This window comes from Brachybacterium subflavum (assembly GCF_009299795.1).
Taxonomy (GTDB): Bacteria; Actinomycetota; Actinomycetes; order Actinomycetales; family Dermabacteraceae; genus Brachybacterium; species Brachybacterium subflavum.
The window spans coordinates 571,026-628,090 of sequence record NZ_VIGP01000001.1; the positions used below are offsets into that span (position 1 = coordinate 571,026).

52 protein-coding genes, 1 tRNA gene and 1 riboswitch (2 of these 54 cut by a window edge) are annotated in these 57,065 nt (G+C 71.9%); of the genes, 39 read left to right on the top strand and 14 right to left on the bottom strand.

Going from position 1 to position 57,065, the window contains the following annotated elements; translation table 11 throughout:
• Positions 1-785, top strand: the 3' end of a protein-coding gene (locus FHG10_RS02440) for a GTPase (protein WP_152351726.1). It extends 1,000 nt beyond the left edge of the window; only the last 785 of its 1,785 coding nucleotides appear in the window; the start codon falls outside the window, past its left edge; its stop codon occupies positions 783-785.
• Positions 786-946: 161 nt separating this feature from the next.
• The gene (locus tag FHG10_RS02445) at positions 947-1,045 is read left to right on the top strand and encodes a 30S ribosomal protein bS22 (RefSeq protein ID WP_109274628.1); all 99 of its coding nucleotides are present in this window, start codon (positions 947-949) and stop codon (positions 1,043-1,045) included.
• Positions 1,046-1,188: 143 nt separating this feature from the next.
• Here FHG10_RS02445 and FHG10_RS02450 read toward each other — a convergent pair whose 3' ends face one another.
• Complete coding sequence (locus FHG10_RS02450; protein ID WP_152351727.1) at positions 1,189-1,503, bottom strand: glutaredoxin family protein; 315 nt, start codon at positions 1,501-1,503, stop codon at positions 1,189-1,191.
• Between the two features lie 514 nt (positions 1,504-2,017).
• Positions 2,018-2,560 (bottom strand): YceI family protein, encoded by a 543-nt coding sequence (locus FHG10_RS02455; protein WP_152351728.1) that lies wholly within the window; start codon positions 2,558-2,560, stop codon positions 2,018-2,020.
• Between the two features lie 106 nt (positions 2,561-2,666).
• On the opposite strand from FHG10_RS02455, the gene FHG10_RS02460 reads away from it, so the two are divergent.
• The 10 genes from FHG10_RS02460 to FHG10_RS02505 all read left to right on the top strand — a co-directional run bounded on the left by FHG10_RS02460 (position 2,667) and on the right by FHG10_RS02505 (position 11,182).
• On the top strand, positions 2,667-3,287 hold the full coding sequence (locus tag FHG10_RS02460) for a MarR family winged helix-turn-helix transcriptional regulator (protein WP_152351729.1): 621 nt from the start codon (positions 2,667-2,669) through the stop codon (positions 3,285-3,287).
• A 118-nt stretch (positions 3,288-3,405) separates the two neighbouring features.
• Positions 3,406-4,053, top strand: a complete 648-nt coding sequence (locus FHG10_RS02465) for a histidine phosphatase family protein (RefSeq protein ID WP_152351730.1) — start codon at positions 3,406-3,408, stop codon at positions 4,051-4,053.
• Positions 4,050-4,667 carry a TlpA family protein disulfide reductase gene (locus tag FHG10_RS02470; protein WP_152351731.1) on the top strand — a complete coding sequence of 206 codons (618 nt, stop codon included), beginning with the start codon at positions 4,050-4,052 and terminating at the stop codon, positions 4,665-4,667. The genes FHG10_RS02465 and FHG10_RS02470 overlap by 4 nt, the downstream gene beginning before the upstream one ends.
• On the top strand, positions 4,664-5,470 hold the full coding sequence (locus FHG10_RS02475; protein WP_193636170.1) for a cytochrome c biogenesis CcdA family protein: 807 nt from the start codon (positions 4,664-4,666) through the stop codon (positions 5,468-5,470). The genes FHG10_RS02470 and FHG10_RS02475 overlap by 4 nt, the downstream gene beginning before the upstream one ends.
• Positions 5,470-7,344: a cytochrome c biogenesis protein ResB gene (resB, locus tag FHG10_RS02480; RefSeq protein ID WP_227487985.1), complete on the top strand. Its 1,875-nt coding sequence runs from the start codon at positions 5,470-5,472 to the stop codon at positions 7,342-7,344. Before FHG10_RS02475 ends, resB begins: the two co-directional genes overlap by 1 nt.
• The gene (gene ccsB, locus FHG10_RS02485) at positions 7,341-8,462 is read left to right on the top strand and encodes a c-type cytochrome biogenesis protein CcsB (RefSeq protein ID WP_152351732.1); all 1,122 of its coding nucleotides are present in this window, start codon (positions 7,341-7,343) and stop codon (positions 8,460-8,462) included. Before resB ends, ccsB begins: the two co-directional genes overlap by 4 nt.
• Before the next feature lie 216 nt (positions 8,463-8,678).
• Positions 8,679-9,278 (top strand): SipW-dependent-type signal peptide-containing protein, encoded by a 600-nt coding sequence (locus tag FHG10_RS02490; RefSeq protein WP_152351733.1) that lies wholly within the window; start codon positions 8,679-8,681, stop codon positions 9,276-9,278.
• A gap of 169 nt (positions 9,279-9,447) precedes the next feature.
• Positions 9,448-9,933, top strand: a complete 486-nt coding sequence (locus FHG10_RS02495; RefSeq protein ID WP_152351734.1) for a hypothetical protein — start codon at positions 9,448-9,450, stop codon at positions 9,931-9,933.
• Positions 9,930-10,628 carry a signal peptidase I gene (locus tag FHG10_RS02500; protein ID WP_152351735.1) on the top strand — a complete coding sequence of 233 codons (699 nt, stop codon included), beginning with the start codon at positions 9,930-9,932 and terminating at the stop codon, positions 10,626-10,628. The genes FHG10_RS02495 and FHG10_RS02500 overlap by 4 nt, the downstream gene beginning before the upstream one ends.
• On the top strand, positions 10,625-11,182 hold the full coding sequence (locus FHG10_RS02505; RefSeq protein WP_152351736.1) for a hypothetical protein: 558 nt from the start codon (positions 10,625-10,627) through the stop codon (positions 11,180-11,182). The genes FHG10_RS02500 and FHG10_RS02505 overlap by 4 nt, the downstream gene beginning before the upstream one ends.
• Before the next feature lie 126 nt (positions 11,183-11,308).
• On the opposite strand, the gene FHG10_RS02510 is transcribed toward FHG10_RS02505, so the two are convergent.
• Both FHG10_RS02510 and FHG10_RS02515 read right to left on the bottom strand, forming a co-directional pair.
• Complete coding sequence (locus tag FHG10_RS02510) at positions 11,309-11,671, bottom strand: PLD nuclease N-terminal domain-containing protein (RefSeq protein ID WP_152351737.1); 363 nt, start codon at positions 11,669-11,671, stop codon at positions 11,309-11,311.
• A 53-nt stretch (positions 11,672-11,724) separates the two neighbouring features.
• Positions 11,725-12,456, bottom strand: coding sequence for a GTP pyrophosphokinase (locus tag FHG10_RS02515; RefSeq protein ID WP_227487986.1), 732 nt, complete (start codon positions 12,454-12,456; stop codon positions 11,725-11,727).
• Between the two features lie 126 nt (positions 12,457-12,582).
• On the opposite strand from FHG10_RS02515, the gene FHG10_RS02520 reads away from it, so the two are divergent.
• Positions 12,583-12,861: a DUF4229 domain-containing protein gene (locus FHG10_RS02520; protein WP_152351738.1), complete on the top strand. Its 279-nt coding sequence runs from the start codon at positions 12,583-12,585 to the stop codon at positions 12,859-12,861.
• A 32-nt stretch (positions 12,862-12,893) separates the two neighbouring features.
• Here the strand turns inward: FHG10_RS02520 and FHG10_RS02525 are convergent, their stop codons facing one another.
• The 4 genes from FHG10_RS02525 to FHG10_RS02540 all read right to left on the bottom strand — a co-directional run bounded on the left by FHG10_RS02525 (position 12,894) and on the right by FHG10_RS02540 (position 16,843).
• Positions 12,894-13,775 carry a 1,4-dihydroxy-2-naphthoate polyprenyltransferase gene (locus FHG10_RS02525; RefSeq protein WP_152351739.1) on the bottom strand — a complete coding sequence of 294 codons (882 nt, stop codon included), beginning with the start codon at positions 13,773-13,775 and terminating at the stop codon, positions 12,894-12,896.
• A gap of 131 nt (positions 13,776-13,906) precedes the next feature.
• Positions 13,907-15,235 carry an AMP-binding protein gene (locus FHG10_RS02530; protein ID WP_227487987.1) on the bottom strand — a complete coding sequence of 443 codons (1,329 nt, stop codon included), beginning with the start codon at positions 15,233-15,235 and terminating at the stop codon, positions 13,907-13,909.
• A 5-nt stretch (positions 15,236-15,240) separates the two neighbouring features.
• Positions 15,241-16,209: a 1,4-dihydroxy-2-naphthoyl-CoA synthase gene (locus FHG10_RS02535; protein WP_152351740.1), complete on the bottom strand. Its 969-nt coding sequence runs from the start codon at positions 16,207-16,209 to the stop codon at positions 15,241-15,243.
• A gap of 79 nt (positions 16,210-16,288) precedes the next feature.
• Complete coding sequence (locus FHG10_RS02540; RefSeq protein WP_264674019.1) at positions 16,289-16,843, bottom strand: GNAT family N-acetyltransferase; 555 nt, start codon at positions 16,841-16,843, stop codon at positions 16,289-16,291.
• Positions 16,844-17,020: 177 nt separating this feature from the next.
• Between FHG10_RS02540 and FHG10_RS02545 the strand changes: the two genes are divergently transcribed.
• The 5 genes from FHG10_RS02545 to FHG10_RS02565 all read left to right on the top strand — a co-directional run bounded on the left by FHG10_RS02545 (position 17,021) and on the right by FHG10_RS02565 (position 23,524).
• Entirely contained in the window at positions 17,021-18,544 is a 1,524-nt protein-coding gene (locus FHG10_RS02545) for an amino acid permease (protein ID WP_227487988.1), read from the top strand.
• A 50-nt stretch (positions 18,545-18,594) separates the two neighbouring features.
• Positions 18,595-19,080 carry a glutathione peroxidase gene (locus tag FHG10_RS02550; RefSeq protein WP_152351743.1) on the top strand — a complete coding sequence of 162 codons (486 nt, stop codon included), beginning with the start codon at positions 18,595-18,597 and terminating at the stop codon, positions 19,078-19,080.
• Between the two features lie 5 nt (positions 19,081-19,085).
• On the top strand, positions 19,086-20,063 hold the full coding sequence (locus tag FHG10_RS02555; protein ID WP_152351744.1) for an o-succinylbenzoate synthase: 978 nt from the start codon (positions 19,086-19,088) through the stop codon (positions 20,061-20,063).
• Positions 20,064-20,143: 80 nt separating this feature from the next.
• Entirely contained in the window at positions 20,144-21,889 is a 1,746-nt protein-coding gene (menD, locus tag FHG10_RS02560) for a 2-succinyl-5-enolpyruvyl-6-hydroxy-3-cyclohexene-1-carboxylic-acid synthase (RefSeq protein WP_152351745.1), read from the top strand.
• Between the two features lie 87 nt (positions 21,890-21,976).
• On the top strand, positions 21,977-23,524 hold the full coding sequence (locus FHG10_RS02565; protein WP_227487989.1) for a S1C family serine protease: 1,548 nt from the start codon (positions 21,977-21,979) through the stop codon (positions 23,522-23,524).
• Between the two features lie 111 nt (positions 23,525-23,635).
• Here FHG10_RS02565 and FHG10_RS02570 read toward each other — a convergent pair whose 3' ends face one another.
• Complete coding sequence (locus tag FHG10_RS02570; protein ID WP_152351747.1) at positions 23,636-24,997, bottom strand: isochorismate synthase; 1,362 nt, start codon at positions 24,995-24,997, stop codon at positions 23,636-23,638.
• Between the two features lie 121 nt (positions 24,998-25,118).
• On the opposite strand from FHG10_RS02570, the gene FHG10_RS02575 reads away from it, so the two are divergent.
• On the top strand, positions 25,119-26,606 hold the full coding sequence (locus tag FHG10_RS02575) for a cell division protein PerM (protein WP_152351748.1): 1,488 nt from the start codon (positions 25,119-25,121) through the stop codon (positions 26,604-26,606).
• Here FHG10_RS02575 and FHG10_RS02580 read toward each other — a convergent pair.
• On the bottom strand, positions 26,575-26,991 hold the full coding sequence (locus tag FHG10_RS02580) for a hypothetical protein (protein ID WP_152351749.1): 417 nt from the start codon (positions 26,989-26,991) through the stop codon (positions 26,575-26,577). The two genes, FHG10_RS02575 and FHG10_RS02580, sit on opposite strands and share 32 nt — an antisense overlap.
• A gap of 140 nt (positions 26,992-27,131) precedes the next feature.
• Here FHG10_RS02580 and purN point away from each other — a divergent pair, with 140 nt between their 5' ends.
• From purN to ppk2, 3 genes are all read left to right on the top strand, one after another.
• Positions 27,132-27,710 (top strand): phosphoribosylglycinamide formyltransferase, encoded by a 579-nt coding sequence (purN, locus tag FHG10_RS02585; protein WP_152351750.1) that lies wholly within the window; start codon positions 27,132-27,134, stop codon positions 27,708-27,710.
• Between the two features lie 95 nt (positions 27,711-27,805).
• Positions 27,806-27,884, top strand: a riboswitch (ZMP/ZTP riboswitch).
• A 73-nt stretch (positions 27,885-27,957) separates the two neighbouring features.
• The gene (gene purH, locus FHG10_RS02590; RefSeq protein WP_227487990.1) at positions 27,958-29,673 is read left to right on the top strand and encodes a bifunctional phosphoribosylaminoimidazolecarboxamide formyltransferase/IMP cyclohydrolase; all 1,716 of its coding nucleotides are present in this window, start codon (positions 27,958-27,960) and stop codon (positions 29,671-29,673) included.
• A 150-nt stretch (positions 29,674-29,823) separates the two neighbouring features.
• Positions 29,824-30,729, top strand: coding sequence for a polyphosphate kinase 2 (ppk2, locus tag FHG10_RS02595; RefSeq protein ID WP_152351752.1), 906 nt, complete (start codon positions 29,824-29,826; stop codon positions 30,727-30,729).
• A gap of 88 nt (positions 30,730-30,817) precedes the next feature.
• Here the strand turns inward: ppk2 and aspA are convergent, their stop codons facing one another.
• Positions 30,818-32,344: an aspartate ammonia-lyase gene (gene aspA, locus FHG10_RS02600; protein ID WP_152351753.1), complete on the bottom strand. Its 1,527-nt coding sequence runs from the start codon at positions 32,342-32,344 to the stop codon at positions 30,818-30,820.
• Positions 32,345-32,561: 217 nt separating this feature from the next.
• Here aspA and FHG10_RS02605 point away from each other — a divergent pair, with 217 nt between their 5' ends.
• Entirely contained in the window at positions 32,562-32,966 is a 405-nt protein-coding gene (locus FHG10_RS02605) for a DUF3017 domain-containing protein (RefSeq protein WP_152351754.1), read from the top strand.
• Positions 32,967-33,044: 78 nt separating this feature from the next.
• Here the strand turns inward: FHG10_RS02605 and FHG10_RS02610 are convergent, their stop codons facing one another.
• On the bottom strand, positions 33,045-33,686 hold the full coding sequence (locus FHG10_RS02610) for a carbonic anhydrase (RefSeq protein ID WP_227487991.1): 642 nt from the start codon (positions 33,684-33,686) through the stop codon (positions 33,045-33,047).
• 90 nt (positions 33,687-33,776) lie between these two features.
• Between FHG10_RS02610 and FHG10_RS02615 the strand changes: the two genes are divergently transcribed.
• The 3 genes from FHG10_RS02615 to galK all read left to right on the top strand — a co-directional run bounded on the left by FHG10_RS02615 (position 33,777) and on the right by galK (position 37,712).
• Complete coding sequence (locus FHG10_RS02615) at positions 33,777-35,303, top strand: threonine/serine exporter family protein (RefSeq protein ID WP_152351756.1); 1,527 nt, start codon at positions 33,777-33,779, stop codon at positions 35,301-35,303.
• A complete protein-coding gene (locus FHG10_RS02620; protein WP_152351757.1) occupies positions 35,300-36,427 on the top strand; it encodes a lactonase family protein in 1,128 nt (375 codons plus the stop codon). The genes FHG10_RS02615 and FHG10_RS02620 overlap by 4 nt, the downstream gene beginning before the upstream one ends.
• 76 nt (positions 36,428-36,503) lie before the next feature.
• A complete protein-coding gene (gene galK / locus FHG10_RS02625) occupies positions 36,504-37,712 on the top strand; it encodes a galactokinase (RefSeq protein WP_152351758.1) in 1,209 nt (402 codons plus the stop codon).
• Positions 37,713-37,715: 3 nt separating this feature from the next.
• Here the strand turns inward: galK and FHG10_RS02630 are convergent, their stop codons facing one another.
• Positions 37,716-38,756, bottom strand: a complete 1,041-nt coding sequence (locus FHG10_RS02630) for an adenosine deaminase (RefSeq protein ID WP_152351759.1) — start codon at positions 38,754-38,756, stop codon at positions 37,716-37,718.
• On the bottom strand, positions 38,753-40,042 hold the full coding sequence (locus FHG10_RS02635) for a pyridoxal phosphate-dependent aminotransferase (protein WP_152351760.1): 1,290 nt from the start codon (positions 40,040-40,042) through the stop codon (positions 38,753-38,755). Before FHG10_RS02635 ends, FHG10_RS02630 begins: the two co-directional genes overlap by 4 nt.
• Before the next feature lie 231 nt (positions 40,043-40,273).
• Between FHG10_RS02635 and FHG10_RS02640 the strand changes: the two genes are divergently transcribed.
• The 13 genes from FHG10_RS02640 to rpsG all read left to right on the top strand — a co-directional run.
• A tRNA-Trp gene (locus FHG10_RS02640) sits at positions 40,274-40,346 on the top strand.
• Positions 40,347-40,411: 65 nt separating this feature from the next.
• Positions 40,412-40,684, top strand: a complete 273-nt coding sequence (gene secE, locus FHG10_RS02645) for a preprotein translocase subunit SecE (protein WP_193636171.1) — start codon at positions 40,412-40,414, stop codon at positions 40,682-40,684.
• A gap of 70 nt (positions 40,685-40,754) precedes the next feature.
• On the top strand, positions 40,755-41,720 hold the full coding sequence (nusG, locus tag FHG10_RS02650; protein ID WP_152351762.1) for a transcription termination/antitermination protein NusG: 966 nt from the start codon (positions 40,755-40,757) through the stop codon (positions 41,718-41,720).
• A gap of 217 nt (positions 41,721-41,937) precedes the next feature.
• Positions 41,938-42,369 (top strand): 50S ribosomal protein L11, encoded by a 432-nt coding sequence (gene rplK / locus FHG10_RS02655; RefSeq protein ID WP_152351763.1) that lies wholly within the window; start codon positions 41,938-41,940, stop codon positions 42,367-42,369.
• 5 nt (positions 42,370-42,374) lie between these two features.
• Entirely contained in the window at positions 42,375-43,097 is a 723-nt protein-coding gene (rplA, locus tag FHG10_RS02660) for a 50S ribosomal protein L1 (RefSeq protein WP_152351764.1), read from the top strand.
• A gap of 752 nt (positions 43,098-43,849) precedes the next feature.
• Entirely contained in the window at positions 43,850-44,365 is a 516-nt protein-coding gene (gene rplJ, locus FHG10_RS02665) for a 50S ribosomal protein L10 (protein WP_152351765.1), read from the top strand.
• 158 nt (positions 44,366-44,523) lie between these two features.
• On the top strand, positions 44,524-44,910 hold the full coding sequence (rplL, locus tag FHG10_RS02670) for a 50S ribosomal protein L7/L12 (protein WP_152351766.1): 387 nt from the start codon (positions 44,524-44,526) through the stop codon (positions 44,908-44,910).
• Between the two features lie 144 nt (positions 44,911-45,054).
• Positions 45,055-46,275, top strand: a complete 1,221-nt coding sequence (locus tag FHG10_RS02675) for a CorA family divalent cation transporter (protein WP_152351767.1) — start codon at positions 45,055-45,057, stop codon at positions 46,273-46,275.
• 527 nt (positions 46,276-46,802) lie between these two features.
• Complete coding sequence (rpoB, locus tag FHG10_RS02680) at positions 46,803-50,291, top strand: DNA-directed RNA polymerase subunit beta (RefSeq protein WP_152351768.1); 3,489 nt, start codon at positions 46,803-46,805, stop codon at positions 50,289-50,291.
• A 104-nt stretch (positions 50,292-50,395) separates the two neighbouring features.
• The gene (locus tag FHG10_RS02685; protein ID WP_152351769.1) at positions 50,396-54,283 is read left to right on the top strand and encodes a DNA-directed RNA polymerase subunit beta'; all 3,888 of its coding nucleotides are present in this window, start codon (positions 50,396-50,398) and stop codon (positions 54,281-54,283) included.
• 460 nt (positions 54,284-54,743) lie between these two features.
• Positions 54,744-56,057 carry a transglycosylase family protein gene (locus tag FHG10_RS18430; protein ID WP_152351770.1) on the top strand — a complete coding sequence of 438 codons (1,314 nt, stop codon included), beginning with the start codon at positions 54,744-54,746 and terminating at the stop codon, positions 56,055-56,057.
• A 514-nt stretch (positions 56,058-56,571) separates the two neighbouring features.
• Complete coding sequence (rpsL, locus tag FHG10_RS02695) at positions 56,572-56,946, top strand: 30S ribosomal protein S12 (RefSeq protein WP_152351771.1); 375 nt, start codon at positions 56,572-56,574, stop codon at positions 56,944-56,946.
• A protein-coding gene (gene rpsG, locus FHG10_RS02700) for a 30S ribosomal protein S7 (RefSeq protein WP_109274669.1) crosses the window boundary here: on the top strand, positions 56,946-57,065 show its 5' end (the start). 351 nt of this gene lie beyond the right edge of the window; 120 of the gene's 471 nt are visible here — the first part of the coding sequence; its start codon is at positions 56,946-56,948; its stop codon lies beyond the right edge, outside the window. Before rpsL ends, rpsG begins: the two co-directional genes overlap by 1 nt.

The window sequence follows — 57,065 nt, forward strand, 5'->3', positions numbered from 1 at the left end:
GGAAGGCCTACCGGCATCGCGCCGACGCGCGCAGCGGCTGGCCCGTCGTGCGCTGGCTCCGGCGCGTGCGCCCGGACCCCCTGGCACGGCTGCACCTCGGGGCCGGGGGAGGGGGAGCCGGGCGGGCCGCACCTGGCGCGCGCGGATCTCGCGGGCCGCGCGGCGGCGAGCCCGCAGAGGCACGGTCCTCGCTGCCCGCGCCCGACGCGGCGACGTCGGCCCGTGCCTCCGAGGGGCTGCGCGGGTTCGCCGACGCCGTCAGCCGCGACGGCTCCGATCCCTGGCGCGCGGCCGTGCGCCGCTCCGCGCGCTCACGCGAGGACGAGCTCCCGGACGCCCTCGACCAGGCAGTGGTCGGCGCGGACCTCTCGCGCCGCACCCGCGGCTGGTGGTGGCCCGTCCTCGACGTGCTGCAGTGGCTCGCGATGGCCGCCTGGGTGGTGGGCCTGGGCTGGCTCGTGCTGAACGCGATCCTCGCGTTCTTCCAGGTCCCGGCTCCGCCGATGCCGATGGTCCGCGAGCTGTGGGTGCCGATCCCCCTGCCGACGGCGCTCATCGTGCTGGGCGTGGGGGCAGGGATCCTGCTGGCCGTGCTCGGCGGGGTGCTCGCCGGCCTCGTCTCGCGCCTCCACGCCGCCCGTGCGCGCCGTCTGCTGCGGGCCCGTGTACGCCGGGTCGCCGCCGAACTCGTCGTCGGCCCCGTGCAGAGCACGCTGGGAGCGGCCCGCAGATCTGCGACGGATCTCGCAGCAGCGAGCGGGGACGCACCCCCTCGGCGCGTGTAGAGTGGGGCGTCGACTGTGGCACGGGCCCTGGACTCGTGGTGCTCACGCGTGGGCGCCGCATCCCGCCCCCGGGAGCGGGGAGCACCGCCTGTGGGCCGGGCCTCGTGCAGTCCGCTCTCCGTCCGAGACCGCAGGCATCCGCCTGCAGAACAGGGGTCCCCATGGGTTCCGTGATCAAGAAGCGTCGCAAGCGCATGTCGAAGAAGAAGCACCGCAAGCTGCTTCGTCGCACGCGCCACCAGCGCCGCAACAAGAAGTGATCTGCGCGCCCCCAGGGCGCGACCGCATGCGGGCCCAGCGGCTCGTGCGGTGATCACTGCACGAGGGCCCCGCCGGATCTCCGGCGGGGCCCTCGTGCGTTCCGGGGCGTGGGGCGTGCCGGGGTCAGCGGCTCGCGTCGGGCTCAGCGACCCAGGATCCTCTTCCACCAGGGCCGACGGGCGAGGGCCGAACGCAGGGACGGTGCATCGACCTGGTACCGGGCCTGCACGGCGCCGTCCACGACGATCACCGGCACGTGCTCGTTCCAGTCGCGCCGCAGCTCCGGGTCCTCGTCGATGTCGCGGATCTCCACCACCGTCCCCGCGCGGTCCGCCTCGGCACGGACGACGGGCAGTGCCACATCGCACAGATGGCAGCCGGGGCGGGTGAGGTACAGGACCCGCGCATCCGGGTCGTCGGTGCGCGGCGGGCGGGGGAGATCGGCGGGGAGGGTCACCCGCCCAGGGTAGAGCGTTCGTGGCGGTGTCGGATCCGCGCGACCGGGGAGTCCGTCGGCCGGAGCGGGGTCGGCTGGCGAGGGGGACCCGAGGTGGGAGCTCGAACGTGCCCGCCGACGGACGGCTGGGGATCGGCGGACAGCTCGCCCTGTCGCGGAAGGGCCTATAGCGGCAGCTCGTGCCACATATCGCAGCGATGTCGCACCCGCGCCGCTCCGTGACGTCGACTGGGGCTCATCCGGCCCGGTGTGGAGCCCGTGGCGAGCTGGCCATCCCTCGTGGACCGGCCGTCCCTGGCGAGCCCGCCCGTATCCCCGCGCCGGCGTCGACCATCCCGATGGTCCGCGCCCCGGCCGATGCGCGTGGCGGGGACTCTTCGCAGGTATCGGGTGCAGCGAAGGGCCGTCCACCGGGTGGTGGGCGGCCCTTCGGGAACGGTGATCAGGAGCTCGGTCGATCAGGCGTCGGGCCGATCGACCGCACGGCCTCGCGGCTGCGGGGCCGTCGAGCTGGTCACGCGGAGGCGGGAGCGGTGAACTCGACCTCGAGGGTGATCTTGACCTCGTCGGCCACCAGCACGCCGCCGGCCTCGAGCGCGGCGTTCCAGGTGAGCCCGAAGTCCTTGCGGGAGATCTTGGTGGAGGCGGTGAAGCCCGCGCGGTACTGGCCGAAGGGGTCGGTCGCAGCGCCCTCGTAGTCGTAGTCGAGCGTGATGGACTTGGTGACGCCGCTGATGGTCAGGTCGCCCACGATCTCGTCGTCGCTCACGGAGGTCGAGGCGAAGGTGATCTCCGGGTTGGTCTCGGCATCGAAGAAGTCGCCCGAGCGCAGGTGGTTGTCGCGGTCCTCGTTGCCGGTCGAGATCGAGGCGGTCTTCAGGGTCGCCTCGAAGCGGCTGGACTCGAGGTCGGCACCCGCGACGAAGGAGCCCGAGACGTCCGCGAAGTGGCCGCGCACCTTCGAGATGCCCGCGTGGCGGATCGTGAAGCCGGCGTTGGTGTGGGAGGCGTCGAGGGTCCAGGTGCCCTGGGAGATGCCATCGGGGAGAGCAGTCATCGTGTGCCGTCCTTCTTTCCTTGAATGTTGCACGAACTCTGTGCTTGAAAGGTAAACTATGATGGAGCCCGGGCGCAAGGCCCCAGGTGCAGAGAAGGAGCATGTGATGTCGACCACCGAGGATACGCGGGATCCGCAGCGTGGGGCGGGGGAGCCGGGAACCTCGTCCGCAGGCGGCGGGATCCCGAGCGGGAAGGCCGCGGAGCCGGACACGGGGAGCGCGGAGCCGCGGACCGGGGTGCACTGGCTCAGCCACGACGAGCAGCAGGCCTGGCGCACGTTCCTCTACGGCGTGAACCTGCTGATGGAGAACATCTCGACGGCGCTCGAGCAGGATCCGCGCTTCGACCTCTCCCTCGACGAGTACGAGATCCTCGTGCGGCTCTCGGAGGCGCCCGGGGGGCGGATCCGGATGTCGGGCCTGGCCGACCAGGTCGTGCATTCGCGATCGCGTCTGACGCACACGGTGGCCCGCCTCGAGAAGCGCGGCATCCTCGAGCGGGTCCGCTGCTCGGGCGACGGCCGCGGCCGCGAGGCGGTGCTCACCGAGGCAGGCGCCGAGCTGCTGCGCCAGGCGGCGCCTGTGCACGTGGCCTCCGTGCGAGAGCGTCTGCTCGACGCCGTGGGGACCGAGGACCTGCTGGAACTGGGCCGGATCATGGCCGCCACCATCCCCGAGGGCGCCCCCGTGACCCTGGGCACCGTCCCATCCGACGTCAAGGATTGATTGGTACCTTGAGGCGGTTCGCCACTCGTCGCGGGCCCGGCTCCGATCTGCGCATCGTCGGCCGCCCCGAGTGTCGATCCGGCCCACACCCTCGGTTCCCGCGGAGGTCCCCGCGCCCATGAGCACGACCGTCATCCACCTGGTCCGTCACGGAGAGGTGCACAACCCCGAGAAGATCCTCTACGGGAGGCTGCCGGGGTACCGCCTGTCCGAGCGCGGCCAGAAGATGGCGCAGCTCGCCGCGGATCACCTCGCCCCGCGCGATGTGCGCGCCGTCTGGGCCTCCCCGCTGCTGCGGGCCCAGCAGACCGCCGCGCCGATCGCCGCCGTCCACGGGCTCCCCGTCGCCCAGGACGTGCGGCTCATCGAATCCGGCAACCACTTCGAGGGCCAGCGCATGGGGCACGGCGAGGCCCGCTTCTCGGACCCGCGCAACTGGCGCTGGTTCGCCAATCCCTTCCGTCCGTCCTGGGGTGAGCCCTACCGCGACCAGGCGGCACGCGTGATCAGCGCCGTCCAGTCGGCCCGCGCCGAGGTCGAGGGCCACGAGGCCGTCCTCGTGCTGCACCAGCTGCCGATCTGGGTCACGAGGCTCTCCGCCGAGGGCAAGCCCCTCTTCCACGACCCGCGGCGTCGGCAGTGCCGGCTGTGCTCGGTGACGAGCCTGCGGTTCGTCGGCCCCCATCTCGCGGGCATCGACTACGCCGAGCCGGCCGCCGAGCTCTACATGGGCGCGGTCGACGCCACCGGGGGCAAGCTCGCATGAACGCCCTCCCCAGCGCCCGCCCCGTCGGCCGACGCGCCCTGTTCGGCGCCGCCGGGCTCGGCGCCGGTGCCCTGCTGCTCGCGGCCTGCGGCTCGGACACCTCCTCGCGCTACGGCGACAGCGGCGGCGACGGCGAGAACGGCTTCGTCTCCGGCGACGGCGTGACCACCGAGATCGACCCCGAGGACCGCACCGACCCCGTCGACTTCAGCGGCACCACCTACGAGGGCAAGGCCTTCGCGAGCGCCGACGAGCTGGGCTCGATCCTCGTCCTGAACATCTGGTACGCCTCGTGCGCCCCGTGCCGCAAGGAGGCGCCGGACCTCGTCGAGATCGCCGACGACTACGCCGCCGAGGGCGTGGAGTTCGTCGGCATCAACGTGCGCGACGAGAAGGGCCCGGCCATCGCCTTCCAGAAGAAGTACAAGATCCCCTACTCGTCGCTGCCGGACCTGGATTCCAAGATCCTCTACGCGCTGCGCGGGCAGGTCTCTCCCAACGCCGTCCCCTCGACGCTCGTGCTCGATACGGAGGGCAGGGTCGCGGCGCGCATCTCGGGCGCCGCCGATCCCTCGATCCTGCGCTCGATGATCGACACCGTCGTGGCCGAATGAGCGCGATGGACATCGGACAGGTCTTCTCCACGACGATCCTCTCGGGCTCTCTCTGGGTGGCGCTCGCGGTGGCCGCGGCCGCGGGGATCGTCGCCTTCGTCTCCCCGTGCGTGCTGCCCGTGGTCCCCGGCTACCTCGGGTACGTCTCGGGTCTCGCGGGCCAGGGGTCCGGCGGCGCCGCGCGCGGCGCGTCCGGCGGCGCGCGCGGTCGGGGCGGAGTCCGCGGCTCGTCCCGGATGGCGCTCGGGGCGGTGCTGTTCGTGCTCGGCTTCGCCGCCGTGTTCGTCGTGCTCGGCGGCTTCGTCGGCGCGCTCGGGCACGTCCTGCAGTCCCATGTCGTGTGGGTCAACCGGATCTCCGGCGTCCTCGTGATCGCCATGGGACTGCTGTTCCTGGGGCTGTTCCCCTCGCTGTCGGGGGAGAGGCGCCTGCACAGCCGGCCCGACGCGGGTCTGCTCGGGGCCCCGCTGATGGGCATCGTCTTCGGGTTCTCGTGGACCCCCTGCATCGGCCCGACCTACGCGGCCGTGGTCGCCCTCTCCCTGGACGGAGCGTCCCCGCTGCGCGGGGCCCTGCTCGCCCTCGCCTATTCCCTGGGTCTCGGCATTCCCTTCGTGCTGTTCGCGCTGCTCTTCCAGCGCGCGCTCGGCGCGAGCCGCGCCCTCGCCCGCCACCGTCGGACCATCTCCGTGGTCAGCGGCGCCCTGCTGATCGCGATCGGCGTGCTGCTGCTGACGGGGACCTGGACGCAGTGGATGGCGCAGCTGCAGACCCTCATCGGCGGATACGAGACGGTGGTGTGATGACCCAGGAGGACCGCAGGGCGCGCAAGGCGCGGCGCCGGGCGCAGAGCCGGGAGCCGAAGAACGCGGACGCGAAGGCCCCGCGCTCGGAGCGGGCCCGCCGGGCCCAGGATGAGCAGAAGGACCAGATGGGCACGGCGAGCACCCGTGACCGTCGGGTCGCGCCCGAGGCCCGCGATCTGCGCCAGTCCGGGAGATCGGGCACGGCGGGCGCCTCGCTGCCCAAGCTCGGCGTGCGCGGGACGCTGCTGTTCCTGTGGCGACAGCTCACGAGCATGCAGACCGCCCTGTTCCTGCTCCTCCTGCTCGCGATCGCCGCCGTGCCGGGCTCGCTGTACCCGCAGCGCAACGTCGACGCCTCCAAGACGGAGCAGTACATCTCCGAGCACGGCTCGTGGGCGAAGTTCCTCGACGCGCTGGGCTTCTTCGACGTGTTCTCCTCGGTGTGGTTCTCCGCGATCTACCTGCTGCTGTTCGTCTCCCTGGTGGGCTGCGTGATCCCGCGTCTGGGCGTGCACCTGCGCCAGATCCGCTCGCGCCCTCCCCGCACGCCCACGCGCCTGCGTCGCTTCGCCGGGTTCACGCGCGTCGAGCTCCCGGGGGCCGACGTCGAGGCCGTCACCGCCCGCGCGGCGAAGGCCCTCAAGCGCTCCCGCTACCGCACCGACGTGCTCGAGGAGAAGGGCGGGGCGCGCTCGGTGACCTCCGAGCGCGGGTACCTGCGCGAGACCGGCAACCTCCTCTTCCACGTGGCCCTGCTGGGCGTTCTGGTCGGCGTGGCCGCCGGCGGGCTCTTCCAGTACCGCGGCCAGATCACCGTGGTCGAGGGGGAGGGGTTCTCGAACTCCCTGGCCGAGTACGACTCCTTCGAGCAGGGCGCCTGGTACGACTCCTCGAAGCTGCCGTCGTTCCGCTTCACCCTCGACGACTTCCGCGCCGAGTACGACACCAGTTCCAACGCGCACCGCTTCGGACAGCCCAAGAAGTTCGAGGCCGACGTCACCGTCGACGACCCGGACAAGGCCGACGAGTACTCCAAGACGCTGCGCGTGAACCAGCCGCTGCACGTCCAGGGCACCACGATGTACCTCCTGGGCAACGGGTACGCCCCCGAGGTCACCGTGAAGGACCCCGAGGGGAACGTCGTCGCCGAGGGCCCCATCATCACGATCCCCTCGGGCGACACCGGGTACACCTCGCAGCTGGTGATCAAGGCGCCCGACGCCCAGCCGAAGCAGATGGCCGTCGTCGGCTTCTTCCTGCCCACCGGCGTCATCGACGAGAAGGGCCCGCACTCGGAGTTCCCGGGACTCGTGAACCCGCAGCTGGCCCTCACCGTCTACAACGGCGACCTGGGTCTGGACGACGGCGTGCCGAAGAACGCCTACCAGGTGGACGTCAGCAGCCTCACGCCGGTGGCCGACTCCGACGGCAACCAGTCGCTCGTGAGCCTGACCCCGGGGGAGTCGCAGACGCTCGCCGACGGCTCCTCGATCTCCTTCGACGGCGTCAAGCGCTACGCCGCCTTCGACATCAAGCGCGACCCGTTCCAGGTGTTCACCCTGGTCATGGCGCTGAGCGCGGTGCTGGGCCTGGTGCTCTCGCTGTTCGTCCCGCGCCGGCGCGTGTGGGTGCGCGCGGTGCCGTCGGCCCACGGCGCGGTCCTGGAGGTGGCGGGACTGGCCCGCAGCGACGATGATCGACTCGTGGAGGACGTGCGCGCGCTCGCCGAGCGCCTCGCGGACTCCCCCTCCCCGGCGGCGGAACCGTCGTCATCCGATTCCTCGTCCTCTGATTCCCCGAGGCCCGCGCCCCAGACCCCGGAGACCGATTCCTCGCAGTCCAAGCCCTCGCACGAAGGACCCCTCCAGTGATCGACCAGCAGCTCGCGGAGCTCTCGAACCTCCTGATCATCGTCACGATCGTCCTGTACGTCCTGGCCCTCATCGGCTTCGGCGCGGACCTCTCGGGCGTCACCCAGCGGCGCAGCGACGAGAAGCTCGAGAAGCAGAAGCGCGAGGGCGAAGGAGCCCGCGCCGAGCTCGCGGCCGTCGGCGCGAGCGCCGGGACGGCCGCGGGAGCCGGCGGCGGACTCGTCGGGTCGACCGCCGCCGGGAAGACCCCTGCCCGGACGGCCCCCACCGGGAAGGGATCGGCCGCGCTGGGCTCGACCGGCGCCGCGACCTCGGGCAACGCGCTGGGTGCGCGCGGCTTCGGCTACGTCATGGCCTCGATCGGGGCCGTCCTGCACATCACCGCGATGGTGCTGCGGGGCGTGGCGACCTGGCGGGTGCCGTGGGGCAACATGTACGAGTTCTCGATGACCTCGAGCGCGCTGATCGTCGCGCTGTTCGTGATCATCTCGATCCGCCGCAAGGACCTGCGTCTGCTCGGCACCCTCGTGATGCTCCCGGTGCTCGTGCTGATGCTGATCGCCCAGACGGCGTGGATCCTGCCCGCCTCCGACCTCACCCCGAGCCTGCAGAACTCGCACTGGCTGATCGTGCACATCGGCGTCGCCATCATCGCGACCGCGCTCTCGGGCCTCGGCGCGATCGTCGCCGCCCTCCAGCTGCTCTCGACCCGCACCCGGAAGGTGCGCGCCGCCCGCGAGGCGGCCGACCGCCCGCTGGGGCGCTTCTGGGGCCCGGTCTCGGCGCTCACCGAGCGCATCCCCGGCCCGGAGGCCCTCGAGGCGCTCTGCTTCCGCCTGCACTCCCTCGCCTTCGTGTGCTGGACCTTCACCCTGATCTTCGGGGCGGTCTGGGCCAACGAGGCCTGGGGCCGCTACTGGAACTGGGACCCCAAGGAGGTGTGGACCTTCGTGATCTGGGTGGTCTACGCCTGCTACCTGCACGCCCGCGCCACCCGCGGCTTCCGCGGCAACAAGGCGGCCTGGTTCGCCCTCGCCGGCTTCGCCTGCGTCATCATCAACTACACGGTCGTGAACCTGGTGATCAACGGCCTGCACTCCTACTCCGGCCTCGGCTGATCCGGGTTGAAGCCAGCATCCCGTGGGCTCGACCATCCGCGCTGGCTCCTCTCCGGTGCGCCCGAGCCGCACGGTTCGTGACCGGATCGTGCCCGGAACCCCTCCGCCGACCCATGGCGGGGCCACCGATCTCCCCTATGCTGATCACACTGGGTTACTGACCAGTAATCACGTCGGGGGGACAGTGTGGTCGCCCCGCTGGATCGAGGGGGAGCGATGTCAGGGGACGATACGAGGACGACACGGTCGAAGAAGGTCCGCGCGGTGCTCGCAGGCGGACTGGTCCTGGGCATCGGGGCGGCAGTCACGCTGGCGGCCTGGAACGATTCCGAGTACGCGCGGGGCGACTTCTCCGCCGGGGCGTTCGACCTCGAGGGCAGCACGGACGGCGCGGACTACGGCGAGCACCCCGCGGCCGACCCCGCCGCTGCCCTCGCTTTCAGCGTTGATCCCTCGAACCTGGCTCCCGGCGATTCCGTGAGCGCCCCGTTCGCAGTCCGTCTCGACGATACGACGACGTACGACGCGGTCGTCGACGTGCTTGCGACATCGACGTCGGGCGACGTCTCGGACCTCACGTACTCGCTCGTGCAGACGGATTCCTTCGGTTGCGGTCAGTCGACCGCCGCGACGCTGGTCCCTTCGGGCACCGCCGTCGGCCAGGTGCCCGGCGCACCGCAGTTCGATCTGACGGCCGGCGACGGCACCGCTGGGCAGCCCGTCACGCTGTGCTTCACCGTGAAGGCGGGCAGCGGCCTTGAGCAGGGACAGACGGGCTCTGCCACCTGGGAGTTCGCAGCCGAGTCCCAGGCCTGACAGAGGTCGCGCAAGGGTGGACGCGCGGTTGCCATGGTTACGGGCCGTCCTGGCCAGTGGCCTCGTGATGGGCGTGAGCGCCACGTCGTCGGTGGCGGCTTGGACCGACTCCGAATATGGGACCGGGACCTTCAGCGCTTCCCGTTTCGCGCTCCAGGCGACTGTCGCCATGCCCTATGACCCCGCCGGGCCCTGGGTCGAGCACGGGAGCAATGCGGCCGAACTCCAGCTCGCTGCCGGCGATCTGCGCCCGGGCTCCGCCCGTTACGCCGCGCTCGGCATCCGCACGACGCCCGGCTCCACCGGTGGGGAGCTCCACGTCCCCGGGGCGACGGTGAACGGCACCGCAGGGAACGGGTCCGCGTGGGCGTCGGCTCTGCGTTACCGGGTCGTCGTCTCCTCCCGCTGCGACGCGTCCGTGTTCTCCGCAGGCGCCGACTACGTGGTGGGCGGCGCCACCACCGCCCGCCCGCTCACCCGCGGGCAGGAGGATCCGTCCCATGGTCCGGCGCTCGCGGAAGCGACGGCCGATGGCCCCGGCGCGCCGACCGTCCTGTGCTTCGAGATTTCTCTGCCGATGGGCGCGAGCAACTCGCTCCAGGGATCCACGGCCGACGCCCGGTGGGATATCAGCGCGACATCGGAGGAGACATGAAGCGCAGAGCTCCCGTGCGCCACCGGAACGATCGCTCCGGTCGTGCTCGACTGCGCGAGGTGCCCGTCGCCGCGGCGAACGATCAGTCCGGTGACCGCCGCACCGTGCTCTCGTTCGTCCTCGCCCGCGTGCTCGATCTGGCTGCTGTCGGCGGCGCGATCTGCATCGTCCTGGTGCTGCTCGCAGTTCTGCTCCACATCACGCTGATCCTGTTCCGCACCGGGTCCATGGCCCCTGCGATCCCCCAGGGCTCCGTCGCGGTGGTTCGGGAGACCCCCGCGACCGACGTCGAGATCGGCGACATCGTGACGGTCGACCGGCCAGGGGACGCTCCTGTATCCCATCGGGTCGTGCGAGTCGAGCCGCAGGGCGGCGAGAGCGTCGAGCTCACGTTGCGGGGGGACGCGAACCCGGGGCCGGACCCACGACCCTACGAGGTCACCACGGTCCGACTGGTCCTCTTCCACATCCCCGGCCTCGCACCGTTCATCGCCGGCCTGGGCCGCCCGCCCGTCATGATCGGAGTGACACTCGCGGTCGCGGCGCTCGTGGTGTGGGCGCTCTGGCCCCGGAAACGAGCCCGCACCACCGAGGGCGAGACCGGGGAGGAGACGCAGGAGTCAGGGCGGGACGTCGAACCCGTCGACGGATCCGACGCCGAGGACAGGCGCGCTGAGGAGGCGGAGCCCCGATGAACGCCGCGGGCGAGGCAGGTCGACGGCACGGTGTGCTGCGGGCCCTGGGCATCGGGATGCTGGTGCCTCTCGCGCTCGTGGTCGGCTGTGTGCTGCCCGTGCGCGCGGAGCCCGTCGACGCGGAGTGGACGGCCCAGAGCCCGGCGCGTGCGCGGATGGTGGCCGCGCAGATCCCTCCGATCTCCCTCGCGAGAACGTGCTCGTTCAAACCCGGGATTCTCGGGGTGGGTGCTCGGGTCGAGGTCTATTGGAGACTCCCTGCGGGCTACCAGGTCTCGGACGTGCAGGCCGAGGCGTCGACCAAAGGACTGGGATCCGTGCTCGCCCCGATCACCGGGTTCAGCACCGCGAACAACACTGAGCGTGGATCCGACGGCGTCTACACCACGACCGTGCGCTCCAATCTCCTGGGCGGTCTGTTGGGACTCGGCAGCGAGCTCGAGCTCGCCTTCCTCGTGAAGGATGCGAGCGGGTGGACCTCGCAGACCCGGTCCGTGGCGACGAACGCAGGCCTCCTGGCCGGCATCGGCGGGACCTGCCGGAACCTCGACTGATCCCTCACGGCGGAAGGGACACAGGGCTCGGGCCGGTGCATCCCGGACCGGCCCCGCCGGGCACCCCTCGGGAGCGCTCGTGAAGAGCTCGGACGTGCTCTTCTGCTGCACTATGCGAGCTCGTCGTCAGGAGGTGGAGTCGTCTCCGTGTTCGCCGCGCTCACGCCTCTCACGGCGGATGTCCTCGTCCAGCTTGCGAAGGAAGTCCGGATCCTCGTCGGGAGCGAGTGGACGCGGCCGGGGCGAGCTGCCCGCTCCGCCCTGCCCGGGCTGCCATCCGCGAGGGCCGAACGGACCCGCGGTCCCGCTCTCGCGGTCCTTGCCGGCCAGCAGCCAGGTGAGCGGCCCCACCCACGGCAGCAGCACGATGAGCACGATCCAGGCCCACTTCGGCAGACCGCGCAGCTGCGCGTTCTCGCACTGGATGCAATCGGCGAGAGCGAAGATCGTCAGCCCGATCGAGGCGATGGCGAGGACACCCTTCAACATCCCCCGAGTCTACGGAACCTCGAGGGCCGGCGGGCCGGGCGCCCCGATCCTTCTCAGGACGCCAGGACCCGGCGCAGCTCAGCCATCTGCTCGTCGAGCTCCCGCGTGGTCTCGGCGATCTGCGACATGCGCCGGGAGTGCACCTCGGGCACGTCGCCGTCGAACTTGTAGCGCAGCGAGTGCTCGGTGCTCGCCCAGAAGTCCATGGCGATGGTGCGCAGCTGGATCTCCACGGGGATCTCGACGGTGCGGTCGGCGAGGAACACGGGGACCTGGACGATCAGGTGCAAAGAGCGGTAGCCGTTGGGCTTGGGGTCGGCGATGTAGTCCTTGACCTGCAGGACCTCGAGGTCCTCCTGGCGGCGGATCGCATCGCTCACGAGGTAGACGTCGGCCACGTACGGGCAGGTGATCCGCAGGCCGGCGATATCGAAGATCTGGGCGCGGATCGCGTCGAGATCGGCTGGGACGCCGCGGGCGACGATCTTCTGGGTGAGGGACTCGGCGGACTTCAGGCGGGTCTTCACGTGCTCGATGGGGGAGTGATCGTGCTGGGCGTCGAACTGCTCGCGCAGGATGCCGACCTTCGTGGAGACCTCGTCGAGTCCGAACTTGTACTCCATGAGGAAGCCGCGCATGCGCTGCTGCATGCGGCGCAGCATGGTCTCGGCGTCCGCATGCTCGGCGTCGGGCCCGGCCAGGCGGCGCAGGAAGTCCAGCGCCCGGGGATCGATCCCGTGCCCGGAGAACGAGGGGACGGCGTCGGACGCTCGCTCAGCACTCATACGAAGGATCCTCCCATCGGTCTCTGGAGGTTCGGTGCGAGGTTCCGGCACGGCGCCCCGGCGCTCCCTGTGGTCCGCGCCTCGGCCCGCACGGTCCGTCCAGGCGGGCGCACTACCCTGGCCTCCATGCGAGACGTCCTGCTCTATACGGTGATCCGGCTGGTGGTGCTGGCTGCTTCCTGGTGGCTGATGGTGCAGATCGGCGTGGGCCTCTACCTCGCCGGGATCATCGCCGTGCTGATCGCGTTCCTGGTCTCGGTGCTCTTCCTGCGCGCGCCCCGCGAGCGGCTCGCGGGGAGGCTGCAGTCGGCCGACGCACGCCGCCGCGAGCGCCGCGGCCCCGTCCGCGACGAGGACGCCGACGAGGAGGACGCGCTTCTCGACGAGGACGACGACGAGCGCTGAGCGCAGACGGTCGGTGACGTGCCGGGGGCGGCTCAGACCGCGAGGCCCACGAGGAGCAGCAGCGAGAAGACGAGCTCGAGCCGACCCGCCTGGGCCAGCACGGGGATGAGCGCGCGCCCCTGCGTGCCGGCGAGCACCGTGCGCAGCGGGCCGACCGCGAGGATGGTGGCGAGCAGCACCACGAGCACCGGCGGATGGACCACCATGACCGGCACCATCAGCACGAACGGGACGGCGAGGCACGCCGCCAGCAGCATGCGCGTGCCCCGGTCGCCGAGCCGCACCGCGAGGGTGTGCTTGCCGGCGACGGCGTCGGTGGGCAGGTCCCGCAGGTTGTTGGTGAGCATGATGACCACGGCCAGCAGACCGATCGCGCAGGCGGCGAGGATCGCCACCCAGCTCACGCGGAGCGTGATCGCATAGGCGGTGCCGCCCACGGCGACCAGCCCGAAGAAGATGAACACGAACAGCTCGCCCAGGCCCAGGTAGCCGTAGGGCCGCTTCCCGCCGGTGTAGAACCAGGCCGCAGCGATGGCGGCGGCCCCCACGATCACGGTCCACCAGATGCCGGCGATCGCGATGAGGACCAGTCCGAGCAGGCCACCGAGCCCGAGCGCGAGGAACGCCGCGCGCTTCACGGTGGCCGGGGCCGCTGATCGCGAGCCGGTGAGCCGGAAAGGCCCCACGCGGTCGTCGTCCGTGCCGCGCACGCCGTCCGAGTAGTCGTTGGCATAGTTCACGCCGACCTGCAGGCAGAGAGCCACGCCGAGTGCGAGCAGGGCACGCGGGATCACCACGGCGGCGTCGAAGCCGACGTCCCAGAGCGCCGCCCCGGTGCCGGCGGCGACCGGGGAGATCGCGGCGGGAAGGGTGCGCGGGCGAGCGGCCTCGACCCATTGGGCGAACGTGGCCATGATGCTCCTCGAGGCAGGTCTGCGGTGGCAGGACCGCAGTTCACGGCCCCATCAAGGATACGTCCGCCGGGGCCGCGGCCGGGGTGCGCCCCGTGGTGGCATGGGTCGCGCCGCAGGGCTCCGGGACGTCCTCAGGCGTGCGCGGAGGCCGCGCGGGCCGCCGCGGCGCGGTCGATCTTGCCGATGCCGAGCCGCGGCAGGGCCTCGACGACGTGCACCCGCCGCGGCACGGCGTGGGAGGGGACCCCCGTGGTCCGCAGCGCGGAGCGCACGAGGGCGGGCAGGTCGTCGGGCTCGGTCGGTGCGCCGTCGGCAGGGACGACGAGCGCTTCGACGCGTCGGCCCCATTCGGGATCCGGCACGCCCACGACGACCCACTCGGCGAGGAGTCCGCGCAGCATCAGGGAGCGGTCGATCGCTCGCTCGACGTCCTGCGGGACGACCTTCAGGCCGCCGGTGGTGATGACGTCGTCCGCACGGCCCAGGATCTTCAGCCGCCCCTCGTCGATCCGGGCGAGATCGCTGGTGACGAAGGCGCGCTCGCCGTCGGGGCCGATGACGGGGAAGTCCTCCGTCGCCGCGGTGCCGTCCTCGAGCACGTAGCCGTGGGCGAGGGTGGGGGAGCGCAGCCGCAGGCGGCCCTCCTCCTCGCCGTCCTCCGCCCCGACCAGCTCGAGCGCCACGCCGGGGAGCGGCACGCCGTCGTAGACGCAGCCGCCCGCGGTCTCGGAGGACCCGTAGGTCGTGCGCGCGGCGATGCGCGCCCCCGTGGCGCGCGCGAGCAGGTCGGGCGGCGTGGCCGCGCCGCCCACGAGCACGGCGGAGAAGCGTGCGAGCAGTGCGCGGGCCCGCGCCCCGTCGGCCGACGCCTCGCCGAGCAGCCGGGTGAGCTGGGTGGGCACGAGCGAGGTGAAGGCCGGGAGCCCCGTCTCCGCGGCATTCTCGAGGGCGGGCTCGGCGAGGGCGACGAAGCGGGCGGCGTCGAAGTGGACGGAGAGATCCGGCAGGGGATCGGGGAGCGGGACGCGATCGAGTCCCAGCACCTGGGCCGTGCGGTGGGCGCGGGCGATGACCTGGATGCCGGCGATGTGGGTGGGCGGCAGCAGCGGCAGCCAGTGCCCGTGGCCCGCGTGCGCGGCCCGGTCGGCAACCGTGTCCCGGGCGCCGTCGTCGTCCGCGAAGAGCCGCGCGGTCGCGTCCTGCGAGGCGAGCAGCGTGCGCAGGGGATGCGCGACGGCCTTGGCGCGGCCCGTCGAGCCGGAGGTCGGGACCACCAGCACGGTGTCCTCGAACCCTGCGGGCATCGTCGTCGGCGGGTCGAACGGTCCCAGCCACAGCCGCCCGCGGCCGGCCATGACCTCGCCGATCGCGCGGGCGTGCTCGGCGAGCGAGGCTGCGGAGCCGTCGAAGGGGGAGGGACGGATCCAGGGTGTCGTGGTCTGCGGTGCGGTCGGGGCCACGGGGCTCAGCCCTGCGGGTGGGGGAAGGACGACCAGTCGGGGGCGCGGTGCTCGAGGAAGGCGTCGCGGCCCTCGACGGCCTCGTCGGTCATGTACGCCAGTCGCGTCGCCTCGCCCGCGAAGACCTGCTGGCCCATGAGGCCGTCGTCGGCCAGGTTGAAGGCGAACTTGAGCATGCGCACCGCCTGCGGGGACTTCGTGGCGATCGTCGCGGCCATCGCGAGGGCCTCGTCCTCGAGGTCGGCGTGGTCGACGACCCGGTTCACCGCGCCCCAGTCGTAGGCGTCCTGGGCCGAGTACTCCTCGGCGAGGAAGAAGATCTCGCGTGCCCGCTTCTGGCCCACCTGCTTGGCGAGGTACGCGGAGCCGTAGCCGCCGTCGAAGGAGCCCACGTTCGCGTCGGTCTGCATGAAGCGCGCGTGCTGGCGCGAGGCGATCGAGAGGTCGGCGACCACGTGCAGGGAGTGACCGCCGCCGGCTGCCCACCCGTTGACCACGGCGATCACGACCTTGCCCATGGTGCGGATCAGCCGCTGGACCTCGAGGATGTGCAGCCGGCCTCCCTGTCCGGGGCTGACGGTCTCTGCGGTCTCGCCGCCCGCGTACTGGTAGCCGGAGCGCCCGCGGATGCGCTGGTCCCCGCCCGAGCAGAACGCGAAGCCGCCGTCCTTGGGGGAGGGGCCGTTCCCGGTGAGCAGGATGACGCCGACCCCGGTGTCCAGCCGCGCGTGGTCCAGCGCCCGGTAGAGCTCGTCGACCGTGTGCGGGCGGAAGGCGTTGCGCACCTCGGGACGGTCGAAGGCGATCCGCACGCACGGCAGGTCCCTCGGCGCCGCGGGGTCCGAGCGGTCCACGGCGCGGTGGTAGGTCACGTCCGTGAGCGCGGGACCGGCCAGCTCGTCGGGGCCGACGTCCCTCCAGCGCTCGGGATCGAAGGTGTCGGAGACGGCGCGCGGAAGCTCGGTGCGGGGCATGGTCGCCAGGGTATCCCCGGGTCGCGCGGGGCTCGGCCCGCTCACGGGTGATCCGGCCGACGCGGAGTGACCGACGCCCTCAGGCTCCGTCGGCCCAGGGCAGGAGCGGGGTGGACGGGGCGGGATCGGTCGCGAGGCGACCGTAGGCGAGGACGTCCACGCGCTCGCCGCCGATGAGGAACTTCTCGCGCTCGGTGCCCTCGTGCAGGAAACCGGCGGCCCGGGCGACGGCGCCCGAGGCGGGGTTGTCGACGCGGTGGCCGAGCTCGAGGCGCTCGAGCCCCCACCCGCCCCGGTCGACGGGCCGCAGGGCGCGCTCGGCGAGGGTGGCCGCTGCGCGCGAGGCGAGTCCGCGGCCGCGGTGCGCGGGGTGCAGCCAGTAGAAGAACCAGCCGTTGCGATTGCCCTCGTCGACGCTCACGGCGACCAGGCCGATCATGCGGCCCGGCGCGCCCTGCGCGCCGCGGGCGGTCTCGGGCACGTCGTCCACGATCGCGAAGGCGTGCCGGTCCGCGCCGCGCAGCCAGGTGCAGTACTGCTCGGCCGACGCCGCGTCGTGGACGTCGCCCTGTCGGGCCATGTCGGGGGAGGACGTGAAGGCCTCGAGGATCGCTCCGGCGTCGTCCGCTCGCACCGGACGGAGTCGAGGGCCTGGCGGCGCAGGGAGCGATCGCTCTACCGCGGCCGACGTCGCGTGATGAGGCATGCGAGCAGGCTACGGCGTCTCCCCCTGTCGATCGACCCGTCGGCCGGGCAATCCCGTCCGCGCGTCGCCGCCCGGCACCATCCGCCGATCGGTAGGGTCCCGCGGGTGACTCACTCCCCGTCCTCCACGACATCGACGTCGACCGGCTCGGATACCCCGGGCTCGCGCGCCCCCGACGCCCCGCACCTCGAGCGCTCGCTCGGCAACCGCCACATCCAGCTGATCGCGATCGGCGGTGCCATCGGCACGGGCCTCTTCATGGGGTCGGGCAAGACGATCTCGGTGGCGGGCCCTTCCGTGCTGCTCGTCTACGTGGTCATCGGCTTCATGCTCTACTTCGTGATGCGCGCGATGGGCGAGATCCTGCTCTCGCGCCGCGAGTACCGGAACTTCGCCGATTTCACCGGCGACCTGCTCGGCCCCTGGGCGGCGTTCTTCACCGGGTGGACCTACTGGTTCTGCTGGGTGGTCACCGCGGTGGCCGACGTCATCGTGATCGCCTCGGTCTACCTCCGAGACCTGGTGCCGATGCTGCCGGGCTGGGCCACCCCCGTTCTCGCGATCGTGGTGATCGCCCTGCTCATCGGCCTGAACCTGCCGACGGTGCGCGCCTTCGGCGAGGCCGAGTTCTGGTTCGCCATGGTCAAGATCGTCGCGATCCTCGCGCTCATCGTCCTGGGACTCGTGCTCGTGCTCACGGGCTTCGAGACCTCGGCCGGTCCCTCGAGCTTCACCCATCTGTGGGCCGACGGCGGCTTCTTCCCGCGCGGCTTCACCGGCTTCGTCGCCGCCTTCCAGATCGCCACCTTCGCCTTCGTGGGCATCGAGCTCGTGGGCACCGCGGCCGCCGAGACCCGCGACCCCGAGAAGAACCTGCCGCGCGCGGTGCGCTCGATCCCCGTGCGCATCCTGCTGTTCTACGTGGGCGCCCTCGTGATCCTCATGTCTGTGATGCCGTGGACGGTGTACAGCGCCGACGACTCCCCGTTCATCCAGGTCTTCGCGACCGCGGGGCTGCCCGCGGCCGCCGCGATCGTGAACCTCGTGGTGCTGACCTCCGCCATGTCCTCGGCGAACTCCGGGATCTACTCGACCTCCCGGATGGTGTTCGGCCTCGCCACCCAGAACGACGCGCCGCGCCTGTTCGCACGCGTCTCGCGCCGCCACGTCCCGCAGAACGCCCTGTTCCTCACGGGAGTGATGCTGCTGGCCTCGGTGGTGCTGCTCGTCCTCGGGCTGGGCGAGTCGACCGCGTTCTCCGTGGTCACCACCGTCTCCTCGCTGTGCTTCATGTTCGTGTGGACGATGATCCTGCTGAGCTACCTGGCCTACCGCCGCCGGCGCCCGCAGGACCACGCCGCGAGCCGCTTCCGGATGCCGCTGGGCGGCGTGATGCCCTTCGTCGTGATGGCGTTCTTCGCCTTCCTGCTGTGGGCGTTCACGGGCGCGTCGGACACCCTCGCGGGCCTCCTCGCGACCCCCGTCTGGTTCGTGCTGGTCGCGATCGGCTACGTGCTGATCCGACGCAACGGCGCCCACGCCGCCCAGCGCGAGGAGTTCCGGGCGCGGGTCGCCCGCGAGAAGGACGAGGCGGCCCGCTGGCGGACCGAGCCCGTCGAGCGGGTCTAGCCTGGACGGGCGCGGCGCCGCCGCACCCACCCGTCCCGCAAGGAGACCCCATGACCACGCTTCACGACTTCACCGTGCGCACCGCCGAGGGCGCCTCCACCGACCTCTCGCAGTACGCGGGGCAGGCCGTCCTCGTGGTGAACGTCGCCTCGAAGTGCGGGCTCACCCCGCAGCTCGACGGCCTCCAGCACCTGCAGGAGCAGTACCGCGAGCAGGGCCTGGTCATCCTCGGATTCCCCTGCAACCAGTTCGCCGGCCAGATGCCCGGGAGCGACGAGGACGCGGTCACCTTCTGCCGCACCACCTACGGCGTCGACTTCCCGATCCTCGCGAAGATCGACGTCAACGGCGAGGACGCCGCCCCGCTCTACCGATGGCTGCGCTCGCAGCGCTCCGGCAAGGACGGAGCCGACATCGAGTGGAACTTCGCGAAGTTCCTCATCGGCCCCGACGGCGCCGTCGTCGACCGCTTCGACCCGACCGTCGAGCCCGCAGACCTGCGCGGGCCCATCGACGTCGTGCTGGCCGCGGCGTGAGCCGCATGCGCATCCCCGCCGCCCTGCGCGAGCAGGGCATCGAGGACGCCCGCTGCTGGTCGATCCCCATGACCACCCGCTTCCGCGGGATCACCGTGCGCGACGGCGTGGTGCTGCGCGGACCCGAGGGCTGGGCCGAGTTCTCCCCGTTCTGGGACTACGACCCGAAGGAATCGGCCGCCTGGCTGCGCTGCGCGCTCGCCGACGCGACCGCCCCGCGCCCCGCGCCCCTGCGCGAGAGCATCGAGGTGAACGTGACGATCCCCGTCGTCCCGCCCGCTCTCGCGCACCGTCTGGCGAGGGTGGGCGGCGCCCGGACCGCGAAGGTGAAGGTCGCGGACGTCGCCTCGAGCCTGCCCGAGGATCTCGAGCGCCTGGAGGCCGTGCGCGACGCCCTGGGGCCGGACGCCCGCATCCGCGTGGACGCGAACGCCCGCTGGGACCGCGACGAGGCGGTCGCCGCGATCCCGCAGCTGGACCGCGCCGCGGGCGGCCTCGAATATGTCGAGCAGCCCGTCGCCTCGCTCGAGGACCTCGTGGCCGTGCGCCGGGCCGTCGACGTGCCGATCGCGGCCGACGAGCTCGTGCGCCGCGCCGAGGACCCTCTGCGCGTGGCCCGGGCGGGCGCGGCGGACGTGCTCGTGATGAAGGTGCAGCCCCTCGGGGGCGCCGCACGCTGCCTCGAGCTCGCCGCCGAGGCGGACCTCCCCGCGGTCGTCTCGAGCGCCCTGGAGTCGAGCGTCGGACTGAGCGCGGGCCTCGCCTTCGCCGCCGCCCTGCCCGAGCTGACCCACGCCTGCGGGCTCGCAACCGGAGTCCTGCTCACCGGCGACCTCGTCGCCGCGCCGCTGCGCGCCGAGGGCGGCACGATCCCCGTCGAGCGCCCGCGGCCCGAACCCGAGCTGCTCGAGTCCCACGGTGCGCCGCGCGAGCTCACCGCCCGCTGGGAGCAGCGTCTCGAGGCGTGCGCACAGCTGCTGTGACCGGGGCGAATGCCGTGACCCGCGGCGCGAAAGGACGCGAGCAGCGATCGGCGCGGGAGTCGGATCACTAGCCTGGGACCATGACCGAGCACCCCGCGCCCGCCCGTCGCCCTCTCCGGGCGGATCCGGAGCCGATGACCATCCCCGTGCCCGCGCCCCTGGGGTCCGGCGCGGTCGAGGAGGCCGTCGCGATCTGGCGCACCCTGGTCGCGCTCGGCGTGCGGCACACGGCGATCAGCCCGGGCTCGCGCTCGGCGCCGCTCGTGTACGCGCTCGAGGATCCCGAGATCGCGGGACGTCTCGAGGCGCACGTGCGGATCGACGAGCGCGCCGCCGCGTTCACGGCCCTCGGCATCTCCCGGCGCGATCCGGCATCGCCGGGCGTCGTGGTGACCACCTCGGGCACCGCGACGGCGCATCTGCACGCCGCCGTCCTCGAGGCCCACCACTCCCGCACCCCGCTGATCGTGCTCACCGCGGACCGGCCCATCGAGCTGCGCGACGTGGGCGCGAACCAGGCCACCCATCAGGTCGGCATCTACGGGGACGCGGTGCGCTTCGCGACCGATCTCCCGGCGCCCTCGCGGGACGGAGCCACGGAGGTCGAGCTGCGCACCGCCGTGAGCACCCTCGCACGGGCCTTCGCCGCCGCGACCGGACCGCATCCCGGTCCTGTCCACGTGAACCTGTGCCTGCGCGATCCGCTCGTGCCCCGCGCCGGGACGGTCGACGATCCCGCTGCCGCGGCGCCGGGGACGGAGCCGGAGCCGGAGCGCGGCGATCGCCTGGTCGTCACCCGTCGGATCCCGCCTCGCGAGGGCGCACCGGTCGCGCTCGCGCCCGATCCGCGCGCCGTCGTCGTCGCCGGGGACGGTGCGGGGCCCGCGGCCCGCGCGTTCGCCGAGGCCCACCGGCTGCCGCTGCTCGCCGAGCCCAGCTCCGGATCCCGCAGCGGACCCAGCATGGTCACGGGCTACACGCAGCTGCTCGCGCAGGTCATGGCCGACCCCGACCATCCTCTGCGGCCCTCGCAGGCGATCGTCTTCGGCCACCCGACGCTCTCGCGGCCCGTGGTCGGCGCACTGCTGGGCGCCGCCGACGTCGCGACGATCATCGTCGATCCGACCTCCTCCTGGACCGACGCCTCCCGCACCGCGTCCCTCGTGGTGCCCGCCCTCGCCCTGCCCGGTGCTGACGCCCGCGAGGACAGCGCCCCGCGGCTCGAGGACTGGCGCCGTGAGGGCGCGCTCCTCGTGGAGGCGGCGGAGCCGACGTGGCAGCAGCGCGCGGCGCTCGCCGTCTGGGAGGCGACGAGGGAGGAGGACACCCTCGTGCTGGGCTCCTCGTCCCTGGTGAGGGATCTCGAGCTGCTCGCCCCGGCCGCGCGCGGGACGGTGCTGGCCGGCCGCGGCCTGGCCGGGATCGACGGGATGGCCTCGACCGCGGGCGGATACGCGCTCGCCGCCGAGCACGCCGATGCAGGGCGCGCCGACGCCGGGCGCGTCCGCCTGCTCGTCGGCGACGTGACGGCGCTGCACGACCTCACGGGCCTGATCGTCGGCCCCCTCGAGCGCCGCCCCGCGCTGGACGTGATCGTGGTCGACGACTCCGGCGGCCGCATCTTCTCCGGGCTCGAGCACCGGCGCGCGCATCCCGAGCTCCTCGAGCGCTTCTTCACGACCCCGCACGGCGCCGACATCGCCGCCGCAGCCCGCGCGCTCGGCGTCGACGCGGTGCGGTACGAGGGCCCGCAGGCCCTCGATGCCCTGGTCAGGGGCCTCGAGCGGCCGAGCGGCGGGCTCCGGATGATCGTCGTCGGCCCCTGATCCGGGTCCTGCCGGGGGACGCACGACACAGCCAGCGCACAGCTCGATCGCAAGGACTTCAAGGCACGAGGGGATGCAATGACTGGCATGTCATCCGAGGAATCGAACGTCCCCCAGGGCACCGGGGCCCCGGACGGGTCCGCCGACCGCCGCCCGTCCGACGACACCACCGAGCACCCGCGCTCCGCCGATCCCACCGAGCAGCTCGGGCGGATCGACGAGACCCAGCGACTCGACGGCCTCGAGGCCGACGAGTACGGAGCCTCGTCGCAGGGCGGCGATCCGTACGGCGCAGCGTCGCAGCATGGAGACCCCTACGGCGCCGCATCTCCGGCGCCCACCGCTTCCTACGGTTGGAGCGATCCGCAGGGCCCCCAGCACACGCAGGGCCCGTCGGCCTCCCCGAGCTGGGGAGCGCCCGCGGCCGGTGCTGCGGCGCCCGCCGGCGCCCCCGCCGCGCAGGGCCCGGATCCCGCGATCCAGGGCTCGGCACCCGCGACCCGGCGTCGCGGTCCGGGGTGGGTGGGCGTCGCGGGCCTGGTGATGGCCGGCATGCTGCTCAGCAGCGGGCTCACCCTGGGCGGCGTCATCGCCTACGACCAGGTCGACGGGCAGGGTGCGCGCTCCGCCTCGTCGTCGACGTCGTCGAGCAGCACGAAGACGGCGGACGCGAGCCCCGTCGCCCAGGACGGCGACAACCCGAACTGGGAGAACGTCTCGGAGAAGGTCTCGCCCAGCACGGTCGCGATCTCCGTGAGCACGGCCTCGGGGCAGGCCGAGGGGACCGGCGTGATCTACCGCGAGGACGGCACGATCATCACGAACAACCACGTGGTCTCCGGTGCGCAGGAGGTCGAGGTGTCCCTGACCGATGGCCGCACGTACAGCGCCCGGGTGATCGGCACCGACGCGACCACCGACCTCGCCGCGATCAAGCTCGAGGACCCGCCGGACGACCTCACCCCGGCCTCCTTCGGCGACTCCGACGACGTCCAGGTCGGCGAGGACGTGATGGCCGTCGGCACCCCGCTGGGTCTTCAGAACACGGTGACCACGGGCATCATCTCAGCCGTGCACCGTCCCGTGACCACGCAGGGCGAGGCCGTCGACGGGTCCGACTCCACCTACTCGTCGGCCCTGCAGACCGATGCCGCGATCAACCCCGGCAACTCGGGCGGCCCGCTGGTGGACGCGAGCGGCGCGGTCGTCGGCATCAACTCCTCGATCGCGACCTTCTCGCAGGAGGGGGAGTCCTCCTCCTCGCAGTCCGGGAGCATCGGTCTGGGATTCGCGATCCCCTCGGACACCGTCACCCTCATCGTCGACCAGCTCATCGAGAGCGGGAGCGCGAAGCACGCCCTGCTGGGCGTGACCGCGCAGGACAGCAGCCAGGACGTCTCCGGCGCGAGCTACCGCGGGGCGCTCGTGCGCTCGATCGAGCGCGGCTCGGGGGCCTCCGACGCCGGGCTCGAGGAGGGCGATCTCATCACCCAGGTCGACGGCGTGCCCGTGAACGGGGCGGCGGCGCTGACCGGCATGGTGCGCGGCCTCGAGGTCGGCTCCTCCCACAAGCTCACGATCGTGCGGGACCAGAAGGAGATCACCAAGGACGTGACCCTCACCGAGGCCGGCTGACCGGCCCGGGGCCGACGCGGCTGACCGGCCCGGGGCCGACGCGGCTGACCGGCCCGGGGCCGAGGCGGGCGACCTGCTCGGGGACCGACGCGGGGGAGGCCCGGCGGGCTCTCAGTCCTCGGGGCGGCCGATGGCGCGCAGGACGGGCCGGGACTTCGCGAGCGCCTCGGCGTGCTCGAGCACGGGGTCCGATCCCGCGACGAGACCGCCGCCGGACTGCACCCGCACCCGAGTGGGCGTCTCCAGGTGGGCCATGCGCAGTGCGATCGCCCACTGCCCGTCGCCCTCGGCGTCCATCCAGCCCACGGGAGAGGCGTAGCCGCCGCGGTCCCGGACCTCGAGCTCGGCGATCGCGGCGTCGGCCGCCTCCCTCGGGGTGCCGCTCACGGCTGCCGACGGGTGCAGCCGGCCCGCCACGTCCAGACTCGTGACGCCCTCGCGCAGCTCGCCCGCGACGTCCGAGGCGAGATGCTCGAGGCCGGGGAGCCGCAGCACGAACGGCTCGGCGGAGGCGGTGATCTCCGTGGTGAGGTCCGCCAGGCGCGAGGTCACCGAGTCGATCGCGAAGGCGTGCTCGGCCAGCTCCTTGGCGTCGCTGCGGAAGGCACGACGGTCCGGCTCGGCGAGCTCCGAGCCCTCGGCGACCGGCCGGCTGCCGGCGAGGACGCGGCTGAAGAGCCGTCCGTGCTCGGTGTCGGCCAGCATCTCCGGGGTCGCGCCGATGACGTCGGACAGGTGGTAGACCCAGGTGGTCGGGTAGGACTCGGCGAGGCGGCGCAGCAGGGTCGCCACCGGCTGCGCCTGCTCGAGGTGCACGGTCGAGGACTCCGAGAGCACGATCTTCTGCGCGCGGCCCTCCTCGATCATCCCGAGCGCGCGGCGCACCAGCTCCTGGTACTCGTCGGGCGTGTGGTCGGGGTCGATCTGCACGCGCGTGCGCTCGGCGCGCGGCGTCGACGGGAACAGGTCCCGCCAGTCCGTCGGGGCGGCGCCGGTCGCGTCCGGCGCCTCCTCCTGCTCGTCGAGCACGTCGACGAGGGTGAGGAAAGGATCGTTGTCGAGCACTCCGAGGATCGCGCGGGGCACCAGCAGCGTGGAGGGGCGCGGGGAGCTCGCGGAGTAGGAGAAGCTCCCGAAGGCGATGAGTCCGCTGCCGCGGGTGCCGACCTCGTCGTCGATGCGGGCCGCCGCGGCGAGCTCGCGGAAGCGGGCGGAGGCGTCCTCGAAGCGCTCCGGGCCGCTCGTGGTGCAGGTCCAGGCGATGCCGATACCCACCATGCCCTGGCCGTGGCGCAGCCAGGCGGCGGTGAGGTCGCGCGGCAGGTGTGCGGGCAGGTCGATCTCGTCCTCGAGGCGCAGGGTGCGCACGCGCAGGGCGGGCGTCGCGGCGGACCCGGCGTGCGCGCTGGGCGCACCGGGCGCGGTGTGCGCGGCGACGGCGGACGGATCGGGGACGGGGTCTGAGGTGGGCATCAGCACGATTATGCGACACGTACCCTGCGCGCTGGACTTGCCGCGCTCTGCGGGTCACAGTGGAGCGCGCCCGCGGTGGACGGGGCGACCCGACCGGGACCGGACCAGGACAGAGGTGGACGTGGCAGGCAACGGCGGAGGCGGCGGCAGGGCTCGCGAGGACCGGACCCGCGCGGACCGGGGCGACGTGCGGCTGGACTCCCCGGTGCTCGCGGGGGCGCTCGCGGCCCTCAGCGCACTCGCCACGGGCCTCGCGATCACCGTGGTCCCGGCGCTCGTCGCCCAGCTCTCCTCCGCCCAGGGATCCCTCGGCGTGCTCGGTGCGATCCTGCTGGCCCTGGACGCGCTCGTGCTGGGGCACGGCGGCAGCCTGCTGCTGCAGGCGGGCTCGGTCACCGGCTCGATCGCCGTGATGCCCTTCGGGCTCACGATCGTGCTGCTCGTGGTCGTCGCCCTCGCGGCCCGGCGCGCGGTGCGTCGCCTCCGTCCCATCTCGGCCGACGGCGCCCTGCGGGCTCGAGCCCTGCGCGACGGAGGCATGTGCCTGGGCACCCTCGTGGTCGTCTACACCGTCGGGCTCGGCGTGCTCGCCGCGATCGCCCGCAGCACGCTCGTGCATGCGGTGGTGCCCTCCGCAGTGGTCTCCGGGGCGCTGGTCTCCGTGGTCGGCGGCCTCGCCGGCGCGCTTTTCGCTCTGCGCCGGCGCGGCGGCGGAGGCGTGCCCGAGGTGCGCATCCTCTCGCTCCTCCCCGCCCCCTACGGCTCCGTCGCCCGGGCGGTGCTGATCGCGCTCGCGGGCCTCGCCGCCTCCGCGGCGCTCGTGTGCACGGCGATGGTCGCCGTGCGCTTCGGCGCCGTGGCCTCGCTGCACGAGTCCCTGCACGCGGGCTTCTGGGGATCCGTGGTGCTCCTGCTGCTGCAGCTCGCCCTGTTCCCGCTGATCGTCGTGTGGGTGCTCGTGATCATCCTCGGCGGCGCGGTCACGCTCGGGGCGGGCAGCGTGATCAGCCTGGCGGGCGTCGAGACCACGGTGATGCCGGCCCTCCCGCTGCTGGGCATCGTGCCGGACCCGGGCACCGCGCCGTGGTGGACGCGCCTGCTGCTCGTGCTGCCCGTGGTCGCGGTCGCGCTCGGCGCGATCCGCCTGTGCCGCGATCTGGTGGGGGAGGAGATCGACGGCGCCTCCGCGGAGCCGGTGCTGCGCGAGCGCCTGGTGGCCCTCGTCGCCTACGCGGTCGCCCTGCTGCTGCTCGTGCTGCTCATCGCGGGTCTCGCCACCGGCGGCATCGGCGACGGCTCGCTGGAGACGCTGGGGCCGCGGATTGGCTCCCTGCTGCTGCCGCTGCTGGGGATCGTCGTGGTGCCCACCGCCGCCGTCGCCGCGGTGTGCCTCACGCCGGCCCTGCCCTGGGCGCGCGCCCGGTGGGCGGGGCTGCGCGGCCGCGTGGAGGCGGCCGAGTCCCGCGAGAACGGGAGCGGGAGCTCCCATGAGCACCGGGCCGAGGGATTCCGCGGGAGCTCCCGCGCGGAACCCACCGACGACGGGCCCGCCGGCGTCCAGGACGCCGACGCCTCGGTCAGGACCCCGTCAGACCCTCCATCCAGCTGAGCACCGAGCTCTGCACCTCGTCCCGGCACGCATCCTGCGCCTGCTGGGTGAGCGCCTCGTCCCGGCACTGCTCGAGCTGCGACATCGGGCCGTAGAAGATCGCCCCGGTCACCGAGCCGAGCACGATCATGAACACCGCGGGGACGCCCACCACCGCGGACACCACGGCCATCGCCGGCCGGCGGTCCTTCCAGGCGGCGATCACGAGCCGCACCAGCAGCACGCCCGTGACGATCCCCGCGACGCCGGCGAGCAGCGACCACGGCAGCGGCAGCATCATCAGCACCCACGAGGCCAGCAGGGACACGAGCAGCCGGGTCAGGATCCGGCGATAGCGCAGGGTCGACTCGGGTGGGGCGGGGGGCTCGGGCGCGGGACTGCTCACCCGACCATTGTGCCCGCTGCGCGCCCGGGGCCCGCACGTCCCGTGCCGTGCGCCTCGGTCGCCGTCCCCTCGCGCGCCGTCCCACGCACGCCGCCCGGACGCCCGCGCTCGCCCCGGCCCGCTCCCCGTAGGGTTGTCCCGTGGCTCCAGCACGCATCGTCGTCCTCATCTCCGGCACCGGCAGCAATCTCGCCGCGCTCCTCGCCGCGCAGGAGGAGCGGGAGTGCCCCTTCGAGATCGTCGGCGTGATCGCCGACCGCGCCGCCTCCGGCCTCGCGCATGCGCGCAGCGCGGGGGTGCCGACGGCCGTCGTCCGGATGGGCGATCACCCTGATCGCGCGGCCTGGGACGAGGCCCTGGCCCGTGAGGTCGCCGCCCTCTCGCCGGATCTCGTGGTGCTCGCCGGCTTCATGAAGCTCATCGGCCCGCCGCTGCTCGAGTCTCGGCCCGGGCGCATCGTCAACACGCATCCCGCCCTGCTTCCGTCCTTCCCCGGGGCCCACGGGGTGCGCGACGCCCTCGCCCACGGGGTGAAGGTGAGCGGGGCCAGCGTCATCGAGGTCGACCCGGGCGTCGACACCGGGCGGATCCTCGCCCAGCGCGCCGTGGACGTCCTGCCCGACGACACCGAGGAGTCGCTCCACGAGCGCATCAAGGTCGTCGAGCGCGAGATGCTCGTCGACGTGGTGCACGAGCTCTCGCGCTCGTTCGCCCGCTGATCCCGGCAGGTCCGACCGGCGGCCTTCTCCCTCCGTTCCGCCCGTCGGACTCCTCCCCGGTTCCGCCCGTGGGCCTCGCACCGTCCCCGGATACACTGTCCCCACACGACTGGCGCAGGTGGGCGGACCACCGGGGAGTGACGATCGTGGGCATCGACCGCCTGGGTGCCCGCATGTGATGGCGGCGATCGCATCCGCGCGACCGCCGCACCGACCGCACCGCACCGATCCGCGAGGAGAACGCTCCGTGAGCTCCACCGACCGCCGTCCCATCCGCCGCGCCCTGGTCTCCGTCTTCGACAAGACGGGTCTGACGGACCTGGCCCGCGCCCTCTCCGAGGCCGACGTCGAGATCGTCTCGACCGGCTCCACCGCCAGCACCATCCGCGAGGCCGGGTTCGCCGTCACCGACGTCGCCGAGGTCACCGGCAGTCCCGAGATGCTCGACGGGCGCGTGAAGACCCTCCACCCGCGCATCCACGGCGGGATCCTCGCCGACCTGCGGCTCGAGGACCATCGTTCCCAGCTCGAGGATCAGCAGATCCAGCCCTTCGACCTCGTCGTCGTGAACCTGTACCCCTTCGAGGAGACCGTCGCCGCGGGCGGCGCCTTCGACGAGATCATCGAGAAGATCGACATCGGCGGTCCGTCGATGGTGCGCGGCGCGGCGAAGAACTTCGCCTCCGTCGCGGTCGTGGTCGACCCCGAGGACTACGCGCGCGCCGGCCGCGCCGCCACGCGCGGCGGCTTCACCCTCGACGAGCGCCAGGAGCTCGCGACCATCGCCTTCGGCCGCACCAGCGAGTACGACACCGCGATCAGCGACTGGATGCTCGGCCAGCTCGACGGGCCCGACGCCGACGACCCCTCCGCCCACGGCGCCGGGGCCCTCCGCGGGGCCGACGGTGGAGTCTCCGAGGCCGTGGACGCCGATCCCGCCGCCGACGACGCCGACTCCCCGGCGTACCTCCTGGAGATGGACGACGAGGAGGCCGCCGAGGCGGGCCTGCGCACCCTGCGCTACGGCGAGAACCCGCACCAGCGCGCCCGCGTCGCCGTCATCGACGACGAGAACCCCGGCCTGGCCGGCGCGGAGCAGCTCGGCGGCAAGGCCATGAGCTTCAACAACTACGTGGACGCCGACGCCGCCACCCGCGCCGCCTGCGACCACGACCAGCCCTGCGTGGTCGTCATGAAGCACAACAACCCCTGCGGCATCGCCGTCGCGACCGAGGACGAGGATCTGGCCGCCGCGCACGCGCGCGCCCACGGCACCGACCCGCTCTCCGCCTACGGCGGCGTGATCGCGACCAACCGCCCTGTGACCCTCGCGATGGCCAAGCAGGTCAAGCCCGTGTTCACCGAGGTCATCCTGGCCCCCGCATACGAGGACGAAGCTCTCGAGCTGCTGCGCACGAAGAAGAACCTGCGGATCCTGCGGATCGCCGACCGTCCCCGCGGCGGCGTCGAGATCCGGCAGATCTGGGGCGGCTCCCTGATCCAGGAGTCCGACGCGTACCAGGCCCGAGGGGACGAGGCCGCCGGCTGGACCCTCGCCGCGGGGGAGGCGGCCGACGAGAAGACCCTCGCCGACCTCGTCTTCGCGTGGCGCTCGGTGCGCGCGGTGAAGTCCAACGCGATCCTGCTGGCCAAGGGCCTCGCGGCCGTCGGCATCGGCATGGGCCAGGTCAACCGCCTGGACTCCTGCCGTCTGGCCGTGCAGCGCGCCAACACCCTGGGTGAGCACCTCGAAGGCGAGCAGGCGCCCGAGCGGGCCCGCGGAGCGGTCGCGGCGTCCGACGCCTTCTTCCCCTTCGCGGACGGCGCCCAGATCCTCATCGACGCGGGCGTGAGCGCGATCGTGCAGCCCGGCGGCTCCATCCGCGACGAGGAGGTCATCGAGGCCTGCCGCGCGGCGGGAGTGACCCTCTACCTCACGGGGACCCGCCACTTCGCGCACTGATCCGCACGGGGCCACCGCCTTCGCGCGGTGGCCCCGCCGCGTCCGACTGCGGTCGAGTTCACCCGCCGGACAGATGCGCCGCATACCCTGGGGAGCAAGCCGATCCCGGCCGCTCCTGCGAGAGCGTCCGGATGTCCGAAGGAGAGTCGCGTGAAGGTCCCCGACAACCAGAACCTCAGGGAGTACATCGAGCATCTGAGGGACGAGGGGTACACCGTGGCCGACGGGCACACGCCCGATCCCGATCTCATCGACCCGCAGGGCAACCCGGTGTACACCTGGCAGGAGGGGTACCCGTACGACACGCGCATGGATCGCGACGAGTACGAGCTCGAGAAGTACCGCCTGCAGGTCGAGCTGCTGAAGTACCAGTACTGGCTCGAGGACAACGACCAGAAGTCGATCATCATCTTCGAGGGCCGGGACGCCGCCGGCAAGGGCGGCACGATCAAGCGCTTCACCGAGCACCTCAACCCGCGCACCGCGCGCGTGGTCGCGCTGAACAAGCCCAGCGACCGCGAGAAGGGCCAGTGGTACTTCCAGCGCTACATCCAGCACCTCCCCACCGAGGGCGAGATGGTGCTGTTCGACCGCTCCTGGTACAACCGCGCCGGCGTCGAGCGCGTGATGGGCTTCTGCACCGATGAGGAGTACGAGGGGTTCATGAACCAGGCGCCTCTGTTCGAGCGCATGCTCGTGGACTCCGGCATCCACCTCACCAAGCTCTGGTTCTCCGTCTCCCAGCGCGAGCAGCGCACCCGCTTCGCGATCCGCCAGCTGGACCCGGTGCGGCGCTGGAAGCTGTCCCCGATGGACCTGGAGTCGCTGGACCGCTGGGAGGCCTACACGGAGGCCAAGGAGGAGATGTTCCGCCGCACGGACAAGAAGTACGCGCCGTGGACGATCATCCGCTCCAACGACAAGAAGCGCGCACGCCTCAATGCGATGCGCTACTTCCTCTCCCAGTTCGAGTACGAGGGCAAGGACCACGACGTCGTCGGGGTGCCCGACCCCAAGCTCGTCATGCGCGGCAAGAAGGAGGAGGCCGACGAGTAGTCGGCATCCGCCTTCGGCGAGGGCGAGGATGCGCGAGGCCCCGGGAAGCACTGCTCCTCGGGGCCTCGCGCATCGGGCACGGGCGCTGTCAGCGACCCGTCTCGGTCACCGCATTGTCGTCGGCCACCATGCGCGGCACCTCGCCGGAGTCCGTGGCCGGGTCGACCACGGGGATGGTGCCGGTCGGCGTCGGACGATGGGGGCGGGTCATCATGGTGGGGGAGAGCAGTGCGCTCAGGTGCGCCTCGTCCAGCAGCCCTGCCTCGAGCACCAGGTCGCGGACGGGCCGGCCCGTCTCGAGAGCGGTGCGCGCGACGTCGGTCGCGGCGGCGTAGCCGATCACCGGCACGAGGGCGGTGACCACGCCGATCGAGCGCTCCACGTAGTCCTCGAGCACCTGGTGGTTGGGCTCGATGCCGCGCACGCAGCGGTCGGCGAGGGTCGACATCGCATGGGTCATCGAGAGCATCGACTCGAGGATGTTGAAGGCGATCACGGGCTCGAAGGCGTTCAGCTGCAGCTGCCCGGCCTCGGCGGCGAAGGTCACGGTGAGGTCGTTGCCGATGACCTCGAAGGCGACCTGGTTGACGACCTCCGGGATCACGGGGTTCACCTTGCCGGGCATGATCGAGCTGCCGGGCTGCACCGCGGGCAGGCGGATCTCGGCGAGCCCCGCGCGGGGGCCGGAGCTCAGGAGGCGCAGGTCGTTGCAGATCTTGGAGATCTTCACCGCGATGCGCTTGAGCACGCCGGAGAAGGTGACGAACGCGCCCGTGTCGCTCGTGGCCTCCACGAGGTCGTCGGCGACCACGAAGTCCACGCCGGAGATCTCGGAGAGGTCCGCCGCCGCGAGCTGCGCATAGCGGGGGTCGGTGGTGATGCCCGTGCCGATCGCCGTCGCACCCAGGTTGATCTCCTTGAACAGGCGGCCGGTGCGGGTCAGGCGCTCGATGTCCTCGGAGATCGTGGTGGCCCAGGCGTGGAACTCCTGGCCGAGCGTCATCGGCACGGCGTCCTGCATCTGCGTGCGACCCATCTTCAGGACGTCCGCGAACTCGTCGCCCTTCTCGCGCAGCGCGACGATGAGGCCGTCCATGGCGTCGGCGAGCTTCGGGAAGCTCAGCAGCAGCGCGAGGCGGACGGCCGTCGGATACACGTCGTTGGTGGACTGGGCGAGGTTCACGTGGTTGTTGGGGTGCAGATGCTCGTACTCGCCCTTGGCGTGCCCCATGATCTCCAGGGCGCGGTTCGCGATGACCTCGTTGGCGTTCATATTGGTGCTCGTGCCGGCGCCGCCCTGGATCACGTCGACCACGAACTGCTCGTGCAGCTGGCCGTCCGCGATCTCCTGGCAGGCCTGCTCGATCGCGGCGGCGCGCTCGTCGTCGAGCGCGCCCAGCTCATGGTTCGCGCGGGCGGCCGCCCGCTTGACGTGGGCGAGGGCGACGATGAGCTCCGGGAAGTGGGAGACCGGGACACCGGTGATGCGGAAGTTCTCCTGCGCCCGCAGGGTCTGGATGCCGTAGTAGGCGTCACCGGGGACCTCGCGGTCTCCCAGCAGGTCGTGCTCCAGTCGACCGGGTGCGGCGGTCTCGGGCGCAGACGGGGTGGTCATCGGATGCTTCTCCTCGGATCGCGGCTCGGGCCGACGTCCTCGACGGCCCGTCCCCACCCTAGACGGGCGGGGAACGACGCGCCGGGTGCGGCGCGGACGGTGCGGGGCCGATGCGCAGATCGTCCCGCCGACGGGACAGCCGTGCGTCGGGGGCCGGCGCACGCGGCCCCGCCGGTCGCGGACCCCGTGCTCATCCTCAGCCCGTACGATGGCGCGCATGTCGCCGAGCAGGTCCCCGGGTCCCGGCGTCGGCCCCGAGGCGGGCGCCGGCGCGGGGCACGGAGCGCACGCCGACGCGGGGCACGACGCCCACGCCGATGCCGTCGGCTCCGCCCCGCGCGGCCCGCGCCGGGTGCCGCTGGGCGAGGGGCTGCGCCGTCAGACCCTCCTGCTGCTCGCGCTCATCGCGCTCGTGGCGATCCTCGGGTTCGGCGCGTTCACCAGTGCCGTCGTGGCCGGTCGCTCGCTCGCCGCGATGCTGCTCGTGGTCGCCCTGCTGCGGGCGTGCCTGCCGGCCTCGCTGCTCGGGGCGCTCGTGGTGCGCTCGCGGGGGCTGGACGTGCTCGTGATGCTCGTGCTCGCAGGCGGCCTCGCGGTGCTCTCCGCGGCGCCCAACCTCTGAGCACGCCGGTCGCCGGGCGCTCGATGTCGGGCCCGACGGGCCGAGCCCCGACGGGTCGAGCCCCGTCGGGCCCCGCCCTCAGGCCTCCGGTCCGCTGACCACGCGCACGGCGCCGCCCGTGAGCCCGTAGACGGCGCCCGACAGCACGATCTCCCCGCGCTCCTCGGCCTCGCGCACGATGCTCGAGCGCTCGCGCAGCTCGTCGAGGGTGCCCAGCACGTGGGCCTCGACGGCGTGCGCGGCGGGGTCCTCGGGATCGAGGTGGTCGCGCACGTGCTCGACGAGGATCGGCATCTCACCGGGCAGCTGGGTGCCCTCCTGGATCGCCTCGACGGTCGCGCCGACGGCGCCGCAGGACTCATGGCCCAGCACCAGCACGACCCGCACGCCCAGCACGGCGACGGCGAACTCGACCGATGCCTGCATCGAGCGTCCCAGGACGTGGCCCGCGTTGCGGGAGACGAACACGTCGCCGAAGCCCTGGTCGAACAGCAGCTCGACGGGCACGCGGGAGTCCGAGCACCCCAGCACCGAGGCGTAGGGGGCCTGGCCCGTCTCGAGCAGGCGCCTGCGCGCCTCGTCCTGGTGCGGGTGCAGCACATCGCCGTCGACGAACCGCCGGTTGCCCTCGAGCAGCGCGGTGAACGCCTGCTCCGGGGTCGCGGAGGGGGAGGGGGCCGAGGACGCGGGGTTCGCGCCGGTCGCGTCGGAGTCGTTCACAGATGTCTTCCTTCCGAGGAGCCGTGCGCGCAGGGTCATCCGTCGGAGGGGTGGCGCGCGGGCGCCCGTCAGTGTGACACGATTCGGGCCGTGCCCACCGACATCGTCCGCCTGCACTCCGTCTTCGACCTCGCCATGCGCGTCGGCGAGGGTCTGCTGAGCAACGGAGCCGCCGCCTCCGAGGTCACGGCGACCGTGCTGAGGATCATCAGCTCCTCGGGTCTCCGTGATGTCGTGGTGGAGGTCACCTTCAACCAGGTGTCGCTGTCCTACCTCCCCGACGACTACTCGACGCCGTTCACGAGGATCCGCGCGACCGGCAGCCGCGTGCAGGACTTCGCGCGCCTCTCGGCCTTCGAGGAGGTGACCGAGCACTACATCCTGGGCACCGTGAGCCTCGAGGAGGCGCTCGTCCAGGTCCGCTCGATCCCGCAGCAGAGACCGCACTATCCGCGGTGGCTCGCGTTCCTGGGGTTCGCGGTGATGGGCGGTGCCGCGGCCTTCAGCTTCGGGGGCACGATACTCGTGGTGCTCACCGCCACCCTCGCCAGCGGCGCCCTGGTCGCCCTCACCGAGGTGATGGCGGCGCGCCAGATCCCCATGTTCTTCGGGCAGGCCGCGGGCGGGCTCATCGGGGTCGTCGTGGCCGTGGTGCTGCACGCCCTCGCACCCGCCCAGAACTCGGCCATCGTGGTGGTGGCCTGCATCATCGTGCTGCTCGCGGGGCTCGCCTCGATCGGGTCCATGCAGGATGCGATCACCGGCTGGTACGTCACCGCGTCGGCCCGCATCCTGGAGACGCTCATGCTCACCGTGGGCATCGTGGTGGGCGTGCGCGCCGGGCTCCTCGGGGCGGAGCTGCTCGGCCTCCACATCTCGGTCGAGGCGTCCGCGCCCGTGACCCTGGCCTCCCTGGTCGCGGCCGCCGTCTCCGGCGCCGTGATGGGCCTCGGTTTCGCCGTCGGCACCTTCACCCCGGCCCGGGTGCTGGGCTGGATGGCCATGGTCTCCTCGGTCTCCGCGGTCGTCGTCTACCTGCTCACCGAGTTCGTGTTCGACCGCGTCTGGGCCTCCGCGTGCGCGGCGTTCGCGGTCGGCGTGCTCGCCGTGCTCGTGGCCCGTCGGGTGCGCGCCCCCGCGCTCGCCCTGATGATGGGCGGGATCATCCCGCTGGTGCCCGGCAGCCGCATCTACCGCGGGCTGCTCGCGCTGAGCGAGGACATCGGCCGCGGCGGCGCCGAGCTGTTCAGCGCGGCGGAGATCGCCGTGGCGATCGCCGCGGGCGCCGTGCTCGGCCAGCTGCTCGCGACCCGCGTGCTGAGCCGTCGCGGCGCGGCGGGCTGGGCGTTCACGCCCGTCGTCGCGACGCCCTTCCAGACGCCTCGCCGTCGTCGTCTGACGCTCCCTCGGCGCCGTCGGCGCGACGCGGGCCGCATCGAACCCTCTACGATGACCGGAGAGATGTCGGCCCTGCCGCCGTCGGTCCTCCACGACCTCCAGCAGGAGCTCGATCTCGACGCTCCCTCAGGGGCCGTGGGCGGTCCGAGCGGCCACGGCGGATCCGGCACCACCGACGGCGCGCGACGGAGCGACGCCCCCACCCAGGAGGACCGATGACCACCACACTCCTCGCCACGGGCTGCTACTCGACCTCCGGGTCCGGCCGGGGCAGCGGCATCGAGCTGCTGCGATGGTCCCCGGGCGCGGGGAGCGATGCATCGACCGCGTCCGACGACTCGACCGGGTCCGACGGGCCCGTCGGCGGCGTCGAGGTCCTCGCCCGCGCCGAGGTCCTCGCCCGCGCCGAGGTCCCGGACCCCTCGTTCGTCCTCTGGAGCGAGGACGGCGCGCTGCTGTACGCGGTCACCGAGACCAGCCCCACCCACGTGCTCGCGCTGCGCCCGAGCGAGGACCTCTCCTCCCTCGGGACCGTCGCGGACATCGCCCTGCGCGGGGAGGGCGGCTGCCATCTCGCCCTGGGGCCCGACGGCCGCACCCTCATCGTCGCCCAGTACGGCTCGGGCAGCGTCGAGACGCTCGCGCTCGACGAGGACGGCATCCCCGTCTCGCTCATCGACGAGGACGACCACGGCGACTTCGGCGAGGGGCGCGCCGCCCACCCCCACCAGGCCGTGCTCCTGCCCGGCACCGACCTCGTCGCCGTGCCGGACCTGGGCCTGGACCGCGTGATGCTCTACCGGCAGGACATCGACGGGCACATCGATCTGGCCGCGGAGATCGCGCTCGAGCGGGGGAGCGGGCCCCGGCACCTCGCAGCCGACCACGAGAGCTCCGAGCTGCACGTCTCCTGCGAGCTCAACGGCCGCATCGCGACCGCCGTGCGCGCCAGGCCCGGCAGCACCGAACGGCAGTTCGTGGGCGACGGGTCCTCGATCGAGGCCAGCTGGAAGGTCTCCTCGAGCGTCCCCGCGAGCGGCCTCGAGGGGGAGAACGCCGTGTCCCATCTCGAGCTCACGGCCGACGAGCACCATCTGCTGGTCGCCAACCGCGGCCCGAACACCCTCAGCGTGCTCGACCGCGGCCAGATCGCACCGCAGCTGGTCTCCGAGATCGGGGTGGGCGCCCACCCGCGCCACTTCACCCAGGCGCAGGGGCATATCCTGGTCGCCGCGCAGGAGGCGGACCGCATCGATGTCCTGCGCTTCGACGGCCGGGACCTCAGGATCGTCTCCGATCCGATCCCCTCGCCGTCCGTCAGCTGCCTGGCCCCGCGCCCCTGAGCCCCGCCGCTCGCGAGGGCGGAACCAGAGACCGGCCCGCACGGGCCGACCCCCGACCAGAAGGAACCGCACCCCCATGTCGAGCGACGCCGTCATCCTCGAGGCCCCCGATCGCGGCGAGGCCGTGGACGCCACCGCCCGCGCCTTCGCCGAAGCCTTCGGATACGAGCCCGATGGCGTGTGGTCCGCCCCGGGCCGCGTGAACATCATCGGCGAGCACGTCGACTACCAGGACGGCCTGTGCCTGCCGATGGCGATCTCGCACCGCTGCTTCGTCGCCGCGGCCCGCACGCCCACGGACCTGGTGCGCGTGCGCTCCGCCCAGAGCGAGGTCGTCTTCGAGGGACAGGCCGGGGATCTCGCCCCGGGCGCCGTCGAGGGCTGGCCCGCCTACGTGACCGGTGTGCTGTGGGCGCTGCGCCCCTTCATCAGCGGCGCCGTCCAGCAGGGCGTGGACATCTACCTCGACGGGCATGTGCCGCTGGGCTCCGGGCTCTCCTCGAGCGCGTCCGTCGAGTGCGCGAGCGCCGAGGCCCTGGAGTCGCTGCTGACGCTGGGGACGACGCCCCTCGAGCGCGTGCGCGCCTGCATCTCCGCCGAGAACGACTTCGTGGGCGCCTCGACGGGCGGCCTCGACCAGTCCGCCTCGGTGCTCGCCCGCGAGGGCTGCGCGCTGGTGCTGGACTGTCGCGACTTCTCGACCACCACCGTGGCCTGGGACCTCGCCGGCCAGGGCCTCGCGCTGCTCATCACCGACACCCGCGCAGAGCACTCCCATGCCGGCGGCGAGTACGCCGACCGTCGCCGTGACAGCGAGCGCGCGGCGGAGATCCTGGGCGTGGAGACCCTGCGCGACATCGATCCGGCGGGTCTCGACGAGGCCCTGGGCCGGATCGACGACGACGTGGTCCGCCGCCGCGCGCGGCACGTGATCACGGAGATCCAGCGCGTGCGGGACTTCGACGCGCTGCTCGAGCGCGGCAGCGTCCGCGAGGGCGTCGCGCAGCTCGGCGCCCTGCTGAACGCCTCCCACGACTCCCTGCGCGACGACTACGAGGTCACCGTCCCCGCGCTCGACGTCGCCGTGGACGCCGCCCGAGCGGCCGGAGCGCACGGCTCCCGCATGACCGGCGGCGGATTCGGCGGCTCGACGATCGCCCTGGTGGAGGCGGACGCCGCCCAGGACGTCGCCCGGGCGATCGCCGATGCCTTCGCCCGCGAGGGCCTCGGCTCCCCGGCGTTCTTCCTCGCCCTCCCGGAGGACGGCGCCGGCCAGGACCGCTGAGGCTCAGCCGAGGGAGCGGACGCTCGGCTCCGCGTCGAGCCACGCCCCGACCCCGGCGAGCAGGCGTTCGCGGGTCGCCGCGTCGGCCCGCGAGAGGCGGATCGAGTCGGCCGCGAGGCCCGCGAGCTCGGCGTCGGAGAAGCCCGCCTCCCGTGCGATCTCGTACTGCGCGAGCAGCCGCGAGCCGAACAGCAGCGGGTCGTCGGCACCCAGCGCGATCTGCGCTCCCGCCTCCCGCAGCCGCCGCAGGGGCACGTCCCCGGCCGAGGGGTACACCCCGAGCGCCGCGTTCGAGGCGGGGCACACCTCGAGTCCCACGCCCTGACCGGCGAGGCGCTCGAGCAGGCGCGGGTCGTCGGCCGATCGCACCCCGTGGCCGAGCCGATCGGGATGCAGATGGTCGACGACCTCGCGGAGATGGTCGGGCCCCAGCAGCTCGCCGCCGTGCGGCACCGAGGCCAGCCCCGCCTCGCGGGCGATGCGGAACGCCGGCGCGAACTCCGAGGTCGCGCCGCGGCGCTCGTCGTTCGAGAGGCCGAAGCCGACCACGCGATCGGCGTTGCGCGCGGCCAGCCGCGCGAGGGTGCGCGCGTCCAGCGGATGGCGCGTGCGGGAGGCGGCGACCACGATCCCGATGCTCAGACCCAGGGCGCGCTCGGTGCGCTCGGCCTCGTCGAGGACGATCTCGAGCGCCGGGGTGATGCCGCCGACGTGCCCCGCGTAGCCCGTGGGGTCGACCTGCAGCTCGAGCCGACCGGAGCCCTCCGCGAGGTCGTCCTCGGCGGCCTCGCGCACGATCCGGCGCATCGCCCCCTCGCCGTCGACGACGTGGCGCGCGGCGTCGTACTGGCGCTGGAAGCGGAACCAGCCGCGGCGCGTGGCGTCCACGTGCAGCGCCTCGTCGGCGTGCAGGATCCGCGGCAGGCGGATGCCGCGCTCGGCGGCCATCGACACGAGCGTGTCCCGGCGCATCGACCCCGTGAAGTGCAGGTGCAGGTGCGCCTTGGGGAGGGTCCGGAGGTCGCGCCGGGCGGGCGTGCTCACTCGGCGAGCAGTGCGGCCAGGCGCTCCATGCCCTCGGCGAGGTCCTCGTCGGCCAGGGCGTAGGAGAAGCGCAGGTGCCCGGGGGCGCCGAAGGCCTCGCCCGGGACGGCCGCGACCTCGGCGTGCTCGAGGATCGCCTCGGCGAGATCGGTGCTGGTCTCCACGTGCGTGCCGCGGATCGTGCGGCCCAGCACCGCTGTCACATCCGGGAAGGCGTAGAAGGCGCCCTCCGGGGTGGGCACGCGGAATCCGTCGATGCTCGAGAGCGCCTGGACGATGGCGCGGCGACGGCGGTCGAAGGCCCCGCGCATCCTCTCCACGTCGTCCATCGGCCCGGTGAGCGCGGCGAGCGCCGCCCGCTGCGCGACGTTGTTGACGTTGCTGGTGAGGTGGGACTGCAGGTTCGAGGCGCCCTTGACGATGTCCTTCGGGCCGATCATCCAGCCCACGCGCCAGCCGGTCATCGCGAAGGTCTTGGCGACCCCGTTGAGGAGCACCGTGGTCTCGGCGAGCTCGGGCACGGCATCCAGGATCGAGACGAAGGGGACGCCGTCGTAGGTGAGGTGCTGGTAGATCTCGTCGGAGATCACCCAGATCCCGTGCTCGAGCGCCCAGCGGCCGATCTCCTCGAGCTGCGCCCGGCTCATCACGGAGCCCGTCGGGTTCGACGGCGAGCACAGCAGGATCGCCCGGGTCGCGGGGGTGCGCGAGGCCTCGAGCTGCGCGAGCGTGGGCAGGTAGTCCTGGTCCGCACCGGAGAGCACCTCGACCTCGCGGGCGCCGGCGAGGCGGATCGCCTCGGGGTAGGTGGTCCAGTAGGGGGCGGGCAGGATGACCTCGTCGCCCGGGTCCAGCAGGCTCGCGAAGGCCTCGTAGACGGCCTGCTTGCCGCCGTTGGTGACGAGCACCTGCGCGGGATCGACCTCGATGCCGTCGGTGCGCAGCGTCGCCTCGGCGATCGCCTTGCGCAGATCGGGAAGACCCGCGGCGGGACTGTAGCGATGGTTGCGCGGGTCGGCGGCGGCGTCCTGGGCGGCGGCGACGACGTGCGCGGGGGTCGGGAAGTCCGGTTCGCCCGCGCCGAAGCCGATGACCGGACGCCCGGCTGCCTTCAGCGCCTTCGCCTTCGCGTCCACCGCGAGGGTCGCGGACTCGGCGATCGCCCCGATGCGCGCGGAGAGGCGCCGCGCGGACGCTCCTCCTCCGGCGCCGGCGGCGGCCGACGGCGCGGCGGTCTGGGAGGGCTGGGAGGCTGCGGAGGGCGTGTTCTCGTTCACCCTCCACATCCTGGCAGAGCGCAGGTGAACGTGCCAGATCGCGCGCCGGCCCGGGCCCCGTCGGCCGCTCGCCCGGGTCTGAGGCGCGGCCTGCGCAGGTCCCCGGTGTGATCCGGGACGCGGGGGATTCGCCCGTGCGCCGGGTCATGGGTATGCTGTTCGTCGGTCCTCAGGGTCCGGCGGACTCGCGCCGCCCGGAACCAACCCACCAGGGAGGACCTCGCAGGAGAGATCCTGCGAAGGGCAGTGGCGCAATTGGTAGCGCAGCGGTCTCCAAAACCGCAGGTTGCAGGTTCGAGTCCTGTCTGCCCTGCTCGTCCGATCGGACCAGACGTCCGGACGGACGCGGATGCACCCGACGAGATCGGACAGACCAGAGTGAGCTCCAGCCACACCTCCCCGGCGACCCCCCACGAGGGGCGCCGCAAGGACGACGGGTCCAGGAACCCGTTCGTGGCGATCGGCCTGTTCGTCCGCCAGGTCATCGCTGAGCTCAAGAAGGTCGTCATCCCGACGCGCAAGGAGCTCGCCGTGTACGCGGTGACCGTCCTCATGTTCGTCTTCGTGATGATCCTTCTGGTGTTCGGCCTCGATTTCGTCTTCGGCTGGCTGTCCCGGATCACCTTCGTGGTCCCCGACTCCGGGCTCTGAGTCCGCGCCGAGCGCGTGCGGGGCCGAAGCGCCCGACCCGATCCACAGCCGGTAGGAAAGCAGGTTCACGGTGGCGAACGACCAGTCCGACTCCTTCGAGGACACCTACGAGGGCGTCGACTCCTCTCTCGCGTTCTCCGCGTCCCCCGAGTCCGGCCGTCCCGATGACTCCGCGACACCCGAGGCCGCCGACGGCGAGGACGCCGCAGCTGCCGCCGAGGGCGAGCAGAGCACCGGGGGCGACGCCGGCGCCGAAGGCGCTTCCGACGGGGCCCCGGCCGACGAGCCCGCGGACGGCGAGGCATCTGCGGAGAGCGGCTCCTCCGACGACGACTCCTCGGACGGGACCGCATCCGAGGGGCCCGCTCCCGCCGCGGCCGACGCCCCCGAGGGCGGGGAGGCCTCCGACGAGGGCCCGAGCGCCGAGGAGCAGATCGCCGCGCTCAAGCGCCAGCTGCGCTCGGCCCTGGGCGAGTGGTACGTCGTCCACTCCTACTCCGGTCACGAGAACCGCGTGAAGACGCAGCTCACGACGCGCATCGAGACCCAGAACATGGAGGATTTCATCTTCCAGATCGAGGTCCCCATGGAGGATGCGACCGAGATCAAGAACGGTCAGAAGAAGGTCGTCCGCCGCGTGCGGGTCCCCGGGTACGTCCTCGTGCGCATGGACCTGACCGACGAGTCCTGGCGGGTCGTGCGCGACACCCCCGGCGTCACCGGCTTCGTGGGCAACGCGACCGACCCGACCCCGCTGACCTTCGACGAGATCTTCTCGCTGCTCGAGCCGAGCATCGGGCTGCCCGAGAAGAAGCGCTCGTCCACCGCGGGCGGCTCCTCGCGCGCCGCCGCCGCGCAGAAGATCCCCGCCTTCGCCGTCGGCGAGTCCGTGACCGTCATGGACGGTCCGTTCGAGACCATGCCCGCCACGATCTCCGAGATCGACGGCGAGCACCAGAAGCTCCAGGTCCTCGTGTCCATCTTCGGACGCGAGACCCCGGTGGAGCTGGCCTTCGACCAGGTCGCCAAGATCTGATCCGAGTCCGGCTCGGCGCAGCCCCTCGAGCCCCGCGCTCGAGTCCCGCGCCATCGGCGTCCCGATCCGTCGGGATGCCATCGGCGTCCTGATCCGTCACGGCGCCGCAGGCCGCCCGGCCCGCCGGGCGGCCGCCGGCCCCCGGCCCGTCCGGGGAGCCGCAGGTGGGAGGAGCTTGATGAGCTCCGCCCGGACCACGACCACAGAAGGAAGAGCAATGGCTCCCAAGAAGAAGATCGCGAGCATCATCAAGCTCCAGATCCAGGCCGGCCAGGCCACCCCTGCGCCACCCGTGGGTCCCGCGCTCGGCGCTGCCGGCGTGAACATGATGGAGTTCGTCAAGGCGTACAACGACCGGACGGCCGACCAGCGCGGCAACATCATCCCGGTCGAGATCACCGTGTACGAGGACCGCTCGTTCACGTTCGTGACCAAGACGCCGCCGGCCGCCGAGCTGATCAAGAAGGCCGCCGGCCTGCAGAAGGGCTCTGCGACCCCGCACACCGACAAGGTCGGCAAGATCTCGATGGACCAGGTCCGCGAGATCGCGGAGACGAAGATGCCGGACCTGAACGCGAACGACATCGACGCGGCCGCGAAGATCGTGGCCGGGACCGCTCGGTCCATGGGCATCACGGTGGAGGGCTGATCACGATGGCATTCAAGAGCAAGTCGTACAAGGACGCAGCGGCCAAGATCGACGAGAGCCGCTACTACTCGCCGCTGGACGCGATCCGTCTGGCGCAGAAGACCTCCCCGGCGAAGTTCGACGCCTCCGTCGAGGTCGCCATGCGCCTGGGCGTGGATCCGCGCCAGGCCGACCAGATGGTGCGCGGCACCGTCAACCTGCCCAACGGCACCGGCAAGACCGCCCGCGTGATCGTCTTCGCGACCGGTGCGCAGGCCGAGGCCGCTCTGGCGGCGGGCGCCGACGAGGTCGGCGACGACGACCTCGTCGAGAAGGTCGCCGGCGGCTGGACCGACTTCGACGCGGCCGTGGCCACGCCGAACCTCATGGGCAAGGTCGGGAAGCTGGGCCGCGTGCTCGGCCCCCGCGGCCTCATGCCGAACCCCAAGACCGGCACCGTCACGATGGACACCGCCAAGGCCGTGTCCGACATCAAGGGCGGCAAGATCGAGTTCCGCGTGGACCGTGCGGCGAACCTGCACTTCATCATCGGGAAGGTCTCCTTCTCCGATGCGCAGCTCACCGAGAACTACGTGGCAGCGCTCGAGGAGATCCTGCGACTGAAGCCGTCCTCCTCGAAGGGCCGCTACATCAGCAAGATCACCGTGTCCACCACCATGGGCCCGGGCGTCCCGGTCGACGTGAACCGCACGCGCAACCTCACCGAGGACACCGACGAGGCCGCCTGAGACTCATCGTCCCTCGACGCCGTTCCGCGCCGAGTTTCCGAACGGGTGCCCCGCACCCTCGTCGGCCCGACGCGCAGGACGCGCATCGAAGCCCCGCACCGATCCGTCGGTGCGGGGCTTCCTCGTTCCTCGGCAGCGACGACGGCCCGACGGGCCGACGGATCGCGCGGCCCAGCGCCGCGTCGGTCGTCCTCGTGCCGTCGGCCGTCCTCACACGGTGCGGTGCGGTGTCGATTGTCGTCGCACGGCCTGTGGCGGCAGTCCGTGCAGATATACGCACGAGTGTCGCGCCGGGGCCGTTCCATGACAGCGGTGCCGCCGAGCCGCCCCCGGTTCCCGCTCCCGCCGCGCGCCCTTGCCGTGCCCCGCCCCGCCCCGCTCCGCCCGTGGATGTGAGCGAGGTCGCCGCCCATCGGATGGCGCCCCCGCACGCGCCTCGGCTACTCTGGACCTACCGAAGACCGCCGGTCGTCGTGCCCGCCACCGGGCTCGACCGAAGGAATCCCCACGGGGACGGCCTGCGCAGGTGAACCGAACGACCGCTGCACGGTCGCTCGCGCCCCGGGAGACCGGGTGCGGCAGCGGAGGATCGCGATCCTCCTGCACGCCGCGCTGTGCGAGCCGAGTGCGTCCGGGCCTCGACACCTGCGTGTCGAGGCCTTTTCCGTGTCCGCTGCAGATCGGTCCGCTCCCGGGCGGACCCGTCGGGCGGGCCCTTCAGCCGTCGGCCCGAGACCTCTGGAAGGAGGGCCATGGCGAAGCCCGAGAAGGTGGACGCCGTCGCCGAGCTCACGCAGCTGTTCCGTGAGTCCGACGCCGCCGTTCTCACCGAGTACCGCGGCCTCAGCGTCACGCAGCTCCAGCAGCTGCGCCGCTCGCTGGGTGCTGACACCACCTACGCCGTGGTGAAGAACACGCTCACGGAGATCGCCGCCCGCGAGGCCGGCATCGACGCGTTCGAGGGCAAGCTGGCCGGCCCCACCGCCATCGCCTTCATCAAGGGTGAGCCGGTCGCTCCGGCCAAGGCCCTGCGTGACTTCGCCAAGGGCAACGAGAATCTCGTCGTCAAGTCCGGTTTCTTCGAGGGCAAGGCCCTCTCGGAGGACGACGTGAAGACCCTCGCGGACCTCGAGTCCCGCGAGGTGCTGCTGGCCAAGGCAGCAGGCGCCTTCAAGGCGAACCTGTCCAAGGCCGCTGCCGTGTTCCAGGCGCCGCTGTCGAAGGCGGCGCGCACTGTGGACGCGCTGCGTGCGAAGCAGGAGGCCTGAGCCCCACGGCTCGTGCCCTCGGCATCGCACACCTCAGCGCGTCGGCGCTGACCTCGACCTCCCGTCGGCCGCATCGGCGGAGGTCCGCTTGACCAGGCGCGAGAGCGCCGCCCCACGCACGGAGCCCCACGGCTCCTGAACAGGAAGGAACGCCCATCATGGCGAAGCTCAGCAACGACGAGCTCATCGAGGCTTTCAAGGAGATGTCCCTCATCGAGCTCTCCGAGTTCGTGAAGCAGTTCGAGGAGATCTTCGACGTCACCGCCGCGGCCCCCGTGGCCGTCGCCGCGGCCGGCGGCGCCGCCGGTGGCGAGGCCCCCGTCGAGGAGGAGAAGGACGAGTTCGACGTCGTCCTCGAGGGCGCCGGCTCCGCGAAGATCGCCGTCATCAAGGAGGTGCGCGCTCTGACCGGTCTCGGCCTGAAGGAGGCCAAGGACCTCGTCGACGGCGCCCCCAAGCCGGTTCTCGAGAAGGCGACCAAGGACGCCGCCGAGAAGGCCAAGGAGCAGCTCGAGGGCGCCGGCGCCTCCGTCACCGTCAAGTGATGACGGCGCCCGGGCGCCCGGAGCCGGAGTCGGACTGAGTCCGGATCCGCGCTGCGGCGCCCACGGCGCACATCTGCTGGCAAGGGCCGTCCCGCTTCGGCGGGGCGGCCCTTGCGCATGCCCGGACGCGGGCAGGATGGGCCCATGACCACCGTGCGCTGCCTGTCCCTGTCCGGCACCACCGACGACGGGTGGTCCCTGTCCGAGGTCGACGTGCCCCTCGCGGATCTGCGCTCGCGCCTCTCCCGGACCGACGGCCCGACCCTCTGGCTCGACCTCGTGCAGGATGAGGGCCCCGCCGACGTCGCCGACGTCGCCGACGGGGCCCGACCCGTCGACGGTGCCGGTGCCGTCGACGGGGGAGCGGCCTCCGAGGTCGCCGAGGCGCTCGGCCTGCGCCGCACGGAGATCGAGGGCATCCTCGGCCGGCACGCGAGGCCCAAGGCCGTGCATCACGCGGATCATCTCGCCTTCATCGTGTATGCGCCGGTCCCCGTCGGCGAGGCCGTCCGCGCAGCGCTCGGAGGGGACCCGGAGGCGCCCGAGGAGGAGGCGCCCCAGCCGCGGCGCGGTGAGGACCAGTTCCGCGCGACGCGGATCGCCGGCTTCGTGCACCCGGGGGGAGTGGTCACCGTCCGGTCCGACGACGCGTTCGACCTCTCCGCCGTGCGCGGGGCCTGGGCCGAGGACGAGGGGGCGCCGCTGGGGGCCTCGGGCCTCGCCCATCTCGTGCTCGACGACGTGGTGGACGCGCAGTTCTGGGCGGCGCAGTGGATGGACGACCGCCTGGACGACCTCGAGGACGACGTCTTCGAGGCGGCGGGCCGGGGTGCGGGGATAGAGACCGTCGCCGCGGCGCTGCGGGGCGAGCTGACTCGCCTGCGACGCTGGATCCAGCCGATGGCCTCGGTGATCGATCGCCTGCGTCCCGAGACGACCGAGACGACCGAGACGACCGAGACGACCGAGACGACCGAGAGTCGGGGGAGCGCGGCCGCCGCGCCCGGCCCCGAGCGGACTTCGCCGTCCGCTCGCCCGGGGGCCCTCGAGCTGCGCTCGCTCCACGCGGAGCTCGCGGACCACGCCGCGCGGACCGAGGAATGGCTCGACTCGCAGCACGAGACCCTCACCTCCGTCGTGCAGACCCATCTCGCGCTCCAGGGCCAGCACCTGAACGTCGTGATGCGCAAGCTCGCCGGCTGGGCCGCGGTGGTGTCGATCCCGACCCTGGTCACAGGATGGTTCGGGATCAACGTCCCCTACCCGGGCTTCGGCTCGCCGGTGGGGCTCGCGATCGCCGTCGTGCTCGTGCTGGTGCCCACGCTCGCGGTCGGCGTCCTCATGCGCCGCGCCCGCTGGATCTGAGCGCCGGGGCCTCTCGCGGCCCCGCCGCGCCGACCGGGGGTCGGACGCGGCGCCGTCGTACGACGGGGCCGACGCACCTGTGCATCCTGCGCGCCTGCTTGACTCGCGGGCGAGCACGGCGCATTCTGTTCCCTGATCGAGAGCTGTTCCTGTCGACTGCTCCCGTCGGCGATACCGCACCGATGGTGCGACGTGAGAGGCCGGGCCCGGTGCCCGCCCCGCCGCTGGGGCCCGACGCCGCGAGGCGCCGGGTGACGAGAACCAGACAGGAGGCTCCGCCCTCCGCGCCAGGCATATGGCGGCCGACGCGGATGGACCCTCCGCGCTCGCGGTGTTGCGTCCATCCGTGATCTTCTGTATGCTCTCTCTTTGCGCTGTGTCGTCTTCGATCGTCAGCCCGCCGAACCCCCTGGAGCCCTTGCGGGCACCGCTGGGTCCATGCGAGGCGCAGAGCCGCTGACCCTCTGCTCGACCTGGGAGGACGCCGCCGCGCGGTCCACTGTCACCGGCCTGTGGAAGGACCACCCTTGGCTGCCTCGAGCACCGATCGAACCCCTGACATCGCCCTGCGCACGGCGTCGCCGCGCGTCACCTTCGCCAAGCTCGGCGATCCGCTCCAGGTCCCCGACCTGCTGAGCCTCCAGACCACCTCCTTCGACTGGCTGCTCGGCAACGAGCTCTGGCAGGAGCGCGCCGCCGAGGCGGCGTCCGCGGGACGCGAGGACGTCCCGCAGACCTCCGGTCTGGCCGACATCTTCGAGGAGATCTCCCCGATCGAGGACTTCGCCGGCAACATGGCGCTGTCCTTCCGCGACCACACCTTCGACGACCCGAAGTACACGGTCGAGGAGTGCAAGGAGAAGGACCTCACCTACTCCGCTCCGCTGTACGTGATCGCCGAGTTCATGAACAACGAGACCGGCGAGATCAAGACCCAGACGGTCTTCATGGGCGATTTCCCGCTCATGACCGACAAGGGCACCTTCATCATCAACGGCACCGAGCGCGTGGTCGTCTCGCAGCTCGTGCGCTCGCCCGGCGTCTACTTCGACGAGAGCGTCGACAAGACCAGCGACAAGCACATCTTCGGCGCGAAGATCATCCCCTCGCGCGGCGCCTGGCTCGAGTTCGAGGTCGACAAGCGCGATCAGGTCGGCGTGCGCATCGACCGCAAGCGCAAGCAGTCGGTCACCACGCTGCTGCAGGCGCTCGGCATGTCCCAGAGCGAGATCCTCGACGAGTTCGGCGAGTTCGAGTCCATGCGCTCGACCCTCGAGAAGGACCGCACGACCTCGCAGGACGAGGCCCTGCTGGACATCTACCGCAAGCAGCGCCCGGGCGAGCCGCCCACGCGCGATGCCGGCGAGGCGATGCTCAACAACCTCTACTTCAACGACAAGCGCTACGACCTCGCGAAGGTCGGCCGCTACAAGATCGGCAAGAAGCTCGGCGTCGAGGCCCCTCTCTCGCAGTCCACGCTGACCCTCGAGGACATCGTCGCGACCATCAAGTACCTGGTGGCCCTGCACGACGGCCTCGGCGAGACCACGAGCGCCGACGGCAAGACCCTCCGGGTCGAGACCGACGACATCGACCACTTCGGCAACCGTCGCATCCGCGCGGTGGGCGAGCTGATCCAGAACCAGGTCCGCACGGGCCTGTCGCGCATGGAGCGCGTCGTGCGCGAGCGCATGACCACGCAGGACGTCGAGGCGATCACCCCGCTGACCCTGATCAACATCCGCCCGGTGACGGCGGCGATCAAGGAGTTCTTCGGCACCTCGCAGCTCTCGCAGTTCATGGACCAGAACAACCCGCTGTCGGGCCTGACCCACAAGCGCCGCCTCTCGGCGCTGGGCCCGGGCGGCCTCTCGCGCGACCGCGCGGGCATGGAGGTCCGCGACGTCCACCCGAGCCACTACGGCCGCATGTGCCCGATCGAGACTCCTGAGGGCCCGAACATCGGCCTCATCGGCTCGCTCGCGACCTTCGCGCGCATCAACCCGTTCGGCTTCGTCGAGACCCCGTACCGCAAGGTCACCAACGGCGAGGTCACCGACGAGATCGTCTACCTCACGGCCGACGACGAGGACCGCCACGTCATCGCGCAGGCCAACGCCCCGCTGAACGAGGACGGCACCTTCGTCGAGGAGACCGTGCTCTCGCGCCTCACCGGCGGCGAGCCCGAGCTGGTCCCCGCCGACGAGGTGGACTACATGGACGTCTCGGCCCGCCAGATGGTGTCGGTCGCGACCGCCATGATCCCGTTCCTCGAGCATGATGACGCCAACCGCGCCCTCATGGGCTCGAACATGCAGCGTCAGGCCGTGCCGCTCATGCGCACGGAGATGCCGCTGGTCGGCACCGGCATGGAGCGTCGTGCCGCGGTCGACGCGGGCGACGTCATCGTCGCCGAGAAGCCGGGCGTGATCGAGGACCTCTCGGCCGACCTCATCTCGGTGATGGCCGACGACGGAACCCGTCAGACCTACCCGATCGGCAAGTTCGACCGCTCCAACGCGGGCAACTGCTACAACCACCGCGTGCTGTGGAACGAGGGCGACCGCGTCGAGGCCGGCTCGGTCCTGGCCGACGGCCCGTCGACGGAGGAGGGCGAGCTCGCGCTCGGCAAGAACCTCCTGGTCGCGTTCATGTCGTGGGAGGGCCACAACTACGAGGACGGCATCATCCTGTCCTCGCGCATGGTCCAGGACGACGTCCTCACCTCGATCCACATCGAGGAGCACGAGGTCGACGCCCGTGACACCAAGCTGGGCCGCGAGGAGATCACCCGCGACATCCCCAACGTCGGCGACGACGTCCTGGCGGACCTCGACGAGCGCGGGATCATCCGCATCGGCGCCGAGGTCGAGGCCGGCGACATCCTGGTCGGCAAGGTCACCCCGAAGGGCGAGACCGAGCTGACCCCCGAGGAGCGCCTGCTGCGCGCGATCTTCGGCGAGAAGGCCCGCGAGGTGCGCGACACCTCGCTGCGCGTCCCCCACGGCGAGTCGGGCACCGTCATCGGCGTCCGGGTGTTCACCGAGGAGGACGAGTCCGAGATCCTCCCCACCGGCGTCAACGAGATGGTCCGCGTGTACGTGGCCCAGAAGCGCAAGATCACCGACGGCGACAAGCTCTCGGGCCGCCACGGCAACAAGGGCGTCATCGCCAAGATCCTGCCCGTGGAGGACATGCCCTTCCTCGAGGACGGCACCCCGGTCGACATCATCCTCAACCCGATGGGCGTGCCCGGGCGCATGAACATCGGCCAGGTGATGGAGGTCCACCTCGGCTGGGTCGCGAAGAACGGCTGGTCGCTGGACCCGAAGTCCGACGCCGCCAAGGATCTGCCCGACGCGGCGCTGACCGGCGAGCCGGGCACCCCCGTCGCCGTGCCGGTGTTCGACGGCCTGTCCGGCACCGAGCTCGAGGGCCTCATCGCGAACCACACCCCGAACCGGGACGGCGAGCGGATGGTCAAGGAGGATGGCAAGGCGCAGCTGTACGACGGCCGCTCCGGCGAGCCGTTCCCCAAGCCGATCTCCGTGGGCTACATGTACATCCTGAAGCTCCACCACCTGGTCGACGACAAGCTGCACGCCCGTTCGACCGGCCCCTACTCGATGATCACGCAGCAGCCGCTGGGCGGTAAGGCCCAGTTCGGCGGCCAGCGCTTCGGAGAGATGGAGGTCTGGGCGATGGAGGCGTACGGCGCCGCCTACGCCCTCCAGGAGCTGCTGACCATCAAGTCGGACGACATCCCCGGCCGTGTGAAGGTCTACGAGTCCATCGTCAAGGGCGAGAACGTCCCGGAGCCGGGCATCCCGGAGTCCTTCCGCGTGCTCCTCAAGGAGATGCAGTCCCTGTGCCTGAACGTGGAGGTGCTGTCCAGCGACGGCACCGCCCAGGAGGTGCAGGAGAACGACGAGGAGGTGTTCCGGGCCGCGGAGGAGCTCGGCATCGACCTGTCCCGCCGTCCCCACGAGGGCGTCGGCTCCATCGAAGAGGTCTGAGGCGCGAGCCCGGGGGAGCGCGGCCGCACTGGCCGGCCCCCGGGCCCGCCCCCGACCTTCAGACAGCGATTCGACCCGACTTCAGATTCGAGAGAAGGACACCTGTGCTCGACGTCAACACCTTCGACGAGCTGCGCATCGGCCTCGCGACCGCGGACGATATCCGCACCTGGTCCCATGGCGAGGTCAAGAAGCCCGAGACCATCAACTACCGCACCCTCAAGCCCGAGATGGACGGCCTGTTCTGCGAGCGCATCTTCGGTCCCACCCGGGACTGGGAGTGCTACTGCGGGAAGTACAAGCGTGTCCGCTTCAAGGGCATCGTCTGCGAGCGCTGCGGCGTGGAGGTCACCAAGTCCTCCGTGCGCCGTGAGCGCATGGGCCACGTGGAGCTCGCCGCCCCGGTGACCCACATCTGGTACTTCAAGGGTGTGCCGAGCCGCCTCGGCTACCTGCTGGACCTGGCCCCCAAGGACCTCGAGAAGATCATCTACTTCGCCGCGTACATGATCACCGCGGTCGACGAGGATGCCCGCCACGAGGACCTGCCCGACCTGCAGGCCCGCTACGACCTCGAGGTCAAGGAGCTCGAGAACGAGCGCGACGCGGCCATCAACGACCGCGCCGTCTCCGCCGAGCAGGACCTCGCCAAGCTCGAGGAGGAGGGTGCCAAGGCCGACGCGAAGCGCAAGGTCCGCGACTCCTCCGAGCGCGAGCAGGCGCAGATCCGCAAGAAGTACGACGCCGAGATCGCTCGCGTCACCGCGATCTGGGACCGCTTCAAGAGCCTCAAGGTCGCCGACCTCGAGGGCGACGAGCAGCTGTACCGCGCCATGAAGCTGCGCTACGGCACGTACTTCGAGGGCGGCATGGGCGCCGAGGCGATCCAGCAGCGCCTGCGCGACTTCGACCTCGAGGCCGAGGCGGCCTCGCTGCGCGAGATCATCGCCAACGGCAAGGGCCAGAAGAAGGCCCGCGCGCTCAAGCGGCTCAAGGTCGTCACCGCGTTCCGGTCCACCACCAACTCGCCCGAGGGCATGGTGCTCGACTGCGTCCCGGTGATCCCCCCGGATCTGCGTCCGATGGTGCAGCTGGACGGCGGCCGCTTCGCGACCTCCGACCTCAACGACCTGTACCGCCGCGTGATCAACCGCAACAACCGTCTCAAGCGGCTGCTCGATCTCGGTGCGCCCGAGATCATCGTGAACAACGAGAAGCGCATGCTGCAGGAGTCGGTCGACTCGCTGTTCGACAACGGCCGCCGCGGGCGTCCGGTGACCGGCCCCGGCAACCGTCCGCTGAAGTCGCTCTCCGACATGCTCAAGGGCAAGCAGGGCCGCTTCCGCCAGAACCTGCTGGGCAAGCGCGTGGACTACTCGGGCCGCTCGGTCATCGTGAACGGTCCGCAGCTCCACCTGCACCAGTGCGGTCTGCCCAAGGGCATGGCCCTCGAGCTGTTCAAGCCCTTCGTCATGAAGCGCCTCGTGGACCTCTCCCACGCGCAGAACGTGAAGGCCGCCAAGCGGATGGTCGAGCGTGCGCGCCCCGAGGTCTGGGACGTGCTCGAGGAGGTCATCACCGAGCACCCGGTGCTGCTGAACCGTGCGCCCACCCTGCACCGTCTGGGCATCCAGGCGTTCGAGCCGCAGCTCGTCGAGGGCAAGGCCATCCATCTGCACCCGCTCGTGTGCGCCGCCTTCAACGCGGACTTCGACGGCGACCAGATGGCGGTCCACCTGCCCCTGAGCGCCGAGGCGCAGGCCGAGGCCCGCATCCTCATGCTCTCGAGCAACAACATCCTCAAGCCCTCGGACGGCCGTCCGGTGACCATGCCCGCGCAGGACATGATCATCGGCCTGTACCACCTGACGACGGTCCGCGAGGACGCCGAGGGCGCCGGCCGCAGCTTCGCCTCGATCGCCGAGGCGATCATGGCGAACGACGCCGGCGACCTCGAGCTCAACGCCCCCGTGCGCATCCGCTTCGAGGACGTCGTGCCGCCGCGCGGCTGGGAGGCCCCCGAGGGCTGGACCGAGGGCGACGCCATCACCCTCGAGACCACGCTCGGCACGGTCTACTTCAACGAGACCCTGCCGGTGGACTTCCCCTACGTGGAGGGCCAGGTCGGCAAGAAGCGCCTGGGCGGGATCGTCAACGAGCTCGCCGAGCGCTACGAGAAGGGGCAGGTCGCCGCGTCGCTCGACGCGCTCAAGTCCTACGGCTTCTCGTGGTCGACCCGCAGCGGTGTCTCCTTCGCCTTCTCCGACGTCATCGCGCCGGAGGACAAGCAGGAGATCCTCTCGAAGTACGAGGAGCAGGCCGCCCGCATCCAGGAGAACCGCGACCTCGGTCTGGTCTCCGAGGCGGAGCGCAACGCCGAGCTGATCGACGTCTGGTCCAAGGCGACCAACGAGGTCGACGCCTCCATGCAGAAGAACTTCGAGGAGACCCCGACCAACTCCATCTACCGGATGGTGAACTCGGGCGCTCGAGGCAACTGGATGCAGATCCGCCAGATCGCCGGCATGCGCGGTCTGGTGACGAACCCGAAGGGCGAGATCATCCCGCGCCCGATCCTCTCCAACTACAAGGAGGGGCTCTCGGTCCTGGAGTACTTCATCGCCTCGCACGGCTCCCGCAAGGGCCTCGCGGACACGGCGCTGAAGACCGCTCAGTCGGGCTACCTCACGCGTCGTCTGGTCGACGTCTCGCAGGACGTCATCGTCCGCGAGTCCGACTGCGGCACGTCCAAGGGCCTGACCCTGCAGATCGCCGCGGAGGAGGCCGGTGCGCTGGTCCCCGACGAGAACATCGAGACCACGGCGTACGGGCGGACCCTCGCGACGGCGGCCCTCGACCCCGAGGGCAAGGAGGTCGCTCCGGCGGGCTCCGACGTGGGCGATGTGCTCATCGGCCAGCTGGTCGACGCCGGCGTCCGCGAGATCAAGGTGCGCTCTGTGCTCACCTGCGACTCCGCCGTCGGCACCTGCGCGCTGTGCTACGGCCGCTCGCTCGCGACCGGCCAGCTCGTGGACATCGGCGAGGCCGTCGGCATCGTCGCGGCCCAGTCCATCGGCGAGCCCGGCACGCAGCTGACCATGCGCACCTTCCACACCGGTGGTGTGGCCAGCGCCGACGGCGACATCACGCACGGTCTTCCGCGTGTGCAGGAGCTCTTCGAGGCGCGTACCCCTGCCGGCTTCGCGCCGATCACGGAGTCCGCGGGCCGCGTGGAGATCGAGGAGAACGAGAAGCAGCGCCGTCTGACGGTCACCCCCGACGACGGCACCGACCCGGTCACCTACAACGTGCCGCGACGCGTCAGCCTGCTGGTCGCCGACGGCGACCACGTCGAGGTCGGCCAGCAGCTCTCCCAGGGCTCGGTCGATCCCAAGCAGGTGCTGCGCATCCTCGGTCCCCGTGCGGTGCAGAAGCACCTCGTGGACGAGGTCCAGAAGGTGTACATCAGCCAGGGCGTGGACATCCACGCCAAGCACATCGAGGTCATCGTGCGCCAGATGCTGCGTCGCGTGACGATCATCGAGTCGGGCGACACGGATCTGCTGCCCGGCGACTTCGCGGACCGCATCACCTTCGAGCGCGAGAACCGTCGAGTGCTCTCCGAGGGCGGGCAGCCGGCATCCGGCCGTCCCGAGCTCATGGGCATCACGAAGGCCTCCCTCGCGACGGACTCGTGGCTCTCGGCCGCCTCCTTCCAGGAGACGACCCGCGTGCTCACCGAGGCCGCCCTGAACCGCAAGAGCGACCAGCTCATGGGGCTCAAGGAGAACGTGATCATCGGCAAGCTGATCCCCGCCGGAACCGGGCTGCCCCGGTTCCGCCGGATCTCGGTCGAGCCGACGGACGAGGCGAAGGCGCAGATGTACCAGGTGCCGGGCTACGACGAGCTGGACTTCTCCGGCTACGGCGCGGGCGCGGTCAACCTCGACGACATCGACTACTCGGATCCCTTCCGCAGCGACTTCCGCTGAGGCGTCCCGGTCGGGTCGACGCGCTGATCGCGCCGTCGGCCCGCCGGTTCCGAGACCACCGCAGGGCGGTCCCACCACACGGTGGGGCCGCCCTGCGGCGTGCGCGGGGGCATCGCGCGGCGTGCTCGCCCGCCCGTCCTCCCTTCCCCGTTCCACGCCCCGGCCGTCCGCTCGTCCCCTTCGCCGTCGTAGCCCCCGCCACGTCCCGGAGCGCCGACGGAGCCCGTTCGGGTGATCGGCATGACGCCCACGGTCATGAACCGGTAAAGGGACGCTCCGAACGCTCTCAAGTTCCGTTCAGACCCCTCGCATACTCCGCGCGCGCCCGGGAACATGGAGACCGGACGGTCCGGCAGGCCCCAGGGCCCCGTCGTCCCCTTCACCCCCACCGCGCGGTCGTCGCGCACTTCCCCAGGGGGAGCGCACGACGAATCGACGAGACACAGGTGGGTAGAACGACGTGAAGAAGACTCCGTGGATCATCTCTGCGGCCGTGGCAGGGCTGCTGGTCGCCGGCGGCGGCGGCACCGCCTACGCGGTCTCCAACGAGGCCGGCGTGGACGTGTACGGCGAGCACAGCACCGTGCGCACCTTCAGCCCGACCGTGGGCGCGCTGCTCGAGGCGCAGGGCGTCACCGTGCGCTCGACGGACCTCGTGATCCCCTCCATCGACTCCGTCGTCACCGACGGCATCGACATCCAGGTCGTCCACCGCAACCCCGTCACCGTCACGGTCGACGGGAAGGCGCACGAAGTGCTCACGACCGGAGACACCGTGGCCGATGCCCTCGAGGAGGTCGACGTCGACACCGAGAAGGCGCACGTGAGCCCGGACCCGGAGACCTCGCTGAGCGCCGAGGGCACCGCGGTCGAGGTGCAGACCGCGAAGTCCGTGACCTTCAAGGGCCAGTACGGCCACAAGACCTTCACCGTCTACTCCGACACCGTCGGCGAGGGCATGGAGGAGGTCCTGAAGAACATCGAGGACACCGACACCGCGAAGCCCGGTCGTGACGAGGAGCTGACGGACGGCATGACCGTCACGGTGCAGCGCGTGCGCGAGAAGGAGACGACGAAGAAGGAGTCCGTCGACTTCGAGACCACGACCAAGAAGTCCGACGAGCTCACCGAGGGCACCACGAAGGTGGAGACCGAGGGTCAGAAGGGCATCAAGGAGACGAAGGTCCGCGAGACCATCGTGGACGGCGAGGTCACCAAGACGAAGGTCCTGGACGAGAAGGTCACGGAGCAGCCGGTCGACGAGGTCGTCCTCGAGGGCACCAAGAAGGCGCCCGAGCCCGAGGACACCTCGAGCGACGCGGACGACTCCTCGAGCTCGGCCGCGACGTCCGACGACTCCTCGAGCGACACCGGTTCCTCGTCGTCGAAGTCCTCGTCCTCGAAGTCCTCGTCCTCGAAGACGGCGTCCGCGAAGACCTCGGAGAAGAAGTCCCAGGGCTCCTCCTCGAAGAAGTCCACGAGCTCCTCGAAGTCCTCCTCGAGCGCGAAGGCCCCCTCGGTCTCCGACGGATCGGTCTGGGACACGATCGCCCGGTGCGAGTCGGGCGGCAACTGGTCCATCAACACCGGCAACGGCTTCAAGGGTGGTCTGCAGTTCACCGATCAGACCTGGAGGGCGTTCGGCGGCGGCGCCTATGCCTCCTCGGCCGACCAGGCCTCCCGTGCGCAGCAGATCGCGGTCGCCAAGAAGGTCCAGGCGGCGCAGGGCTGGGGCGCCTGGCCCGGCTGCACCTCGAAGCTCGGCATCGGCTGACCCGACGCCCAGAGCCTGACCCGGGTGCCCGACGTGCGCGATCGCCCGATCGCGCACCCTGCAGGCATCGCGAGCGCATCACGGAGACCCGTGATGCGCTCGCTGCGTCCCCGCCTCCCGCTGCCCTCTCGCGGGCATGTGATGTGCATCCGAAGGCCCCCAGTCCTTTGACCCTCTGCACGCGGCGTCAGTAGACTGTCGAGAGCGTCCGGAGTGCCCTCTGGTCGTGATCGGGACTTCTCCCGGGCAGTCGACTCGAACGCCCGGGCGTCCCCCGCGAGGAGCGGATCCTCGTGGCATGCCCGAATCCGGGCGACGGGCGCATCCCCGCCCTCGCCCGCGGCGCACGATCACGGTGCTCGGACGCACGGACGGCGCACGTCGTCCGCGCGGGTCGCCGTGCCCACTCCCGGGATGCAGGGGAGCGCACGGCGGGTCGCCGGCCGCACCCGCGGCCACAAGATGGAGATCCGAGGGGACCAACACTCCCGTCGGCAGAACAGGAAGAGTCGAAGTGCCCACTATTCAGCAGTTGGTGCGCAAGGGGCGGACGGTCAAGTCCTCCGCTTCGAAGACCCCGGCGCTCAAGGGTTCGCCCCAGCGCCGCGGCGTCTGCACGCGCGTCTACACCCAGACCCCCAAGAAGCCGAACTCGGCGCTGCGCAAGATCGCGCGCGTGCGTCTGTCCACCGGCATCGAGGTGACGGCGTACATCCCCGGCGTCGGCCACAACCTGCAGGAGCACTCGATCGTGCTCGTGCGCGGCGGCCGTGTGAAGGACCTCCCGGGTGTCCGCTACAAGATCGTCCGCGGCTCCCTGGACACCCAGGGCGTCAAGGGTCGCCAGCAGGCCCGCTCGCGGTACGGCGCGAAGAAGGAGAAGAAGTAATGCCTCGTAAGGGAGCAGCTCCCAAGCGCCAGCTCGTGGTGGACCCGGTCTACGGCTCCCCGCTGGTCACCCAGCTCATCAACAAGGTCCTCCTCGACGGCAAGAAGACCGTCGCCGAG

Bases quoted from the DNA above. Each gene is read 5' to 3' on its own strand.
- FHG10_RS02445 (WP_109274628.1), top strand. From the start codon at position 947: ATGGGTTCCGTGATCAAGAAGCGTCGCAAGCGCATGTCGAAGAAGAAG.
- FHG10_RS02455 (WP_152351728.1), bottom strand. From the start codon at position 2,560: ATGACTGCTCTCCCCGATGGCATCTCCCAGGGCACCTGGACCCTCGAC.
- FHG10_RS02460 (WP_152351729.1), top strand. From the start codon at position 2,667: ATGTCGACCACCGAGGATACGCGGGATCCGCAGCGTGGGGCGGGGGAG.
- FHG10_RS02465 (WP_152351730.1), top strand. From the start codon at position 3,406: ATGAGCACGACCGTCATCCACCTGGTCCGTCACGGAGAGGTGCACAAC.
- FHG10_RS02470 (WP_152351731.1), top strand. From the start codon at position 4,050: ATGAACGCCCTCCCCAGCGCCCGCCCCGTCGGCCGACGCGCCCTGTTC.
- FHG10_RS02475 (WP_193636170.1), top strand. From the start codon at position 4,664: ATGAGCGCGATGGACATCGGACAGGTCTTCTCCACGACGATCCTCTCG.
- resB (WP_227487985.1), top strand. From the start codon at position 5,470: ATGACCCAGGAGGACCGCAGGGCGCGCAAGGCGCGGCGCCGGGCGCAG.
- FHG10_RS02490 (WP_152351733.1), top strand. From the start codon at position 8,679: ATGTCAGGGGACGATACGAGGACGACACGGTCGAAGAAGGTCCGCGCG.
- FHG10_RS02495 (WP_152351734.1), top strand. From the start codon at position 9,448: ATGCCCTATGACCCCGCCGGGCCCTGGGTCGAGCACGGGAGCAATGCG.
- FHG10_RS02500 (WP_152351735.1), top strand. From the start codon at position 9,930: ATGAAGCGCAGAGCTCCCGTGCGCCACCGGAACGATCGCTCCGGTCGT.
- FHG10_RS02505 (WP_152351736.1), top strand. From the start codon at position 10,625: ATGAACGCCGCGGGCGAGGCAGGTCGACGGCACGGTGTGCTGCGGGCC.
- FHG10_RS02510 (WP_152351737.1), bottom strand. From the start codon at position 11,671: ATGTTGAAGGGTGTCCTCGCCATCGCCTCGATCGGGCTGACGATCTTC.
- FHG10_RS02515 (WP_227487986.1), bottom strand. From the start codon at position 12,456: ATGAGTGCTGAGCGAGCGTCCGACGCCGTCCCCTCGTTCTCCGGGCAC.
- FHG10_RS02520 (WP_152351738.1), top strand. From the start codon at position 12,583: ATGCGAGACGTCCTGCTCTATACGGTGATCCGGCTGGTGGTGCTGGCT.
- FHG10_RS02525 (WP_152351739.1), bottom strand. From the start codon at position 13,775: ATGGCCACGTTCGCCCAATGGGTCGAGGCCGCTCGCCCGCGCACCCTT.
- FHG10_RS02535 (WP_152351740.1), bottom strand. From the start codon at position 16,209: ATGCCCCGCACCGAGCTTCCGCGCGCCGTCTCCGACACCTTCGATCCC.
- FHG10_RS02550 (WP_152351743.1), top strand. From the start codon at position 18,595: ATGACCACGCTTCACGACTTCACCGTGCGCACCGCCGAGGGCGCCTCC.
- FHG10_RS02555 (WP_152351744.1), top strand. From the start codon at position 19,086: ATGCGCATCCCCGCCGCCCTGCGCGAGCAGGGCATCGAGGACGCCCGC.
- menD (WP_152351745.1), top strand. From the start codon at position 20,144: ATGACCGAGCACCCCGCGCCCGCCCGTCGCCCTCTCCGGGCGGATCCG.
- FHG10_RS02565 (WP_227487989.1), top strand. From the start codon at position 21,977: ATGTCATCCGAGGAATCGAACGTCCCCCAGGGCACCGGGGCCCCGGAC.
- FHG10_RS02570 (WP_152351747.1), bottom strand. From the start codon at position 24,997: ATGCCCACCTCAGACCCCGTCCCCGATCCGTCCGCCGTCGCCGCGCAC.
- aspA (WP_152351753.1), bottom strand. From the start codon at position 32,344: ATGACCACCCCGTCTGCGCCCGAGACCGCCGCACCCGGTCGACTGGAG.
- FHG10_RS02605 (WP_152351754.1), top strand. From the start codon at position 32,562: ATGTCGCCGAGCAGGTCCCCGGGTCCCGGCGTCGGCCCCGAGGCGGGC.
- FHG10_RS02620 (WP_152351757.1), top strand. From the start codon at position 35,300: ATGACCACCACACTCCTCGCCACGGGCTGCTACTCGACCTCCGGGTCC.
- galK (WP_152351758.1), top strand. From the start codon at position 36,504: ATGTCGAGCGACGCCGTCATCCTCGAGGCCCCCGATCGCGGCGAGGCC.
- FHG10_RS02635 (WP_152351760.1), bottom strand. From the start codon at position 40,042: ATGTGGAGGGTGAACGAGAACACGCCCTCCGCAGCCTCCCAGCCCTCC.
- rplK (WP_152351763.1), top strand. From the start codon at position 41,938: ATGGCTCCCAAGAAGAAGATCGCGAGCATCATCAAGCTCCAGATCCAG.
- rplA (WP_152351764.1), top strand. From the start codon at position 42,375: ATGGCATTCAAGAGCAAGTCGTACAAGGACGCAGCGGCCAAGATCGAC.
- rplJ (WP_152351765.1), top strand. From the start codon at position 43,850: ATGGCGAAGCCCGAGAAGGTGGACGCCGTCGCCGAGCTCACGCAGCTG.
- rplL (WP_152351766.1), top strand. From the start codon at position 44,524: ATGGCGAAGCTCAGCAACGACGAGCTCATCGAGGCTTTCAAGGAGATG.
- FHG10_RS02675 (WP_152351767.1), top strand. From the start codon at position 45,055: ATGACCACCGTGCGCTGCCTGTCCCTGTCCGGCACCACCGACGACGGG.